This window comes from Flavobacterium sp. (assembly GCF_031423415.1).
Classification (GTDB): domain Bacteria; phylum Bacteroidota; class Bacteroidia; order Flavobacteriales; family Flavobacteriaceae; genus Flavobacterium.
Map to the genome: position 1 here is coordinate 1 of NZ_JANPFL010000015.1, position 57,671 is coordinate 57,671.

General features: G+C 34.5%; 44 protein-coding genes and 3 pseudogenes (1 of these 47 running past the window's edge). 18 read left to right on the plus strand and 29 right to left on the minus strand.

Annotated features, from left to right (window positions below):
• From RMO83_RS01405 to RMO83_RS01415, 3 genes and pseudogenes are all read left to right on the plus strand, one after another.
• Positions 1-360 (plus strand): AraC family transcriptional regulator (locus tag RMO83_RS01405; RefSeq protein ID WP_310557881.1); only part of this gene is annotated, 360 nt, incomplete at its 5' end.
• A gap of 78 nt (positions 361-438) precedes the next feature.
• On the plus strand, positions 439-2,970 hold the full coding sequence (locus tag RMO83_RS01410) for a heavy metal translocating P-type ATPase (RefSeq protein WP_310557882.1): 2,532 nt from the start codon (positions 439-441) through the stop codon (positions 2,968-2,970).
• A gap of 3 nt (positions 2,971-2,973) precedes the next feature.
• Positions 2,974-5,586, plus strand: a pseudogene (locus RMO83_RS01415) (multicopper oxidase domain-containing protein).
• Between the two features lie 81 nt (positions 5,587-5,667).
• On the opposite strand, the gene RMO83_RS01420 reads toward RMO83_RS01415, so the two are convergent.
• The 4 genes from RMO83_RS01420 to RMO83_RS01435 form a co-directional block, all read right to left on the minus strand.
• Positions 5,668-6,126: an FKBP-type peptidyl-prolyl cis-trans isomerase gene (locus RMO83_RS01420; RefSeq protein ID WP_310557883.1), complete on the minus strand. Its 459-nt coding sequence runs from the start codon at positions 6,124-6,126 to the stop codon at positions 5,668-5,670.
• Between the two features lie 1,434 nt (positions 6,127-7,560).
• On the minus strand, positions 7,561-9,423 hold the full coding sequence (locus RMO83_RS01425) for an ABC-F family ATP-binding cassette domain-containing protein (protein WP_310557884.1): 1,863 nt from the start codon (positions 9,421-9,423) through the stop codon (positions 7,561-7,563).
• Positions 9,424-9,503: 80 nt separating this feature from the next.
• Positions 9,504-10,454 (minus strand): T9SS C-terminal target domain-containing protein, encoded by a 951-nt coding sequence (locus tag RMO83_RS01430; protein WP_310557885.1) that lies wholly within the window; start codon positions 10,452-10,454, stop codon positions 9,504-9,506.
• Positions 10,455-10,547: 93 nt separating this feature from the next.
• The gene (locus RMO83_RS01435) at positions 10,548-10,736 is read right to left on the minus strand and encodes a hypothetical protein (RefSeq protein ID WP_310557886.1); all 189 of its coding nucleotides are present in this window, start codon (positions 10,734-10,736) and stop codon (positions 10,548-10,550) included.
• 77 nt (positions 10,737-10,813) lie between these two features.
• Between RMO83_RS01435 and RMO83_RS01440 the strand changes: the two genes are divergently transcribed.
• On the plus strand, positions 10,814-11,197 hold the full coding sequence (locus tag RMO83_RS01440) for a nucleoside triphosphate pyrophosphohydrolase family protein (protein ID WP_310557887.1): 384 nt from the start codon (positions 10,814-10,816) through the stop codon (positions 11,195-11,197).
• Between the two features lie 121 nt (positions 11,198-11,318).
• Here RMO83_RS01440 and RMO83_RS01445 read toward each other — a convergent pair whose 3' ends face one another.
• Entirely contained in the window at positions 11,319-12,386 is a 1,068-nt protein-coding gene (locus tag RMO83_RS01445; protein ID WP_310557888.1) for a branched-chain amino acid aminotransferase, read from the minus strand.
• A gap of 279 nt (positions 12,387-12,665) precedes the next feature.
• Here RMO83_RS01445 and mnmD point away from each other — a divergent pair.
• Both mnmD and RMO83_RS01455 read left to right on the plus strand, forming a co-directional pair.
• Positions 12,666-13,328 (plus strand): annotated as a pseudogene (gene mnmD / locus RMO83_RS01450) (tRNA (5-methylaminomethyl-2-thiouridine)(34)-methyltransferase MnmD).
• A gap of 137 nt (positions 13,329-13,465) precedes the next feature.
• Positions 13,466-13,663 carry a hypothetical protein gene (locus RMO83_RS01455; RefSeq protein ID WP_310557889.1) on the plus strand — a complete coding sequence of 66 codons (198 nt, stop codon included), beginning with the start codon at positions 13,466-13,468 and terminating at the stop codon, positions 13,661-13,663.
• A gap of 32 nt (positions 13,664-13,695) precedes the next feature.
• Here the strand turns inward: RMO83_RS01455 and RMO83_RS01460 are convergent, their stop codons facing one another.
• The gene (locus RMO83_RS01460; RefSeq protein ID WP_310557890.1) at positions 13,696-14,637 is read right to left on the minus strand and encodes a LysR substrate-binding domain-containing protein; all 942 of its coding nucleotides are present in this window, start codon (positions 14,635-14,637) and stop codon (positions 13,696-13,698) included.
• A 189-nt stretch (positions 14,638-14,826) separates the two neighbouring features.
• Here RMO83_RS01460 and can point away from each other — a divergent pair, with 189 nt between their 5' ends.
• Complete coding sequence (gene can, locus RMO83_RS01465; protein WP_310557891.1) at positions 14,827-15,462, plus strand: carbonate dehydratase; 636 nt, start codon at positions 14,827-14,829, stop codon at positions 15,460-15,462.
• Positions 15,463-15,568: 106 nt separating this feature from the next.
• Here can and RMO83_RS01470 read toward each other — a convergent pair whose 3' ends face one another.
• From RMO83_RS01470 to RMO83_RS01495, 6 genes are all read right to left on the minus strand, one after another.
• Positions 15,569-16,786 carry an LETM1-related biofilm-associated protein gene (locus tag RMO83_RS01470; RefSeq protein WP_310557892.1) on the minus strand — a complete coding sequence of 406 codons (1,218 nt, stop codon included), beginning with the start codon at positions 16,784-16,786 and terminating at the stop codon, positions 15,569-15,571.
• A 217-nt stretch (positions 16,787-17,003) separates the two neighbouring features.
• Complete coding sequence (locus RMO83_RS01475) at positions 17,004-17,531, minus strand: superoxide dismutase family protein (RefSeq protein ID WP_310557893.1); 528 nt, start codon at positions 17,529-17,531, stop codon at positions 17,004-17,006.
• Between the two features lie 298 nt (positions 17,532-17,829).
• Positions 17,830-18,675: a DUF2911 domain-containing protein gene (locus tag RMO83_RS01480; RefSeq protein WP_310557894.1), complete on the minus strand. Its 846-nt coding sequence runs from the start codon at positions 18,673-18,675 to the stop codon at positions 17,830-17,832.
• Between the two features lie 73 nt (positions 18,676-18,748).
• Complete coding sequence (locus tag RMO83_RS01485; RefSeq protein ID WP_310557895.1) at positions 18,749-19,402, minus strand: HAD family hydrolase; 654 nt, start codon at positions 19,400-19,402, stop codon at positions 18,749-18,751.
• 85 nt (positions 19,403-19,487) lie between these two features.
• The gene (locus RMO83_RS01490) at positions 19,488-20,015 is read right to left on the minus strand and encodes an HAD-IIIA family hydrolase (protein WP_310557896.1); all 528 of its coding nucleotides are present in this window, start codon (positions 20,013-20,015) and stop codon (positions 19,488-19,490) included.
• The gene (locus tag RMO83_RS01495; RefSeq protein WP_310557897.1) at positions 19,999-20,760 is read right to left on the minus strand and encodes a DUF2520 domain-containing protein; all 762 of its coding nucleotides are present in this window, start codon (positions 20,758-20,760) and stop codon (positions 19,999-20,001) included. The genes RMO83_RS01490 and RMO83_RS01495 overlap by 17 nt, the downstream gene beginning before the upstream one ends.
• 196 nt (positions 20,761-20,956) lie before the next feature.
• Here RMO83_RS01495 and ccsA point away from each other — a divergent pair, with 196 nt between their 5' ends.
• On the plus strand, positions 20,957-24,091 hold the full coding sequence (gene ccsA, locus RMO83_RS01500; RefSeq protein WP_310557898.1) for a cytochrome c biogenesis protein CcsA: 3,135 nt from the start codon (positions 20,957-20,959) through the stop codon (positions 24,089-24,091).
• 101 nt (positions 24,092-24,192) lie between these two features.
• Here ccsA and RMO83_RS01505 read toward each other — a convergent pair whose 3' ends face one another.
• A complete protein-coding gene (locus tag RMO83_RS01505) occupies positions 24,193-24,987 on the minus strand; it encodes a helix-turn-helix transcriptional regulator (RefSeq protein WP_310557899.1) in 795 nt (264 codons plus the stop codon).
• Between the two features lie 311 nt (positions 24,988-25,298).
• Here RMO83_RS01505 and RMO83_RS01510 point away from each other — a divergent pair, with 311 nt between their 5' ends.
• On the plus strand, positions 25,299-25,919 hold the full coding sequence (locus RMO83_RS01510; protein WP_310557900.1) for an RNA polymerase sigma factor: 621 nt from the start codon (positions 25,299-25,301) through the stop codon (positions 25,917-25,919).
• Positions 25,920-25,981: 62 nt separating this feature from the next.
• Positions 25,982-26,227 (plus strand): hypothetical protein, encoded by a 246-nt coding sequence (locus RMO83_RS01515; protein WP_310557901.1) that lies wholly within the window; start codon positions 25,982-25,984, stop codon positions 26,225-26,227.
• Positions 26,228-26,286: 59 nt separating this feature from the next.
• Here RMO83_RS01515 and RMO83_RS01520 read toward each other — a convergent pair whose 3' ends face one another.
• Both RMO83_RS01520 and RMO83_RS01525 read right to left on the minus strand, forming a co-directional pair.
• Positions 26,287-27,075 carry an anti-sigma factor gene (locus tag RMO83_RS01520; RefSeq protein WP_310557902.1) on the minus strand — a complete coding sequence of 263 codons (789 nt, stop codon included), beginning with the start codon at positions 27,073-27,075 and terminating at the stop codon, positions 26,287-26,289.
• On the minus strand, positions 27,075-27,605 hold the full coding sequence (locus RMO83_RS01525; protein ID WP_310557903.1) for a sigma-70 family RNA polymerase sigma factor: 531 nt from the start codon (positions 27,603-27,605) through the stop codon (positions 27,075-27,077). The genes RMO83_RS01520 and RMO83_RS01525 overlap by 1 nt, the downstream gene beginning before the upstream one ends.
• Positions 27,606-27,831: 226 nt before the next feature.
• On the opposite strand from RMO83_RS01525, the pseudogene RMO83_RS01530 reads away from it, so the two are divergent.
• The 4 genes and pseudogenes from RMO83_RS01530 to RMO83_RS01545 all read left to right on the plus strand — a co-directional run bounded on the left by RMO83_RS01530 (position 27,832) and on the right by RMO83_RS01545 (position 33,357).
• Positions 27,832-29,055, plus strand: a pseudogene (locus tag RMO83_RS01530) (DUF4331 family protein).
• Between the two features lie 66 nt (positions 29,056-29,121).
• A complete protein-coding gene (locus RMO83_RS01535; protein WP_310557904.1) occupies positions 29,122-30,408 on the plus strand; it encodes a hypothetical protein in 1,287 nt (428 codons plus the stop codon).
• A complete protein-coding gene (locus tag RMO83_RS01540; protein WP_310557905.1) occupies positions 30,408-32,609 on the plus strand; it encodes a TonB-dependent receptor domain-containing protein in 2,202 nt (733 codons plus the stop codon). Before RMO83_RS01535 ends, RMO83_RS01540 begins: the two co-directional genes overlap by 1 nt.
• Positions 32,610-32,784: 175 nt before the next feature.
• Positions 32,785-33,357 carry a glutathione peroxidase gene (locus RMO83_RS01545; RefSeq protein WP_310557906.1) on the plus strand — a complete coding sequence of 191 codons (573 nt, stop codon included), beginning with the start codon at positions 32,785-32,787 and terminating at the stop codon, positions 33,355-33,357.
• A 134-nt stretch (positions 33,358-33,491) separates the two neighbouring features.
• On the opposite strand, the gene RMO83_RS01550 is transcribed toward RMO83_RS01545, so the two are convergent.
• Complete coding sequence (locus RMO83_RS01550; RefSeq protein WP_310557907.1) at positions 33,492-34,439, minus strand: tRNA-dihydrouridine synthase family protein; 948 nt, start codon at positions 34,437-34,439, stop codon at positions 33,492-33,494.
• 192 nt (positions 34,440-34,631) lie between these two features.
• Positions 34,632-35,129 (minus strand): N-acetyltransferase family protein, encoded by a 498-nt coding sequence (locus tag RMO83_RS01555; protein ID WP_310557908.1) that lies wholly within the window; start codon positions 35,127-35,129, stop codon positions 34,632-34,634.
• A 144-nt stretch (positions 35,130-35,273) separates the two neighbouring features.
• On the opposite strand from RMO83_RS01555, the gene menD reads away from it, so the two are divergent.
• A complete protein-coding gene (gene menD / locus RMO83_RS01560; RefSeq protein WP_310557909.1) occupies positions 35,274-36,935 on the plus strand; it encodes a 2-succinyl-5-enolpyruvyl-6-hydroxy-3-cyclohexene-1-carboxylic-acid synthase in 1,662 nt (553 codons plus the stop codon).
• A 157-nt stretch (positions 36,936-37,092) separates the two neighbouring features.
• Here the strand turns inward: menD and ribB are convergent, their stop codons facing one another.
• From ribB to RMO83_RS01605, 9 genes are all read right to left on the minus strand, one after another.
• Positions 37,093-38,226 carry a 3,4-dihydroxy-2-butanone-4-phosphate synthase gene (gene ribB / locus RMO83_RS01565; RefSeq protein WP_310557910.1) on the minus strand — a complete coding sequence of 378 codons (1,134 nt, stop codon included), beginning with the start codon at positions 38,224-38,226 and terminating at the stop codon, positions 37,093-37,095.
• Between the two features lie 249 nt (positions 38,227-38,475).
• Positions 38,476-39,912: an LptF/LptG family permease gene (locus RMO83_RS01570; protein ID WP_310557911.1), complete on the minus strand. Its 1,437-nt coding sequence runs from the start codon at positions 39,910-39,912 to the stop codon at positions 38,476-38,478.
• Between the two features lie 6 nt (positions 39,913-39,918).
• On the minus strand, positions 39,919-40,659 hold the full coding sequence (locus tag RMO83_RS01575; RefSeq protein WP_310557912.1) for an outer membrane lipoprotein carrier protein LolA: 741 nt from the start codon (positions 40,657-40,659) through the stop codon (positions 39,919-39,921).
• On the minus strand, positions 40,646-43,096 hold the full coding sequence (locus tag RMO83_RS01580) for a DNA translocase FtsK (RefSeq protein WP_310557913.1): 2,451 nt from the start codon (positions 43,094-43,096) through the stop codon (positions 40,646-40,648). Before RMO83_RS01580 ends, RMO83_RS01575 begins: the two co-directional genes overlap by 14 nt.
• Positions 43,097-43,114: 18 nt before the next feature.
• Positions 43,115-43,489 (minus strand): diacylglycerol kinase family protein, encoded by a 375-nt coding sequence (locus RMO83_RS01585; protein WP_310557914.1) that lies wholly within the window; start codon positions 43,487-43,489, stop codon positions 43,115-43,117.
• Between the two features lie 6 nt (positions 43,490-43,495).
• Positions 43,496-43,993 carry a thiol peroxidase gene (tpx, locus tag RMO83_RS01590; RefSeq protein WP_310557915.1) on the minus strand — a complete coding sequence of 166 codons (498 nt, stop codon included), beginning with the start codon at positions 43,991-43,993 and terminating at the stop codon, positions 43,496-43,498.
• A 162-nt stretch (positions 43,994-44,155) separates the two neighbouring features.
• Positions 44,156-44,413 carry a DUF6952 family protein gene (locus RMO83_RS01595; RefSeq protein WP_310557916.1) on the minus strand — a complete coding sequence of 86 codons (258 nt, stop codon included), beginning with the start codon at positions 44,411-44,413 and terminating at the stop codon, positions 44,156-44,158.
• Between the two features lie 79 nt (positions 44,414-44,492).
• Entirely contained in the window at positions 44,493-44,801 is a 309-nt protein-coding gene (locus tag RMO83_RS01600; protein WP_310557917.1) for a thioredoxin family protein, read from the minus strand.
• A gap of 171 nt (positions 44,802-44,972) precedes the next feature.
• Entirely contained in the window at positions 44,973-45,611 is a 639-nt protein-coding gene (locus RMO83_RS01605) for a peroxiredoxin (protein ID WP_310557918.1), read from the minus strand.
• Between the two features lie 262 nt (positions 45,612-45,873).
• On the opposite strand from RMO83_RS01605, the gene katG reads away from it, so the two are divergent.
• On the plus strand, positions 45,874-48,144 hold the full coding sequence (katG, locus tag RMO83_RS01610; protein ID WP_310557919.1) for a catalase/peroxidase HPI: 2,271 nt from the start codon (positions 45,874-45,876) through the stop codon (positions 48,142-48,144).
• A gap of 63 nt (positions 48,145-48,207) precedes the next feature.
• Here katG and RMO83_RS01615 read toward each other — a convergent pair whose 3' ends face one another.
• From RMO83_RS01615 to RMO83_RS01625, 3 genes are all read right to left on the minus strand, one after another.
• Positions 48,208-49,887, minus strand: a complete 1,680-nt coding sequence (locus RMO83_RS01615) for a glycoside hydrolase family 3 N-terminal domain-containing protein (RefSeq protein WP_310557920.1) — start codon at positions 49,885-49,887, stop codon at positions 48,208-48,210.
• A 206-nt stretch (positions 49,888-50,093) separates the two neighbouring features.
• Entirely contained in the window at positions 50,094-51,362 is a 1,269-nt protein-coding gene (locus tag RMO83_RS01620) for an MFS transporter (protein ID WP_310557921.1), read from the minus strand.
• Position 51,363: 1 nt separating this feature from the next.
• Positions 51,364-52,923, minus strand: coding sequence for a family 10 glycosylhydrolase (locus RMO83_RS01625; protein WP_310557922.1), 1,560 nt, complete (start codon positions 52,921-52,923; stop codon positions 51,364-51,366).
• Positions 52,924-53,160: 237 nt separating this feature from the next.
• Between RMO83_RS01625 and RMO83_RS01630 the strand changes: the two genes are divergently transcribed.
• Both RMO83_RS01630 and RMO83_RS01635 read left to right on the plus strand, forming a co-directional pair.
• Positions 53,161-56,085: an FAD-linked oxidase C-terminal domain-containing protein gene (locus tag RMO83_RS01630; RefSeq protein ID WP_310557923.1), complete on the plus strand. Its 2,925-nt coding sequence runs from the start codon at positions 53,161-53,163 to the stop codon at positions 56,083-56,085.
• Between the two features lie 190 nt (positions 56,086-56,275).
• On the plus strand, positions 56,276-57,671 hold the 5' portion of the coding sequence (locus RMO83_RS01635; RefSeq protein WP_310557924.1) for an amino acid permease. The gene runs 287 nt beyond the window's last position; 1,396 of the gene's 1,683 nt are visible here — the first part of the coding sequence; the start codon lies at positions 56,276-56,278; the stop codon falls past the right edge of the window.

Sequence of the window (57,671 nt, forward strand, 5' to 3'; positions counted from 1 at the left end):
AAAATTATCGATAAGATTAAAACACTGATTATTGATTTGGTTCAGAATAAAAACAACGATTTAAAAAGTAATTTATCCAATTATCTTTCACAAGAACTGCATCAGGACTATAATACTTTGAGCAATTTATTTTCCGAAGTAGAAAATACTACTATAGAGAAGTATTTCATCAATCAAAAAATTGAAAAAGTAAAAGAGTTAATTATTTACGATGAACTCTCATTAAGTGAAATTGCTTATTCTTTAAATTACAGTACAGTTTCCCATTTGAGCAATCAATTCAAAAAAGTAACTGGCTTTTCGCCAACCTACTTCAAGAAGATAAAAACCATCAAAAGGAAGCAAATAGAAGATTTATAAATTTTGTATATCAAACCCAAAATTGTGCAAATGCAAAAAACGGTTATGATAGAAATTTGTATTAAAATTAGATAAAAGATGACACATACTTATACGATTACCGGAATGTTCTGCAATGGTTGCCGCACCAAAGTCGAAAAAGCCCTGAATACCATTGATGGAGTGGAAGCCAAGGTTTCATTAGATCCGCCAATGGCAACTATTAAGATGGAAAAACAGGTTTCTCTTTTTAAATTTCAAAAAGTTTTATACGAAGCTGGAAAATATACCATAACCGAAACTGATACTATTCCTACCAAAACAAAAACGGATGACGCACCAGTAGTAAAATCTTGTTGCGGTGGTAAATCAAATCACGATACCGTTATTGTACCTAAAAGTGCTGCGGGAAAATACTATTGCCCAATGCATTGTGAAGGCGAAAAAGTCTATAATAAAGCGGGCGATTGTCCCGTTTGTGGAATGGATTTAGTCAAAGCGCCTGATTTGACGGCTAGCAAAACGATGTACACTTGCCCGATGCATCCCGAAGTTATCAAAGATAGTCCAGGTTCGTGTCCGATATGCGGAATGGATTTAGTGCCTATGAATCCGAGTGATACTGAGGACCAAAAGACCTATAAAGATTTAGTCAAGAAAATGAAAATTGCTGTAGTTTTTACAGTTCCAATTTTCGCTATTGCAATGATAGAAATGGCACATAACAATCCGTTACTGCAACTAATGGATGCTTCAAAATGGAATTGGGTGCAATTACTATTATCGCTTCCAGTCGTTTTTTATGCTGGTTGGATATTCTTTGTACGTGCTTGGAAATCGATCATTACTTGGAATTTAAATATGTTTACCCTTATCGGAATTGGTACAGGAGTTGCATTTTTATTTAGTTTAGTCGGAATGTTTTTTCCTGATATTTTCCCCATTGAATTTAAAACCGAACAAGGAACTGTACTACTATACTTCGAAGCAACATCAGTTATTCTGACTTTAGTTTTATTAGGTCAACTATTAGAAGCCAAAGCGCACAGTCAAACCAGTGGAGCAATCAAGGAATTATTAAAATTAGCACCAACCGAAGCCACTTTGGTTATTGATGGAAAAGACAAAGTAATCTCCATTCACGACATCAAGAAAGATGATTTATTGCGTGTAAAACCAGGAGATAAAATTCCGGTGGATGGAAAAATAACTGATGGCGAAAGTACCATTGATGAATCAATGATTTCTGGAGAACCCATTCCTGTTGATAAAACGATGGGCGATAGCGTTATTGCCGGAACTATAAACGGCAACAAATCCTTTGTGATGATTGCCGAAAAAGTGGGTTCAGAAACCTTGCTTTCGCAGATTGTACAAATGGTTAATGATGCCTCTCGTTCACGAGCACCAATTCAGAAACTAGCCGATAGCATTGCCAAATATTTTGTACCAACGGTTGTTTTAGTTTCAGCACTTACTTTTTTTATATGGGCAAAGTTTGGTCCAGAACCCGCATTGGTTTATGGTTTTATCAACGCCATTGCCGTTTTGATTATTGCGTGTCCTTGTGCTTTGGGATTGGCAACACCAATGTCGGTTATGGTTGGAGTAGGTAAGGGTGCACAATCGGGAGTTTTGATAAAAAATGCCGAAGCCCTGGAAAATATGAACAAAGTGAATGTTTTAATTACTGACAAAACAGGAACCATCACCGAAGGAAAACCATCCGTTGATCAACTTTTTTCTTCCAATAATGAGGAAGCTATTTTATTGCAAAACATTGCTTCCTTGAACCAATACAGCGAACATCCTTTGGCGCAAGCCGTAGTCCATTATGCCAAATCAAAAGAGGTTTCATTAATCGAAGTCAAAGATTTTGAAGCTGTTGCCGGAAAAGGAGTAATTGGAACAGTTGGAAAAAAGAAAGTAGCTTTGGGAAATAAAAAACTAATGGAACAAGTCAAAGCTACTGTTTCTGATGATTTAGAAACTAAAATTATAGCCGAACAAAAACTAGGAAAAACAGTTTCCTATATTTCCGTTGATGGAATTTCCGTAGGTTTTGTGTCGATTTCTGATAAAATAAAACCGACAAGTGTTGCTGCCATCAAGGAATTAATGGAGCAAGGAATTGAGGTAATTATGATTACTGGCGATAATGAAAATACCGCAAAAGCGGTTGCTAGCGAATTGCATTTGACTAGTTTTATTGCTAACAGTCTACCTGAAGACAAACTGAACGAAATCAAACGACTACAAGCCCAAGGAAAAATTGTAGCAATGGCAGGTGACGGAATTAATGACGCTCCGGCATTGGCGCAAGCCGACATCGGAATTGCGATGGGAACAGGAACGGATGTGGCGATTGAAAGTGCCAAAATAACTTTGGTTAAAGGCGATTTGCAAGGTATTGTGAAAGCTAAAAATTTAAGCCAAGCTGTGATGGGAAACATCAAACAAAATTTATTCTTTGCTTTCTTTTACAATGTGTTGGGAGTTCCCATAGCAGCGGGAGTTTTATATCCGTTTTTTGGGATTTTATTATCTCCGATGATTGCCGCTTTAGCTATGTCATTTAGTTCGGTCTCCGTAATTGTAAATGCATTGCGATTGCGAAATTTAAAACTTTAAAAAATGAAAGCCAAAATAGGATATATATTAGTATTTCTAAGCATACTAAACTTTACAACTGCGCAAGTGAAAACCAAAGAACCAACGTTTTATACTTGCGTAATGCATCCACAAATTCACGAAAGTAAACCTGGAAATTGTCCCATTTGCGGAATGACTTTGGTCAAAGAAAAATCAAAAATTACAAAAAAAGTTGTTGTAAAAAAACCAATCGCAATCAAAAAAGTAATTTCTGAAACCAATAAAGAAGTTCCTGAAACTAAAAAGGAAACTACTAATTTACCGATTCAAAAATCGGTTTTAGAAAACAAGGTAAAACCAAAAACTATTTCAAAAATCGTTCGTTACGATTTATACGTTCGCGATACAATCGTAACTTTTGGCGACAAACCGAAACGAGCCATTGCAGTAAACGGGCAAATCCCAATGCCAACGCTAACCTTTACCGAAGGCGATATTGCCGAAATTTATGTACACAACGAGTTAAAAGAAAGTACCTCATTGCATTGGCACGGATTGATGTTACCCAATAAAGAAGATGGCGTTCCTAATTTAACCCAAATGCCAATTGAACCCAACACCACGCACAAATATACGTTCCCAATTATCCAAAACGGAACGCATTGGTACCATAGCCATTCAGGATTGCAAGAACAAATCGGAATGTACGGTTCATTTATAATGAATAAAAGAGATGAGGACAAAATCTTTAGAATAGAAATTGACGATTTGCCAACAATCCCAGTAATTCTGAGCGAATGGACCGATGTCAACCCAAATAATGTACACCGAATGTTGCATTACGCAACCGATTGGTTCGCCATTCAAAAAGGGACGACCCAAAGTTATGCCGAAGCAATCCAACAAGGACATTTTAAAACCAAAGTTACCAACGAATGGAAACGAATGAACGCAATGGACGTGAGCGATGTTTATTACAATAAATTCTTAATCAACGGAAAAAACGAAAGCCAACTTACTACCCTCTCCTTTGGAGAGGGGTTGGGGGTGAGGAAATTAAAAGGTGGCGACAAAGTGCGTTTACGAATATCAAACGCAGGCGCATCAACCTACTTTTGGCTAACCTATGCCGGCGGAAAAATTACCGTAGTTGCCAATGATGGAAACGATGTCGAACCTGTAGAAGTCGACAGATTGCTCATTGCTGTTTCCGAAACCTACGATGTAATTGTAACCATTCCTGCCGACGAAACTTCGTATGAATTTCTGGCAACTTCCGAAGACCGAACAAAATCTGCATCATTATATTTAGGAGAAGGCATCAAACAATTGACTTCGCCACTTCCAAAATTAAAATATTTTGAAGGAATGAAAATGATGAACGGAATGATGAAAATGAATGGCGATTTAGACGATATGGGAATGAGTATGTCCTAAAATCAAATGGATATGAATGTAGTAATGTATCCCGAAATTACTGGAGATGAGAAGAAAGAGAATATAGAAAACGGAGAAGAAAAAATAGAAGAAGAAGGTAAAGAGAAAATGGATCATTCTAAACATAATATGAATGATATGAAAATGCCTGTCCGTTCGTCAGGCGGAATGGAAGAACAATACAACAGTAATACACTTTCGGATATTGTAACTCTAAATTACGCAATGTTGAAATCGCCATTTAAAACAACACTTCCAAAAGACGCACCAGTTAAAGAATTACGATTTGAATTGTCTGGAAATATGAACCGCTACGTTTGGAGTTTAGACAACAAAGTAGTTTCTGAAACGGATAAAATCCTAATCAAAAAAGGTGAAAATGTACGCATCACCATCTATAACGGTTCAATGATGCGTCACCCAATGCACTTACACGGACACGATTTTAGAGTTTTGAATGGTCAAGGAGATTATTCGCCGCTCAAAAACATTATCGACATTATGCCAATGGAAACCGATGTTTTAGAATTTAATGCTAATGTTGAGGGCGATTGGTTTTTTCATTGTCATATTTTGTACCATATGATGGCAGGAATGGGCAGGGTTTTTACTTATGAAAATCAAGCGCCAAATCCATTGATTCCAAATCCAAAATTAGCACAACGGAAATTATTTGCCGAAGATCGAAAATTTCATCTTATGGCAGAAAACGATTTTGCAACCAATGGAAACGATGGTCTGGCAATGTTGAGTAACACCCGTTGGAGTATTGGCACCGAATGGCGTTTGGGATATAATGACCATCACGGCTACGAAACCGAAACACATATTGGTCGATACATTGGCAAAATGCAATGGATTATGCCCTTTATAGGTTTCGATTGGCGGTACCGAAAAATGCAAGCTGGCGAAAACGAAAAAAACCTTTTCGGGCAAGGAAGTACTAAAGACGAACGTTCTGTTTTTAGTGCAGGATTAGAATATACATTGCCAATGCTCATAAAAGCACAAGCCGAAGTGTATACCGATGGTAATTTCAGATTGCAATTGGAACGAATGGATATTCCCGTTTCTAAAAGAGTAAGAATGGATTTGATGTGGAATACCGATAAAGAATATATGGCAGGTTTACGCTATATTATCAAAAGAAATTTTAGCATTAGAACGCATTACGACAGCGATATGGGATTGGGTTTTGGAGTGAATTTGAATTACTAACTCTTTGCTCTTTGTAGTCGGGAGACTTCTTACAACGGTTTTGCAGCGGTTTTTTTAGTGCTGTTTTGAAGCAAAGCGCTCTTAATTTACTGAAATTAATTTCACATCAAATAGTAGGACTGAACCTCCAGGAATTGAACCATTTGAACTTCTTCCATATCCTAAATGCGAGGGTATCAACAACATTCCGTTTCCGCCTGCATTAAAATAGGGTATTCCTTCTGTCCAGCCTTTTATCACTTGGTTCAAACCAAAGAAAATCCCCGCTGCACTACTTTGATCGAAAACACCTCCGTTTGTGAAATACCCTTTGTAAGCCACGGTTACATTAGATGTTGCAGTAGGTTTTGCTCCCGTGCCCTGTTCGTCAATGATGTAATACAAACCAGTGGCGCTTCTTTGAGCCGTTAAATTGTTTTTGGCAAGATAGTCTTTGATTTCTTGCTCGTTTTTAGCAGTATAATCCTTTGCCGAACTATTATCTTTAGTACAAGAAATAAAAAGGGTCAAGAAAAGAAGGGCGGATAAAAAGTTTTTCATTTGAAATATGATTTTTTTGAAGGGCAAATATAGTAAAAATTGTTAGGTATGAAGCCAAGAATGGTTGGTGTTATAATTAATGGAACCAGACGGAAGGATTGTTGTGCTAGCGGGTACACAAGCATGACGCTTGCCCCAGTTTGGGGAAATATAAAAATTAACCAAAAAAATGACAGTCTTTAATCAAGTCTAAAAGTAATATTGAAGTAATAAAAGTAGATAACATAACAACTAGTGTAAAGATCACGTCAAAAATATTATCCATATCAGGAAACATATTATACATTGCACGAAAATGCTTTTTTCTAAATCTCATAGAAATCAAATCAATAATTGTGGTAAAAATTATAACGAACACAGGAAAAAGTAAGCCTGCGTTTTCTATTTTAAATCCAATACTTGCGCAAAAAATACTAGCGACGATATTCGGATATAAATATTTCTTTTCGTAAAAAATTTGAGACGGGAATTTCCACCACAAAATATAAAAAATATAAGCTAAAGAAATTAGAAAAATAGAAAGTTGTAAACTAATCATGTCATGCTTGAATTTATATTTTCTAACGGTTTTTTTAATACAACTGGTGTGGGGGGTTGCGCACCCAACGAAAATCTAACTGCTATTTGAAGGCCTTCTTTGATATTGATAGAAATATGTTATACGATAAAAGCGACGCAATAATACTGCAAAGAACTATTAATCTATAATTAATGTTTGAATGATGATATCGATAAGTATTTCCCATATTGATTGTCGTAGTATATTTTATAATTTCTGATTCAATAAAACAAGAAATAAAATAATATAGGAAAAAGAAAATTGAAAAAACTGCAATAGTAAAGAATGGATTTCGATTTAGTTTCTGTCTTTTATTAATTATGAATATTCCTAAAGGAATTAAAGTTAGAATAAAACCAAAATCTGGAACAAAAAATCTAAATTGCTTTGCGCCATAAAATTCAAGATTGTAATCCGCAATATTTGAAATAAGTGTTCTAGTCATACTTCGATATTCAATATCATAAAACAATCCAATTAAAAAAAAAGAGATCATAAAAAAAATAGAATAATTGAGTTTTTCATTTTCATTTGTGATTTTTTGCACGATTGTGAATAGGCTTTCATATAACTACTATATTCGCTAGAACAAATCTTACTATATAGAGGACAAATCAGACAGTGGATCTAAGGTTTTGTTTCGTTTTGTCGAACACCAAATATATTAATCTTTTCTTACAAAGCACAAAAAGGTTTTTATTAAAAAAAACAACCCCAACATTTTTAGCATTACAACTAAAAGTGTTTGGGGTTCATTATTTTTTATTATACAAAGATTCTCAAAGGCTACTCTAAGATTCACTAAGATGAAAAGGTTGAAAAAACTTGGAGATACTTTGTGTCTTTTCTTTGCGAATCTTCGTGAAATAAAGCTATTACCCTTCTATTTTGGCAGAAAGTTCAAACCATCGTTCTTCTTTCTCTTCCATTTTAGAAATGATGTTTTTCAGTTCGTTGGCTTTCTTTTCGATTGCGGATTCTTCTATTTTTCCATCGGAGAAAAGTTGTTCGATTTTGGCTTTTTCAATTTCCAAATCCTTGATTTCTCGTTCTATTTTCTGGAATTCTTTTTGCTCATTGAAGGTTAGGTTTCCAGTTGGATTGTTTTGTTTCCAGTCTTTCTTTTCGGCTTTGTTGTCCTCTTTTTGGCTCACATCGGCACTGTCTTCATAAGATCTAAAATCAGAATAGTTGCCGGGGAAGGTTTCAATCTCACCCTGACCTCTGAAAACAAATAATTGATCCACGATTTTATCCATAAAGTAACGGTCGTGCGACACGACAAGCAAACAACCGGGATAGTCCATCAAGAAACTTTCCAATACATTTAATGTCACAATATCCAAATCATTCGTAGGTTCATCCAGAATCAGGAAGTTCGGGTTTTGGATTAAAACGGTACACAAATACAGTCGTTTCAACTCGCCACCGCTAAGTTTTTCGACATAATCGTATTGTTTTTTGGAGTCAAAAAGAAAACGCTCCAACAATTGCGAAGCCGAAATCAATCGGCCTTTGGTCAACGGAATAAATTCTCCGTATTCCTTGATGACATCAATCACGCGTTGTCCCGGCTTTGGGTTGATACCGCTTTGGGTGTAATAGCCAATTTTGATAGTGTCACCAACGACCACTTTTCCAGAATCTAAGGGTAAAGTTCCGGTCAGCAAATTCAGGAAAGTCGATTTTCCGGTTCCATTTTTTCCAATGATGCCAATGCGTTCGCCACGTTGAAAATCAAAACTGAAATTATCCAAAATAACGTGGTCTTTGAATTTTTTGGAAATCTTGTGCAGCTCGATAATCTTGCTTCCCATTCGCTCCATATTGATTTCGAGTTCCACTTTATTCTCCCTACGGCGACTTTGTGCTTTTTCCTTGATTACATAAAAATCATCCTGACGCGATTTCGATTTGGTGGTTCTTGCTTTCGGTTGGCGTCGCATCCATTCCAGCTCTTTGGTGAACAAGTTTTGAGCTTTATCGACACTCGAATTTTCGGAAGCAATTCTTTCTTCTTTTTTCTCTAAATAATAGGAATAATTTCCTTTGTATTGGTAGATTTTCCCGTTGTCTAATTCGATTATTTCGTTGCAAACCCGTTCCAAGAAGAAACGGTCGTGCGTCACCATAAACAAGGTAATATTTTCTTTGGCAAAATAACTTTCGAGCCATTCGATCATCTCTAAATCCAAGTGATTCGTAGGTTCATCCAGAATTAACAAATCGGGACGATTAATCAAAATGATGGCTAATGACAAGCGTTTTTTCTGTCCACCCGAAAGGTTTTTGACTTTCAGTTTGAAGTCTTCTAATTTCAATTTGAACAAAATTTGCTTGAATTGAGTTTCAAAATCCCAAGCATTGTGTTGGTCCATTCCGTCGAAAGCTTTTTGGTAGGCATCTTCGTCTTCAGGGTTTTCCAATGCTTTTTCGTAGGCTTCAATCACCTTCAAACTCTCGTTATCCGATGCAAAAATGCTTTCCTCAATCGTCAATTCGTCTTGCAATTTATTGTCTTGCGAAAGGAAAGCCATTCGGATGCTTTTGCGAAGCACGACTTGTCCTGTGTCGGGTTCGTCAAAACCATTGATGATGTTCATAATGGTGGTTTTTCCCGAACCGTTTTTGGCTATAAAAGCAATTTTTTGGTCTTTGTTGATTCCGAAAGATATGTTTTCAAAAAGGGTTCTTTCACCGAAAGATTTAGAGATATTTTCGACAGATAAGTAATTCACAAGTGTAGTTTTTTTGCAAAAGTACGCTATTATAACAGTAATTACGAATTGTTTGTTTTGTAATTAATGCTGATTTAAAATTAGAGTTTTAGATAGGTGCTTAAATCAAAAGTGTGAATTTGTTGGGGATTATTGATAATTGGTTTTTTTATAATTGATTCATTGGAAACAAAAAACTGATTACCGTTCAGAGTAGTGATTCCTTCTATTTGATGGTAATTCAACGAAAAATTAATTCTACGTTGATTAGCAACTTCAAAATCGAAATTTTTTAAATCGTAAATTATGTACAGAAAAGTTTGAAAATTTTTGGTGTAGCCACAAAAAACTATTTCATTATTTGGAGTTAGCGTTGCGCCAGTAACCAATCCTTCAACGTTTAGTGTTTCTTTAAACTTTGCGATGTGATTTCCTGGAAATTTTGGAAGCGTATAAACACCACTTTTGTTTTCGCTCCATTGTTTGGTAAACAAATAAATACTGTCTTTTGAAACAATAAATGCTTCACAGTCAAAATTAGTAGTATTCGACTTTTGGCTACTAAAATCCGTTTGATTTGAATACGAAAATGAAATGGAGTCTATGACAGGTTTGTTCAATAAAAAAGATTTTTTTTCAATTCGTAGAATATGCAAATTAGTTCGATTGCCTCTATAGTTATTTCCAAAATCGCCAACATAAATGTAGCTGCTGTCTTGTGAAATTTCTTCCCAGTCGTTATTTTTTACATTTTCGAGCTTGATTTTCTTTTGAATTTTCCCGTTCAAATCTAATCCGTAAATAGTGGTGTCGTGATCGTCGTTGTGTGTCCACAATAAATTGTCGAAGGCCATCAAACCCGATGTTTCCTTTAGACTATCGCTTAGCTTTAGTAAAGTTAATGGTTTTATTTTTGTAGTTTCATACAAGCAACTTCCGTCATTATTGATAGCTGTTGGATTGAAGTTTTTAGCAAGCGAATCGGTACAGCCCGAGATTTGGCTATAACTCGCATTAATTATCAATAGAAATACAACAATTGATTTTTTCATCACACTTGACAAAGTAAAAGTTCATTCGGTTTGGTGCGAATGTTTTTTAAAAGGCATTTACCCACACACTTTCTAATGACGTTACCTTCTTTTTTATCTTTTGAAGAATATTTTAATCACAAACAAAAGCACGATGAAAAGGGCAAACCCAATCAAAATTTTGAAATTTCCTTTGTAGAACATTTGGTGCAATTTGGCGTCTTTTCGATAGGAATAAATCATGGCAATGATAAAAACGAGTACAAAAAAACCTGCGAACAGCATTTGACCTTGACTAAACATAGTATTTTTTTTGGCAAATTTAGGGATTTGTTTAGTAAAAGTTACTAATTTGCCAACTCATTTAAGTAAATAAAAATATGCAAAAACAAATCAACGCAGTCAAAGAGTTTCATACCGCTTTCAAAATTGGTCACAGTGAAAATCCAAGAGCCGATTTGGGCGAAACTAAAAACACACTTCGTTACAATCTAATGAAAGAAGAAAATGAGGAATACCTGGAAGCGGTTCAGAATAATGATTTAGTCGAAATTGCTGATGCTTTGGGTGATATGATGTACATTCTCTGTGGAACCATTATAGAACACGGTTTGCAACATAAAATTGAAGAAGTTTTCGACGAAATTCAGCGTTCTAATATGAGTAAATTAGGCGAAGATGGACAACCCATTTATCGCGAAGACGGTAAAGTGATGAAAGGTCCCAATTATTTCAAACCCGATTTCTCGAAAATACTGAAGTAGTGTTCAGTGTTCCTATTTTTAATATTCAGTCAGTACAAGAAAGAGCGATTTTCAATTTTTGAAAATCGCTCTTTCTTTTTTAATTTTAAACACAAATTACTAACAAACTGACCACTGCAATCTAAACTTTCACTGTCCAACCAAAAGTATCTTCTGCGAGTTTGTGTTGAATGTTGGTCAAAGTATCTTTCAATTGTAATGCGATTGAATTTTCTATTTTTGGCAATTCATAATACACATCTTGATACGAGAATCCAATAATTGGGTTAACAACAGCGGCTGTTCCAGCACCAAAAATTTCTTTCAAACTACCATTTTTGGCACCTTCAACTAATTCTGAAACCAAAACTGGACGAACTTCCACATTGATTCCTTCGCGTTTTGCCAAATCGATTAAGCTTTTTCTAGTTACACCATCAAGGATTCTTTCGCTAGTTGGCGCGGTATATAAAGTATCGTTAATTCTAAAAAACACATTCATTGTTCCAGCTTCTTCTAACTTGGTGTGCGTGGCATCATCGGTCCAAATCACTTGTTGAAATCCTGCTTTGTTAGCTAAATTGGTTGGATAAAACTGTGCAGCATAATTTCCAGCTGCTTTCGCAGCTCCAATTCCGCCATTGGCAGCTCTACTAAAATGTTCCGCAATCAACACTTTTACTTCACCTGAATAGTATGCTTTTGCAGGCGATAAAAGAATCATAAATTTATAGTCATCAGACGGATTGGCAATTACTCCAGGGCCTGTAGCAATCATAAAAGGTCTGATGTACATCGTGTTACCTTTTCCTTTTTGAATCCAAGCTTCGTCTAATTGTAATAATTGATGTAAACCTTCCATAAAGATTTCTTCTGGGACTTCTGGCATTGCCATTCTTGTTGCAGATTTATTAAAACGGTGGTAATTTTCATCAGGTCTAAACAACCAGATGTCGTCATTATCATCTTTATAGGCTTTCATACCTTCAAAAATAGCTTGTCCGTAATGAAAAACTTTTGCTGAAGGATCTAGTAAAAAAGGAGCGTAAGGTTTGATGATTGGTTTTTGCCACTCACCATTTTTGAAATCACATTCAAATAAATGATCTGTAAAAATTTCACCAAAATGTAAATTATCAAAATCAACATCCTTTATTTTTGAAGTTGCGGCTTTTATGATTTCAATCTTGTTGGTTTGCGTTGTGCTCATAATTATTTTATTCAATTTATACTATTTTTAGAAAGGACAGATAGTTCTTGACGGACACTCTGTTTGCAAAATTACGTAAAAATCGCCATATTACTTATCAAAAAAAGAGTATTTATGACAATTAAATGAGATTTATTTATATTGAAAAAAAATCTGAAAATGTAGAGTTGAATTTGTGGAATATCTAACAAATTAGAAACATTCTTGGTAATACATAAATGGTATTTAAGTAAATTTGGCTTTTTAAACCCTCAATTAAAACTAAACCCCACAATTATTTTGAAAAGAAATATAATTCAAACTCGTGACGGCTCTACCACAATCCATATCGAGGAATGGGATGAGTGTTATCATTCTCGGTTTGGCGCCATCCAGGAAGCGCAACACGTTTTTATAAAAAAAGGACTTTAGTTGTTTGAAAATGAGTCGGTTTCTATTTTAGAAATTGGATTTGGAACGGGTTTGAATGCTTTTATCACTTTTTTAGAATACCCGAAGTTCAATCAAAATATAAATTACGTGGGTGTCGAAGCGTATCAAGTTTCTATTGAAGAAGCGGCATCAATGAATTATGTAGCCGAATTAAATGCTGAAAATCAAAGGTCGATCTTTGAAAAATTGCATCAATGCAACTGGGAAGACGCTACTATTTTGCATGAAGATTTTGTTTTTACAAAACGAAAGCAATTTTTTGCCGATATCGATGATATTGAAAAATATGACTTGATTTATTTTGATGCTTTTGGTTATGATTTGCAACCCGAATTGTGGAGTTCGTCAATTTTCAAAAAAATGTTTGATGCTCTCAAAGATAAGGGTGTATTAGTGACTTATGCTGCTCGTGGAGTAATCAAAAGTAATATGATTGCAGCAGGTTTTACTGTTGAAAAGCACGAAGGAGCACCTGGAAAAAGAGAAATGTTTCGGGCAATAAAAGTCTAAATTTTACTTATTAATAGTGCTATTTTTACATAATAATGAATCATCATAATTTGATGTTAATTTTTACATTCGGCTCAAATAATTTTATATTTTTACTAAGCATTTCAATCATTTCTAACCATTAAACCATTCTAATTATGTCGAAAGTTATGTTTGATTATACTAAATCTGTACTAGAAAGAGTAAGTTTTGATGTTACACTATTTTGCAAAGAGTTAGAAAAAGCAATAAAATCTTTGTTACCTCACGAAATGGAATTGTTGCGAGAGTGGTTATTGGATTTTATTATCGAAAAACCAGAATTAAAACAAAGCTTGCTTATTATCAATAAATGAATGTTTAGGCTGATTTAAAAGATCAGCCTTTTTTATTTCTTTGAAATAGGGCTTATTATTTGAACATTTTGAAACGCAATTGCTCCTTTTACAACCCCAGAAATAGTGTTTCTAAGCGCATCAATAATGTGTATTTTCAATTCACTTTTTGGATAAATTAGGCTCACTTCTCTAGCTGGTTTGGGTTCTTTAAATTGTCTTAATTTTAATTTGTCTTTATCGTTTAAATTCAAAGTATGTAAGTAAGGTAGCAGCGTGGTTCCTAATCCTTCGTCGGCCAATTTTATTAGAGTTTCAAAACTACCGCTTTCTAATTGAAATGAATTTTTGCCTATCAGCCCTTGATTTTTACATAAATTCAGAACTCCGTCTCTAAAACAATGTCCGTCTTGTAACAATAAAATTTCATCCAGATTTAAATCGGAAATTTCGATTTCGGTTTTCTGATAAATGGCATTATTTTCAGGTACATACGCTACAAATGGCTCATAATACAATACAATTTCCTTAATTTTTTGGTCTTCTAGTGGTGTTGCTGCAATAGCCGCATCGAGATGACCATTTTTCAATCGAGTTATAATTTCATTGGTATTCAACTCTTCGATGATGAGTTTTATTTTTGGATATTTTTTGATAAAATTATTCAAAAACATCGGTAAAAGCGTTGGCATAATCGTTGGAATTATCCCAATTCGAAATTCGCCACCGATGAAACCTTTTTGAAATTCAACAATATCTTTTATTTTCCCCGCTTCATTAACAATGTTTTTGGCTTGTTCTACGATTTTTTGTCCAATAGCTGTCAACTGAATGGGTTTTTTGCTTCTGTCAAAAATCAAAATATTGAGTTCTTCTTCTATTTTATGAATTTGCATACTCAAAGTGGGTTGTGTGACGAAACATTTTTCGGCGGCAAGCGTAAAGTTTTTATGTTCGGCTACAGCCAAAACATATTGTAGTTGAGTAATTGTCATAGTATAGTATTTTATGATGCAAATATAAAAACAATCAATTTAATTTATAGTAAAAGACCTTTGTTATTTTCTGATTTTATTTAAATTATGTTGATTGCGGACAATCAAAAAACGATTAATCATATTCAAAGTATTCAGCTTTAAATTGATTAAATTTGATTATTTTTGGAAAAACAAATAGTAATTTTAATGAGTGATTTCTACGAGAGTATATTAGAAAGAAATAAAAAATGGGTCGAAGAGTCGTTGGCACTTGATCCAAATTACTTTCAAGATCTTGCCAAAGGTCAATCTCCACCTTTACTTTGGATCGGTTGTTCGGATAGTAGAGTTCCAGCCAATGAAATTATTGGTGCAAAACCTGGCGAAACATTTGTACATCGAAATATTGCCAATATGGTCATTCATTCTGATATGAATATGTTGAGTGTTTTAGATTACGCGGTAAATGTTTTGAAGGTTAAACACGTTTTGGTTTGCGGTCATTATGGTTGTGGAGGTATCAAAGCGGCTATGAATAACGATTCAGTGGGAATCATTGACAACTGGATTCGACACATTAAGGACGTTTATCGTTTTTATCAAGTTGAATTAGATGCCATCGAGGATGAGAATGAACGTTTTAATAAATTTGTCGAATTGAATGTAAAGGAAGGAGTGTATGATTTAGCTAAAACCTCGATTGTGCAATCAGCTTGGAAAAAAGGGCAAGAACTGTATCTTCACGGTTGGGTTTACGGATTAAATTCTGGATATGTCACAGATTTAAATGTTAATTTTAGCAGTGATAAAGATTTATCTGATGTGTATCAATTGAAGTTTTAGATGGACAAATTTGGAATATCGGAACAAAGTTATATTTATTCTAATCAAAGATTAATTTACTAGTGAAAGTTTAATTTAATGGCTTTCTTATTTCATAAATTCTCTTTTATGAATCTTCGTTTTCTAGATTTTCATTAAAGGACGAAGGTAAAAGAGTTGGTATAAATTTAATAAAAATGGGTAGTAATAAACTACCGCCAGGCAAAAGGAATATGGCCAGAGACGGAATGGTTTTACAAATATCTAACAACTGTTTTCTAACCTTCTTTTTTTCCTTTTCACTCAAATCTCTTCGTGTCGAATAGGCTAGTAATACCATCAATTCTCGGCTTTCAAGAATTTCCTTAACCAATCTGTTTTTGTTGCGGGTAATTAGTTTTACAACGGTTTCTGTGGTGTGATTATAAAAATGTTTGACTGGATTAGAGTAATTAAAATAGGGGATTTCATTCTTGAACTTGCTGATGAATTCGTTTGTTTTTTCTATACTTTCAGCAACAAAATCATCTGGAACATCAATTAATTCAGCTAATTTGTATAAAAAATAGGCTTCATTTTTTTCGATAATTCCATCGCTCCACAATGCCATTCCTGCAATATCTACCAGATATTGTTTCTCTAGGATATAGGTAAAATAATCTAATTGTAATTCATCCATTCCGAAATTTTGAGACTGCACATTTACTTTCGAAAATTTGCTATAACGAACCGATGTTTCAAAAAGTTTGATCAGTAAATCGTCATATTTCGATTTTGTTGATTTTGTTTTCAATGCCAGCGATACAATACTGATAATGGCTTCTTCTATTTTTTTTAAATATTTTTCTGGAATTTCTCTGTGAATTAAATATTGGCGAAAAGCCAAAACATCTATAAATAACAAGGCATTGGTAACAATATGCGAAAAGTTTTTGTTGATGACATCAATATTGGTTTGAACCCGACTATCTATAATTTTTTCCAAAGCGATTGATATCGTGTCTTCTGGCATTATTTTTTTGAATAACCTAAAACCTTGAGGATTCATTTTGTTGTAAAAGTCTACTGCTTCCGAAACAAAGTTTTCCGGACTGCTATCTTGATTGCTTACTTCATAAATGCCATACAGCGTATTGAGCAGCGCGAGTTTTGAAATTTCATTTTGAAGCCAGCCTTTGGTGTCTATTGAAAATGAGGTGTCAAAAGAAACGATGTGTCCATAGATAAAACCGGTTTCCCTAACTTTTTTGTAAAACAAATTGGGTTGTCTTTCTGCTGGAAACAAAGAGGATTTATGTTTCAGAAAAAATTTGTCTATCCAACCGGATGCTGATGGGTTAATCATTACTTCGTTTTGAATTGCAAAGCTATGATTTTTTGACGTTTTGAAATTAATTTATAGTTAAAAAAACTTCTTGTGTTTTATGCAAGTTAGTTTTTAATTAATTTATAATTTCCTTTTTCCTATTCAAATCGCTAGTTAGACCTCATAGGTTCTAGAAACCTGTAAGGTCTGTATTGAAAACTAAAAGTTAAAAAAAGGAATACTTTATTCGAAATACTTATTTTATAATTGCCGAGCAAGCAACTCTAGCTCCTGCATTTCCTGAGGGTTGAGAGATAAAGTCATCGGCACCTTGATGCACGATTAATCCTTTTCCAAGAATATTTTTGGTTGCATCTTCGCAACCAATACACCATTCATCAGTAGTTAAAGTGATAGTTCCGTTTCCTTTTTCGTCGGCTATAAAATTGCCAATATCACCTCGGTGATATTCTCCAATGCCCCATCGTCCGTGTTTTTTGAACGTTGGATTCCAATGTCCTCCAGCCGAACTACCGTCAGCAGCCGTGCAATCTGATTTTTCATGAATGTGGATGGCGTGAACACCAGGTTTTAATCCCGCTATTTTGGCAACAAAAGTTACGTTGCCATTTTTTTCTTTAAACGTGGCCGTTCCTGTTACAGCGCTGTTGCTTTTAGATTCGAATACGAGGTTTAAACTATTAGAATCACCAGAAGTACTTTTCGTTTTACAGCCTATGATTACAGCTATAATGATTACGATAGACCAGATTGCTTTTTTCATTTTATCTAAGTTAAATTTATTTATTATACAAAATTAATCATTAATCACGTATAAAAATTTATAATCATGATCTAATAACAACGATACCAAAATAAAACAAAACACATATAAAATAAACGAACATAATACTCTATATTATAATTCTAGAACAGTCGCTACTCAAAAGATTAGGGCCGATTTACTGTCTGACAACCAAAGATATTATTGGATTGAAAAATGATAAGATAAGTTATACAATAAACAATAAATCCTGTTTGAAAAGACCAAACAGGATTTATTGCTACAGTATTATTGCCAATTATTTTTTGCTCCACTCGGCAATACTATCCTTATTCATTTTTACATAATCTTGATTTTTTGCAGCTTCTGCGCTAGCAAGCGAGATTTTTGCTGTTGCAATAGCACCATTTTTATCACCTTGTTTGGCTTGAATCAACGATTTTAAACGGTTATACCAAAATGGCTTATCTGTATTCATTTCCAAGGCTTTATTAACATACGTCAACGCTTTTGTCAAATCTCCGTTAGACTGAAATAAATACTGAGCTGCAGAAAAATAATCGCCTGCACCTGGACCAGCCAAAACTTTATCAATACTTGCCATAGCAGTTTTTGCAGTAGGAACTTCAAACTTGAGTGCTACGATTGTTTTCTCCCAAGACAATTCTAAATGTGCAAAATTATTATCTATATTGTTGATTCCAATAGTAAAACTTTCGACAAATCGATCGATATGTTCGGATTTTACGGTTGTTTTCAAAGCTACTTTTGTGTCATCCCAAGTGTCAGGATTTCCCCAATTGTCTGTTAGTGTGTAGAATATGAACTCCCAATTATCAGCTTTTGGAGTAGTATATAACGCATATTTCCCTTTAGGTAGTGTTTTTCCATCAATGACTACATCGTCGCTAAAGGAAATAGTTGTATTTTCATTAGCACCAGTTCTCCATAATTTTCCAAAAGGAACCAGATTGTTGAATACATCTCTGCCTTTGGCACTTGGTCTAGAATAAACAATTTCCACAGTCGTCAAACCAACAATTTGTGTTAGTGTTGATTTCGGGCTCGGTTGCGGAGTTTTCACTTGAGCCTCAGTAACATAATTCGCAATAATCATTGCTAAAACAAGAATAATCTTTTTCATAGTTTTTAATTTAGATTTGCTCAAAATTACAAATTCAAGGATTTAAAAATGTTAAATATTACTTAATTTGAATTTAGTACTTTGATATTCTCTCAAAACTTAATTCCTCCAAATGATTCACCACCACATCTGCCAGTGATAAATCTTGTAGCTTAGAATTTTCGCTATTGTAACCAATGCAAAAAATACCAGCTGCTTTGGCAGCACTAATTCCATTGGTACTGTCTTCAATTACGATACAATTTTCTTTTGGTGCTATTGATAAACTTGCAGCATATTCAAAAATGGCTGGATGCGGTTTCGAGTTTGGAAAATCTTCTCCACTCACAATATTCGTGAAATATTGATGCAAATTAAATCGCGTGAAAACACGTTCAATAGTAACTTTAGACGCTGATGAAGCGAGTATCAACTGCATTCCGTTTCGATGTAAATCTTGGATTAATTGCTCGACACCTTCTATTAAATATAAATCTTCTTTACTGTCAAAAGCATCATTAAACAAAGTTCTTTTTCTTTGAATTAATTCTTCTACTTCGCTATCAATCGGGAATAATTGCTTTAATTTTTGAAACGTATTTCGGGTAGAATTCCCCATAAATGACGTAAACATATCTTTGGAAACTTCAATTTTTAATTCGGAAAAGTGTTGAAAATAGGCATAACTATGCACGGGTTCCGTATCAACGATTACGCCGTCCATATCAAAAATTACTGTTTGAATCATTTTTTAGATATTGGGTATTAGGTTTTGGGTATTAGGTTTTGTGCTGAATAGACTTAAAATCCAGATAACAATCGAGTGCTGAAAACTAATCCAGTTTGCCATCAAAATGAAGATTCCATTTTCCTTGCACTTTCATTACTTGTTCTATGACTTCGCGAACAGCTCCTTTTCCACCGTTTTTATGCGAAATATATTTTGATATGGCTTTGATTTCTGGACTCGCATCTTGTGGACAAGTTGGCAATCCAACTAATTTCATAACATGAAAATCAGGAATATCATCGCCCATATACAGTACTTGTTCAGATTGAATGTTGTAAAGTTCAATATATTCTTTATAGGTTTCAACTTTGTCAGGCGAGCCAAGATGAATGTCGGTAATGCCTAAATTTCGCAATCGTACGCGAACACCTTCGTTGCTTCCTCCCGAAATCACACACACATTATAACCGCTTTCTACAGCCGCTTTTAAAGCAAAGCCATCGCGAATATTCATTGTTCGTAGCATTTCGCCTTCATTGGTGACAAAAACTGAACCATCAGTAAGAACACCATCAATATCAAAAATGAAGGTCGTGATGTGGTTCATTATTTCTTTATAACTCTTTGCCATTATTTTGTATAGATTGGGTTAGTATTTTATAAATTGTTGCTTGATTTTCATTAGATAATAATTTCAAATGGGCTTCAATAGTTTTAGTGTCATTTCGTTTTGCAGGACCTGTTTGCGCTTCTTTGGGCGAAAGTGTCATTACCTTATTTGCCGTTTCTAAAATTAAGGGTTTTAAAATTTCAAACGGGACATTGTTTTCAATGCAAATTTCATTGCCCATTTGGTACAAATGATTCACAAAATTATTGACAAAAACGGCTGAAACGTGCAATACTTTTCGTTGTTGTGAATTGATTTTGAAAACAGCATTGGAAATAGAATCAGCCACATTTTTCAATAATTCAAAATCAGTTTCATTTTCACTTTCTAAACAAATGGGAATTTGACTAAAATCAACAGTTTTATTTTTAGTAAAAGTTTGAAGGGGATAAAATATGCCTTTTTTGTTTTTTTTGTCCAATCCATCCAGGGAAACACTTCCTGAAGTATGAACAACCAAACGATTTTCAAACGGAAGTTGCGAGGAAACGTTGGCAATCGCGTCATCTGAAACTGAAATGATGTATAAGTCGGCTTCAATTAAATCGTGGAAATTATCTGTAATTTTAAGAGCATCGAGTAGGGGAATTAGACTTTCTTTTTGCCTTGCAAACACTTGAATTACCTCCGCAGTTGCGCTTTTGGCGAAAGCCTTAATCAAATGATGAGCCACGTTTCCGGAACCTATAAGCACTACTTTAATCATTTGTCAAAATTAATGAAAAAAAAGAAATGGCAATACAATAGAAGTGAATTGATTTATAAATAAAAAGCTGTCAAATATGAAGTTTTTTTAAGTATCACTGCCTTAAATTTGGATTAAATTAACAAATGCTCAAAGGGACTATTCAACTATTTTAATTACTTTTGACCGGACTTTTAAAAAACGTAAATTCTTACAGATGAATAATAAAATTCTTTCCGTTTTATTTTCTACCAGATTAATGGCCATCCTTTTTCTAAGCTTTGCAATCGCAATGGGAGCAGGAACTTTTATCGAAAGTAAATACAATACGGATACAGCCCGAATTTGGGTTTACAATGCCTGGTGGTTCGAAGGAATCATGTTAGTTTTTATGATCAATTTTATAGGAAACATAAAGCGTTATAATTTATTAAGAAAGGAAAAATGGGCCACTCTTATGTTGCATTTTTCGTTTATTTTAATTATTGCTGGAGCATTTATAACCCGTTATATTAGCTATGAAGGTATGATGCCCATTCGCGAAGGGGCAAGTGAAAAAGTATTTTATTCGGATAAAATGTTTCTCACTTTTTATGTCGATGGCGAATATCAGGGTGAAATGAAACGTAGAGTTTTCGAGAAACCACTGCTGCTTTCGTCAGTAACCAATAATAATTTTTCTATTTCGGATCAATTTGCCGAAACTAAATTTGAAGTAAAGTACGAAAACTTTTTGATGGGTGCCAAAGAAGTTATAAAACCAGATCCAAAAGGAAGTTTGCTTTTTAAAATGGTAGAAGCCGGCCAAGGCGGACGTGAAGAACATTTTTTGAAAGAAGGCGAAGTTCAAAACATTCACAACACGCTTTTCGCCTTAAATTTCCCTACTAAAGGCGCAATAAATATTACTATAAACGATAGTATTTCGACCATACAAACCCCATTTGAAGGGAATTTTATGCGAATGGCAGATAAGTTGCAAGGCAAAGTTACCAAAGATATCGTGCAACCTTTAATGATGCGTTCCTTATATAGTATTGGCGATATGAGAATTGTATTTCCTGATCCAGCCAAAAAGGGAACCATTGGTTATGACGCAACAAATGATTATAAAGCTAAACAACACACCGATGCTTTAACATTAAAATTAACGGCTGAAGGACAAGAAAAAAGTATAACTTTATTAGGAAGCAAAGGTTCATTAGGACAATCGCAAACAGTAAAAATCGGAAAAATTGATTATACTTTTTTTTATGGAACCAAAGTTTACACTTTACCTTTTAGCATAAAATTGAATGATTTTATCGCTCAGAAATATCCTGGAACAGAAAAAAGTTATTCTTCTTTCGAAAGTCAAGTTACCGTTCAAAATAAAAGCGATGTTTTTGATGCTCGAATTTTTATGAACAATATTTTAGATTATGAAGGCTATCGCTTTTTTCAATCGTCATTCGATCCTGATGAAATGGGTACAGTTTTATCAGTAAGTCACGATTATTGGGGAATGGTGATAACGTATATTGGTTATTTTTTGTTGTATTTTGCTATGATGGCAATTCTATTCACTAAATATTCTCGCTTTGCCGATTTAAAACGAAAACTGGAAGTGGTGAAAACGAAGAAAGCTAATTTACTAACCTTAGTGTTGCTGTTTTTGAGTTTTAGTTCTTTTGCTCAAAATCACAATTCTCAGTTTTTATCGGAAAAACAATTGGACTCTGTTATCGAAAAACGTAAAGTTTCTGAAGAACACGCAGCTAAATTTGGAAGATTAATTATTCAAGATGCTGGCGGTAGAATGAAACCTATAAACACCTTTTCTTCTGAATTATTGCGAAAAGTAAGTCATCAGAATAGCTACAAAGGAATGAATGCCGATGAAGTGTTTTTGTCGATGACGCAAGGAGGAAACATTTGGATTCAAGTGCCTTTGATTTACATAAAATCAGGAAACGACAGCATTCGTAAGATTATTGGAATCGATGCTAAAAAAAAATACGCATCTTTTCTTGACTTTTTTGACAGTACGGGAAATTATAAATTGATGCCTTATTTGGATGCTGCCTACAAAACAGCCAATCCGAACCAATTTGAAAAGGATTTTATAGAAACCGACAAGAAGGTAAATTTGATGGAATCGGCATTGAGCGGCAGTATTTTAAAAATTTTTCCTATTCCTGATAATGAAAATAACAAATGGGCTTCTTATCCTGAATTAGAGACATCGGGGTTTAAGGGAATGGCTGCAACCTACACACACAACATTTTACAATTGTATTTTAGTGCTTTGGAAGAAGCATCAAAAACTAAAGATTACAGTCAGGCAGACGGATTGTTGGAAAGCATCAACGGATTTCAGAAAAAATATGGCAGCAAAGTATTGCCAAGTGAAGAAAAAGTTACCGCTGAAATTCTATACAACAAATACGATGTGTTCCAGAAATTGCCTTATTGGTATATTTATGCGGCTATTTTGATGCTTCTTTTTACTATTTTGAAAATATTCAAAGAAAGAAAAGCATTGAATTATGCGGTAAATGGTATGCACATTATAATCGGATTGCTTTTCGCTTTGCACACTTTTGCACTAATGGCTCGTTGGTACATTTCAGGTCACGCGCCTTGGAGTAATGCTTATGAATCTATTATTTACGTAGCTTGGGCAACAATGTTTTTCGGCTTGGCTTTTGATCGCAAATCCAAACTGACCGTCGCATCATCGGCTTTTGTGACCGCAATGATTTTGACGGCAGCTTATATGAATTGGATAGATCCTGAAATTAGCACATTGCAACCCGTATTGAATTCGTATTGGTTGATGATTCACGTGGCAATTATTGTAGCAAGTTATGGGCCATTCGCCTTGGGAATGATTCTCGGTGTAGTTTCTTTGCTTTTGATTTTGTGTACCAACGAAAAAAACAAAACCAAAATGGAATTGAACATCAAAGAAATTACTTATATAAACGAAATGGCATTGACAATAGGATTGATAATGCTCACCATCGGAAATTTCCTTGGTGGACAATGGGCCAACGAAAGTTGGGGTCGTTACTGGGGTTGGGATCCAAAAGAAACTTGGGCCTTGATTAGTATTATGGTTTATGCTTTTGTAATTCACTCACGATTTGTTCCGGCGCTAAGAGGGAAATGGGTTTTTAATTTGATGAGTATTTTTGCTTTCTTGTCTATTTTGTTTACGTATTTTGGGGTCAATTTCCACCTAGTCGGTTTGCATTCTTACGCTAGTGGCGAAGCGAAATCATTAAGTTGGATATGGCAATCCTTATTGGCAATTGCTATCTTGGGTGCAATTACTTATCCAAAGTACAAAAAATATTATAAGAAGTAGATGGTATCATTTCTTAATAGAAAGGTTCAACTTTGCGGCTGAACCTTTTTTTATTCATTTGGATGCTTGATATCAGTTGATAGGATTCTAAGGCGTTTCGTTTAAATAATCCCAGCCATTTTCGCCATTTGTACCAATGAAGTTGTATCTCGAACTCCCAATTTATCAATCATATTGCTGCGGTGATTACCAACAGTATTCATGCTAATAAATAGTTTTTCGGCGATTTCCTTAGTGTCTAAATCATCAGCTATCAGTTTTAAAATCTCTTTTTCCCTTGCGGACAATAAATCTTTGTCAGAGTACAATTTATCCTGTGAATTAAAAGTGTGGACATAGTCGTTATTTTCACCGTGAGAAATCCGAATCCAATAATGCCTAAAATTCTTTTTAAGAAGATGATTAATGTTTTGCACGTAATTAAAGGTGTAGTTGAATTTCCTATTTTCATCGTAATGAATAGGGGAGCCTTTCGAAAAAAGACAGATTGGTTTGCCATCTAAAAGTTTATACCTGATGCCACAATGAAATATTTGTATGTTCATTCTTTGATCAAAAGGAATTTCTTCCAACACGCCAGTAAACCACTTGACTGATTCTGTAAAAAAAAGCAGATACTCTTTTTCAAGTAAGCTCATAATCTGAATCATTCGCTCCGCTTGAGGAACTTCGGGAAGATCTCCCCAAAATTCTTTTTCTCCCACTTCTAGAACTGGCGTGTAGTTGTGGTGGTCAAATATTCCAATAACAGCATCAGTGCCTTTAATTCCATTAAGCAGTAGATTTGCTTCTGCTCTAAATCGCTCAATTTCTCCAATGGTATCGTCTATAAAAAACGGGTAGGACATTGCTACAATTTTTTTATAGAGAAAATCTGCAGCCTGCATCTTTCTCATACTATTTTCTTGCATATCTATTTATTGTATGTGTTTTTCCTTGTTTTCTAATGTTTTCCTTTCGCAAATATAGTTCAATAATTGTACTGCATACTTATAATCAGTTTTTGTCTAACAGAGACTAAATGACCTTCGCATTTGAACTTTAGTATTCATAAGGGCAATAGTGTTTTTTATAAAATGCTAATATATTGGTTTTTAGTTCTTGTTTTATATTTAAAACATTAAAAAATGATGATTATCACTATTTCCAGGGTTAATGGCTAAAACTAGTTTTACAGTATAAAACAAACCAACTAAAAACTAGCATTATGATAGCAACAACCACTTATTCAAAACGGCAAGTCATTCCGGAATTCATTGTTTCCAGGACAAAATGGATCGAATCAAAAAACGATAACGCTGTACTTGTAAAGTTGGTTCAATCCAAAAGCGAAAGAGGATTTGATACTTTATACAACAAGTATTGCGGAGCGCTTTATGGTGTAATTATAAAACTGGTAAAACGAACTGATGTTGCCGATGATTTATTACAAGATACTTTTGTAAAAATATGGAAGCATATTGATAGTTTTGACAGTTCAAAAGCAACATTATATACTTGGATGTTGAATATAGCCAGAAATCAAGCTGTTGATTATCTTCGCTCACCTACTTATCAAAAACAATTGCTTCAGGTAGAAATTGATTTGTTTTCTCATTGTATCGACAATATAGATAATATAAGTTCAAACTATTGTTCCATCGAAATTAAAGATTTCAAGAACAAGGCATTGCAACTTGACTCAAAATACACTGAGGTGATTGACTTGATTTACTTTTATGGTTGGACGCAGGAACAAACTGCCGAAATTCTCAAGTTGCCGTTGGGAACAATTAAAACCCGCGCAAGAAAAGGACTTAGTTTGTTAAAAATACTGTATCAGCAATAGTAAAACCGTTCTTATAACCGCTCCCTTTTAAAAATTCGCAACTATAAAAATAAAATAACAAAATGAATATAGGTGACTATATCACAAGTGGGATACTACAAGATTATTGCCTAGGACAGCTTACAGTTGAAGAAGAAAGAAAGGTAGAATTGATGTGCCACGATTATCCAGATGTTGCAAAAGAACTTCATTTATTGAGAATATCACTAGATAAATATACCGCTAGCGAAGCTATTAGGCACCGTGACGAACTACGAATGAAAGTATGGGAAGCTGTAAAAAAATTATGGGATGAGAATCCATTATAATTAAAAAGCTTCCAGCCTTCAAAAGGCTGGAAGCTTTTTAATTTATAAACAATCGCAATCTAAACTTTCCCCAAAGTGTACAATTGTTCCATTGTAGGCCCCTTACTTCCGCCTGCTGGTTCAAGTGTAATTCCAAAAGCTTCGGCATCGCCTGTTTTTTCTACAGCAAATATTTTTTCTTTATTGGCATTAAAATCAGACAATAATCCAATGCTTGTAGGTGTAAGTTGAGGTAGTAATTTTAAAGACCAAATTTGGTACACCATCCCTTTTGGTGGCTCTGGTAATCCTGTTGCATCAACATAAACCACTTGGGTTTCTTTGTTCCAATAAATTTTGGCAAACGATTTAGGCGAAACAGCTTGACCGCCAAGGTTGATTACCGTGTTTTTCTCATCTCGCACAACCATCAACGCAATTAAGGTCTGCTGATTTTTTAGTTTTAAATTTACTAAGGTGTCTTGCAAATTCGTTTTTTCTTTTTCAGCAGTTGCCACCTGATTTTGGGTTTCAGACAATTGGGTGTATTGATAACCAATGCCAACCAAAAGAACTACCGCAGCTGCCCAACCTACATATTGAGACCAATTATTTCTTGGTTTCATTTCAATCACTTTTGAATATTTCAAGTCCAATTTGGCTTTGATTTTTTCAAAATTATCAGCAGATAAAAAAGGAGAAAAACTGGTCGATAAATTGACAATTGCCGTTTCAATTGAAATAATTTCGGCTGCGATGTCTTGATGTTCTTTTGCCATTTGGCTCACTTCTAAGTTTTCGGTTTCCGAGAGCAAACCATAAACATAGAGTTCTAAAATGCCACTTTCTATATATTGTTTCTTATCCATTATACTTTTAAATAAGTTCTTAAATCATTGATGCAATTTCTATTTTGTGTTTTGACGGTTCCAAGCGGAATTGCAAGTTCATCTGAGGCTTCTTGTTGCGTATAGCCTTGAAAGAATAACAATTCAATAATTTCAATACACTTTGGTTTTAACTTCTTTACAAATTCCAGAATCCCAATAGTATCAATTTTATTTGTCAGTTTATTGCTGTCGTCTAATAGATGTACGAAATTATCGGACGAAAGGTTTTTTTGACTGTTGTTATATCCTTTGGATCTCAATTTATCTATGGCAGTATTTCTAGCAATGTTTAAAATCCAAGTGTAAAATCGCCCTTTACTTTCGGAATAGCCATCGATGCTTTTCCAGATTTTCACAAATACTTCCTGGAGTATATCTTCAGCATCTGCTGTCTCTTTAACCAGATTGGATATCACAGTAAATAAACTTTTAGAATACATATCATACATAATAGTAAATGCACGATCATCCTTCTTGAGGATTAACGGAATTAATTCTTCTTGTGTCATTGTTTTTTGTTTTTGTTATGGACCTGAACAACAGAACTCAATTATTGGATATAAAAGTAATTTATTTTTCAAATGGTTTTTAAATAAAAAGATATAAAAATATGTAATTTTTAAAACACTACAATTCAGTGTTTTAAAAATTATTTTAATTTTTTTTTACATTTTTTAAATCCAAAAATAATCCATTCTCGTAAATCCATTTAGTTAACAATTAAATTTCAAACAAATGAAAAAAACAAGAATGATTGTAGGTCTGTCGCTGGTAGCGATTTCAGGTCTAGTTTTTATGGCAGCGGATCACGCAGATGCTCCAGCTGTAACAGGTAATGCTTCAGACATTACAGATGTGTATGCTTTTCAAGGGCAAGATACAAACAACATGGTATTTGTGGTAAATACCCAAGGTTTACTCACACCAAGTGCAACTGCTATGGCAACGTTTAATGAAAACGTAATGGTGGAAATCAACATTGACAACAATGGTGATAAAGTCGAGGATTTGGTTATTCAAGCCATCAAAAGAGGCAACAAGATGTATTTCTTTGGTCCAGTTGCTCCAGGAACTACAGGAGTTTCCAGTATGGTAAAAACGAGTGCAATGTCCGGAAGTGTTGACATTTCCCAATATGGAAGTGCTCCAATAGTTGGAATTGCAAACGGAATGAAATTTTTTGCAGGACCAAGAGATGATCCATTCTTTTTTGATTTAGGTCAATTCAAAGCTATTTTGGGAGGAACTGCAACCGGTTTTAACAATCCTGGAACCGACACTTTTGCTGGAACCAATGTTATGGCAACCGTTATTGAAGTGCCAAAATCTTCTCTAGGTACTTCGTCAACCATAAATGTTTGGGCAGAAACGAAGAAAAAACAATAATTTAATTTTTAAAACACAAATAACATGAAAACAAATAAAATTTCAATAATAACAATGTCTGTGATTTTTGCTGCTGTTTCTTTAGTAAGCTGCGATGATAAGACCGATAATCCAGCAGCAAACCTTGACTTTTCTGGAACTTACGTACAACAAGACCAAATGGCTAGACCCGCTATAAACACTGTATTTATCGCTTCTGGTGCGCCAAAAGATGCGTTCAACTCCGCAATTCCTTCAGCAATGGGAGCATCATACCAATCTATTTTTCAGTCTAGATTAATGGCTTTGAATTCTGGATATACGACCAATGCTCTAGGGCAAACGGCTGCACAATTGACGGGTTTATTGGCAACCGATGTTTTGGGAGTTGATAAAACAAAAAAGACTACTTTTTTTGACGGAACAAATGTCTTGACAGGTCGTGCTCTTGCCGATGATGTTATTGATGTGGAATTGTTGTTAATTTTTGGCGGACCTGCGGGGACTTCAAATGCGGCATTAACTTCAGATCATGTGAATGCAAATGACAAAGCTTTTACGGCTTCATTTCCTTACCTAGCCACAGCTTGGTAATAAAAATAGATTTCAGGGCGTATTTTTAATGCGCCCTGATATTTTAATCCACAAAAAAAACAAAAAATGAAAACACTATCAGCTTTACTACTTGCATCATTGATGATGTTGAGTTGTAATCAAAAATCAAATACAGTTACATCCCAAAAAGATTACAATCAATATTTAGAAATAAAAGATAATAAATCAAGAGATTTTGTTCAAGGCGAAATTAATTTTTGGCAAAAAAAATTCGATGCTGCGCCCAATCAAATTAGTTATTTGAGTCTTTTGGCTTCTAATTATTCTAAACTTTTTGAAAACACTGGCAACGTAAAATACTTATATAAAGCCGAAGAATTACTATTAAAATCTAATGAAACTTACAAGTATTCTGGAGTGGGAACGATTCGATCCTTGGGCAGAAATTATATTTCACAACACCGTTTTAAAGAAGCTTTGGTCTTAGCAAACAAAGCATTGGCTATTGGCGAAGGAATGAAAGAAACTCAAAAGCTACTTTTTGATGTCAATATGGAATTAGGGAATTATGCTGAAGCGCAGAATAATTTGCAATATCTTAACGACAGTAAAGATTTTGATTATTTGATTCGAATCTCGAAATGGAACGATCATTTAGGCGATTTAAAAACAGCAATTTCATTAATGGAAAAAGCCAAAGAAATAGCAATTAGTAACGATAATAAATCGTTAGAAATTTGGACGTATTCTAACCTCGGCGACTTGAACGGTCACGCTGGAGATATTAAAAAATCGTATGATTATTATTTGAAAACCTTGGAATTAGAACCCAACAGTAGTTATGCACTTAAAGGTATCGCTTGGATTGCGTTTTCTCACGAAAGGAATACTGTAGAAGCAAAAAGAATTATTGATAACATTTCAAAAAGGCATCACACACCGGATTTTTATTTGCTTAAAGCTCAAATTGCAGAATATGAGAATGATACTGCTACTAAAAAGGAAAATTTAAATAAATATTTCACTATGTTAAATGCCATAAACTATGGAGCGATGTACAATAAATACAATGCTTTAATTTATGCTGATGATAAAAATACAGCTTCAAAAGCATTAGAAATTGCCAAAATAGAAATCAATCACAGACCCACACCAGATTCCTATGATTTGTTGGCTTGGTCCTATTATAATCTTGGTGATTCGAAAAAAGCATTGGAAATAGCCGAAAAATATGTAGTTGGAAAATCATTTGAACCCAAATTGAATTACCATTTGGCTACGATTTACAAAGCGAACAACGAAAAGGCTAAAATAGCTCCTGTCAAAAAGGAATTGCTAAACAGTATTTATGAACTGGGTCCAAATTTGGAGAAAAAAGTAATTAGTCTCTAATGAGAAATTTTTATACACTGACTATGTTACTTCTCTGCTTTTTCGCTCAAAGCCAAATTCAAAAAGGAGTTGTCAAAGACTCTCTTGGCAACCCAATCGAAAATGTCTACATTGTTAATACAAATTCTCAAAGTCACGCGCATACGAATGAGTTTGGCACTTTTAGCATTGATAAAACTAATAAAGGTGATGTGTTAAATATTTCAGCTGTTGGTTTTAAAAAAGCAAATTTCGTCTTTAAAACAACTGATTTCATCATTGTTTTAGAAGAGGCTATTTATAGTCTCGATCAAGTTATTATTCAGTCAAAATTGAATGCGATGAATGTCATTTCTAAAATAGATTTGCAAACTGCACCAGTAAATTCTTCGCAAGAAGTATTGCGAAAAGTACCTGGATTATTCATCGGTCAACACGCCGGCGGAGGCAAAGCAGAGCAATTATTTTTGCGTGGATTCGACATTGATCACGGCACTGATATTGCTATATCTGTAGATGGAATGCCGGTTAATATGGTGTCTCACGCTCACGGTCAAGGCTATGCCGATTTGCATTTTGTGATTCCAGAAACCATCGAAAAGATTGATTTTGGCAAAGGAACTTATTATGCAAACAAAGGCGATTTTGCTACAGCAGGTTACGTTTCTTTTATCACAAAAGAAAAGATCGACAACAATTATATCAGTGTCGAAGCCGGACAATTCAATACTTTCAAAACCGTTGGACTTTTTAATTTATTGGATAAATCAAAAAATCAGAATGCCTATTTTGCCACCGAATATATAATGACAAATGGGCCGTTTGACTCGCCACAAAACTTTAAAAGAATCAATTTGTTTGGGAAATACTCCAGTGTTTTGGCCGACAACACCAAGTTTTCAGTGAATGCTTCACATTTTATAAGCAAATGGGATGCATCGGGGCAAATTCCGCAACGATTAATTGATGCCGGTTTGATTTCAAGATTTGGTGCTGTCGACAATACCGAAGGCGGAAAAACATCGAGGTCAAATTTGAATGTATCATTGGTTAAACCAATAAATGAATCAACGTTTTTGAAGTCAAATGCTTTTTATTCCAATTATAATTTCGAGTTGTATTCCAATTTTACGTTTTTTCTAGAAGACCGAGTGAATGGTGATCAAATCCGTCAGAAAGAAAGCCGAAACATTTTTGGACTCAACACAGAATTAAATAAAAAAGCGACAAATGCTAATTTTCAATTGGGTTTTGGTTTGCGAAATGACGCTACACAAAACACGGAATTGTCACATACAGCGCAGCGGTACTTGACTTTAAACTCATTGAAATTAGGAGATATTGATCAAACAAACATTTTTTCGTATGTCAACACGGAATTCGATTTCGGAAAACTGAAAATTAATCCTGCTTTACGTTTTGATTATTTTAAGTTTGAATATCAAGATAAATTAGCAGTAAGGTATAGCACCAAAACTGAGGATAAAGTAACATTTTCGCCAAAACTGAATTTTATTTTTACTCAAAATAATAATTTGCAATTCTATTTAAAATCGGGATTTGGGTTTCATTCTAATGATACGAGAGTTGTGGTTGCCAATGAAGGCAAGAAAATATTGCCAGTCGCTTTTGGAACTGATCTAGGAATAATTGCAAAACCATTCCCAAAACTACTACTTAATGGAGCTCTTTGGATTTTGAATTTGCAAGAAGAACTCGTCTATGTTGGAGATGCCGCAACGGTAGAAATTTCAGGTAGAACAAAACGTATGGGAGTTGATTTTGGTCTACGGTATCAATTGACAGATTATTTATTTTTTGACACCGATGTAAATTATACATACGCCAGAAGTAGCGATGCACCAAAAGGAGAAAATTATATTCCACTCGCACCCGATTTAACTGCAACTGCTGGATTGAATAGTAGTAAATACAGAGGATTTTCGGGAGGGTTTCATTACCGATATTTGAAATCAAGACCTGCAAATGAAGATAATTCTATAGTGGCAAAGGGCTATATGGTATCGGATATTAATGTGAATTATGAATATAAAAGTGTCACATTTGGCATTTCAGCCGAAAATATTTTCAACACACAATGGAATGAAACTCAATTTGCCACAGAATCGCAATTGCAGAATGAAAACCAAAGTGTCGAAGAAATTCATTTTACGCCCGGAATTCCTTTCTATTTGAAAGGGAAACTGAGCTATAGATTTTGATTTGTTTTTTTTGTTTGAAAACAGCGACTTCATTTGATAGTTGGAGTCACTGTTTTTTTTGGTTGGAGCTCGGTGGTTTTATATCTCCGGGCTTTTTTAATATTATAAAAACTTTAGGAATCGTTTTAGTATTTATGGAAATCAATTTAACTATTTTTATAAAAAATTTAATCCAATGAAAAAAATACTAATTATTGTTTGTGGGGTATTCCTATTTTGGAGTTGCCAAGGACAAAACAAACCCGCTAAAACTAAAATGACTATGTCAAAACAAACCATTTATCAATTTAAGGTAGAAGATTTATCAGGGAAAACATTCGATTTTGCTTCTTTGAAAGGAAAGAAAATAATGATTGTCAACACGGCATCCAAATGTGGACTGACCCCACAGTACAAAGAATTAGAAGCTTTGTATAAAGAATATTCCTCAAAAGGTTTTGTGATTGTAGGCTTTCCAGCCAATAATTTTGCGGGACAAGAACCCGGAACCAACAAAGAAATTGCTACTTTTTGCCAATTGAATTATGGTGTGACTTTCCCGATGATGGATAAAGTTTCAGTAAAAGGAAACGATATGTGTGCCGTTTATCAGTTCCTTACCCAAAAATCAAAAAATGGATTCCAGGATTCAGAAGTGGAATGGAATTTCCAGAAATATCTATTGAATGATAAAGGTGAATTAGAAAAAGTTATTTCTCCGAGAACTTTACCAACCGATCCTGAGGTTTTGAAATGGGTTAAAGGATAGTGTTCAGTAATCAGTTTTTAGTAATCAGTTAATAAAGAGTTTGCATTGCGAACTCTTTTTTTTTGTCATTGCGAGGAACGAAGCAATCCTGTTTGTTGCTGTCTTGATAAGATTGCTTCGTGCCTCGCAATGACTTATTTCTCATTCTTGAAAATGCTCGCCACAGCCGCTTCATAGTTTCTTAAACTTTGCGCTTTTTTTATTTGTTTCAATACTTTATGCGGATTTGAAAATGTTGTCGAAAAGTATTCCCATAAATGATACATCTTCAATAAAATATGGGTTTGTCCTGATAACGATTCACTATAAATAGCGTATAAAGTGTCGTGAAAGGCACTGAATAATTCCATTTTATTTTTTGGATATTCCGAAGTCTTATTCCGTATCATATTGGGCAAAAAAGGATCGGAAATCAATCCGCGGCCAATCATCCAGTGGTCTATAGTCGGGAAACGTTCTTGCATCTCGTGAAACTTTTTCACAGAAGTAATGTCGCCATTGTAATACAGTTTGTGTTTGGTATTGTCAATACAGAGTTGAAACGCATCCAAATTGACTCCACCTTTATAAAGTTGTTTGCCAATGCGGGCGTGAATGGTAATATTTTTAAGAGGATAGTTGTCTAAAATTGGCAAAACATCCAGAATTTCTTCGGTGGTATCGTAGCCTAAACGCATTTTCATCGAAACGATTATATCGGTTTCAGAATGTGCTCTTTCCAGAATGTGATTGATTTGCTCCGTGTTTTTAATCAAACCTGAACCCATGCCTGACTTGGTAACCATTGGATAAGGGCAACCCAAATTCCAGTTCAATTCTTTGTAACCCAATCCCCGAACATATTTTGCCACGAATAAAAACTCCTCGGCATCGTTAGTAATCACTTGAGGAATGACCTCTAAGCCCAAGTTATTTTCAGGTAATAAATCTCGATGGTATGATGCTTTGATTTCCAACTTTCCGTTCAAACGAATATATGGAGAATAGAAAGTGTCGATTCCGCCAAAAAGTTGGTTTTGTGCATTTCGAAAACGAAAATCGGTGAATCCTTGAAGAGGCGAAGAAAGGAGAGTGAAGCTCATAAATAGTAGAAAAGTGCAAAGATACGGTATTCACTTTGAAAAAATTTCACACGAATTACACGGATTTACATTAAGGGTAAGTTTTAAAAATCTCACAAATTCATAGAACTGAAAGAATTTGTGTAATTCATCTCAAATATTAAAAAATTCGTGACAATTGGTGTAATTCGTGTCAAACTTTTTTTAAAAGGATCACTCCAAAATCAACTGCATAAAAACCGAATCCAGCCATCGGTCAAATTTAAAACCCGATTCCTTGATGATGCCCACCGTTTTAAAACCAAATTTCTCGTGAAATTCTACGCTGCTTTGATTTTCGGCATCAATAACGGCAATCATTGTGTGAAGTTTTTGTTTTCGTGCTAAAGTAATTAGCTCTTGAAGCAATAGTTTGCCAATGCCTTTGCTGTGAAAATTTTCATTAACATAAACCGAATGTTCTACCGTAAATTTATACGCTTCCCGAAAGCGGAATTCGCTATACATTCCGAAACCTAACACCAGTCCATTTAATTCGGCTACAATCACAGGAAAGTTTTTATGTATTTTTTCTTCTAATATGTTTTGCTGCTGCTCATAACTTCGTATTTTGTAATCATACAATGCAGTCGAATGTAAAATGTTATAATTGATAATATCCAAAATTGCTTGGGTATCTTCGGTTTTAAAAGGTCTAATCTTGATTTCCATTCCTAAAATTATTTCTCATCAAAAGTATGAAAAACTTGTTCCATTTGAAGTAATTCGATAGGCAAGTTTGTAACTTTGCCTTTCAGGTTTTTTGTAGAAGCACCTAACTTCTAACTTCTAACTTATAACTTCTAACTTTAAATAATGGTTTATCCCAAAATACCTCTTGCGCAAAGTATTATCCAAATTTGTCTTGCCAAAGGAATCAAAAATATCGTAATTTCTCCCGGTTCAAGAAACGCTCCTTTAATCATAGGTTTTGTCAACAATCCCGAGTTCAATTGCTACAGTATTGCTGACGAACGCTGCGCTGCTTTTTTTGCGCTTGGAATTGCTCAACAAACCCAAAAACCAGTAGCCGTAGTTTGCACTTCGGGTTCGGCATTGTTGAATTATTATCCCGCTTTTGCCGAAGCATTTTACAGCCAAATCCCACTGATTGTCATTTCTGCCGATAGACCTCAAAGTAAAATCGACATTGGCGACGGACAGACCATTCGTCAGGAAAATGTCTTTAAAAAGCATTCGTTATACAACGCCAATTTAACAGAAGAAGCTTCCGTTGTAAATGATTTGCAAATCAACAAAGCTATTAATATCGCTTTTACCAAAAAAGGGCCCGTTCACATCAATGCACCTTTTGAAGAACCGTTGTATCAAACGGTTTCCATGTTGGATGTTGACGTGACTATTTCGGCATTTAATAAAAAGAATTATAAAATTTCGATTAACGAAATAATCGAATTCACTACGATTTGGAACAAATCCAAAAAGAAATTAATTCTGGTGGGAGAAAATAAACCCAATGAAATTGATGCTGAAATTATAGAATCTTTTGCCAAAGACGAGTCGGTTGTGGTGATGACAGAAACGACTTCAAACCTGCATCATCCTTCGTTTTTGAATAATATAGATACGATTATTACCCCTTTTACTGATAAAGATTTCAAGAATTTTCAACCTGATATTCTGCTCACTTTTGGAGGAATGGTGGTTTCCAAAAGAATAAAAGCTTTTTTGCGACAATACAAACCAACACATCATTGGCATATCGATACTTTAAGAGCCTATGACACGTACGGTGTTTTGACCCAACATTTCAAGGTCAATCCCAATTTATTTTTCAATCAATTTTTGCCTTTTACTATTCCGATTAAGAGCAATTATTTTTCTACTTTCGAAAAAATTTCGGCTTTTCGAGAAAAAAAACATCAAGAGTATTTAACTAAAATTCCTTTTTCGGATTTCAAGGCTTTCGAGAAAATAATTCCTTCTTTACCCGAAAATTCAATGTTGCATCTAAGCAACAGCTCCGCTATTCGATACGCACAATTATTCGATATCAATCCTTCGATTCAAGTTTTTTGCAATCGCGGCACTAGCGGGATTGATGGCAGTACTTCAACAGCAATTGGTGCGGCTGTAGCCAATGAAAGACCAACGGTTCTGATTGCAGGAGACATTGGTTTTCTATACGACAGCAACGGGTTGTGGAACGAATACACACCCAAAAACTTCAAGATTATCCTCATCAATAATGGAGGAGGAGGTATCTTCAGGATTTTGCCCGGTCACGAAGAAACCTCAGTTTTTAATAAATTTTTCGAAACTTCGCATTGTCTTACTGCCGAACAACTCGCTAAAATGTATGCTTTTGAATACAGTATTGCCAGTACTGAAGCTAGTTTAGAAACGAGTTTGAAGGCTTTATATGCTCAAAACGAGAAGCCTAGTATTCTAGAAGTTTTTACACCAACTTTAGAGAACGACAAAATCTTATTGCAGTATTTTAAGGAGTTGGTTTAGTTTTTTTTAGTTATTTACAAGTAAAAAAGTTTATTGAAACGAATTTCAATAAACTTTTGGAAACATTATATTTTGTAGTGCCTAACGGCATTTTTACCAACTATTCTTGGCAATTAAACCAGAGTACAATACTATAAATGTAATGGTTTTTTTAGCGCTAATACGGCACGTAATCCTTAATTTCTAGACCATATCCAATCATTCCTACTCGTTTTGTTTGTTCCGTATTCGATAGTAACCGAATGCTAGAGATGTCAAGATCGTGTAAAATTTGAGCACCAATACCAAAATCCCGGTTGTCCATCTTGATTTGTGGGGCTTTAAAAATACCTTTGGTTTGTAATTCTTTCAATTCGACAATTCGGTTCAGTAAATCTCCCGATTGTGATTCTTGATTGATGAACAATACCGCGCCTTTGCCATTGGCGTTGATTAAGTCAAAAAGATCACATAATTTTTTATTGGCATCATTAGTTAATGTACCTAAAATGTCATTATTAATTAAAGTGGCATTAATACGCGTCAAAACTGGCTCACCAATATTCCAAGTGCCTTTAGTCAAGGCGACATGAACACGATGATTCGTAGTTTGCAGATACGCTCTGAGTCTGAAAGTACCAAAACGGGTTTCAATATCAAAGTCTTCTTTTTTGATGATTAGACTATCGTGTTGCATTCGGTAAGCCACTAAATCTTCGATAGAAACCAACTTTAAATTGAATTTCTTGGCTACTTTAACTAGTTCTGGCAAACGTGCCATCGAACCGTCTTCATTCATAATTTCTACAATCACTCCAGCGGGTTTAAAGCCTGCTAATCGAGCAAAATCTATAGCCGCTTCCGTATGTCCGGTACGTCTTAAAACGCCACCTTGTTTGGCAATTAAAGGAAATATATGACCAGGACGAGCTAAGTCATGAGGTTTTATATTAGGATCGACCAATGACAAAATAGTTTTTGCTCTATCGGCAGCCGAAATGCCTGTGGTGACACCATTGCCTCTCAAATCAACAGAAACGGTAAAAGCGGTTTCCATGGGATCGGTATTGTTGTTTACCATAGCCGTTAGTCCCAGCTCTTTGCATCTGTTTTCGGTCAATGGAGCACAAATTAGTCCACGCCCGTGCGTCGCCATAAAATTGATCATTTCGGGAGTTACCTTTTCGGCAGCGGCTAGAAAATCTCCTTCATTTTCACGACCTTCATCATCAACTACAATGATTATTTTTCCCTGACGAATGTCTTCAATAGCTTCTTCAATAGTGTTGAGTTTTATTTTAGTTGCTGGCATATTTTGGTTTTAAATTTTTAGAAAAAATTAATTAAAGTAAATCATCAACTACAATGATTATTTTTCCTTGACGAATGTCTTCAATAGCTTCTTCAATAGTGTTGAGTTTTATTTTAGTTGCTGGCATATTTTGGTTTCTTTTTATTATTATACCGTAAAAATTTGCTTCAATTTGTTCTTTTAGAACGTTGGCAGATATTGGTAATAGTCAATTTTTTTAGTGCATTTTGGTTTTTAGATAGTGTCAGTTTATTTTGGCGGAGGAAATATTTTTTGAAATATTTTTTGGAAAGGTGCCAAAACAACGTCCATATTGATCAATCCAATATCATTTGTTGCCCGATAGGTCAATAATATAGCCAATGGTGTTAGAATTATTGACGACATCCAAGAGCCTAATACTGGTGATAATCCATTTTCTTGCGAAATTCGTTTACCAAATGTATTAATAAAATGGAAAGTAATAAATATTAATACAGCAAATACAATGGGTAAACCTAAACCTCCTTTTCGAATAATAGCACCCAACGGAGCTCCAATGAAAAACATTAGAAAACATGCATAGGCAATAACAAATTTATCATAGAAAGCCAAAATGTGACCATTAATATTTTTTTGTTTGAATTCTAATTCGGTTTTGGTTCCGGTAATGGAAAGCAGATTGTTATCAATGTTGTTGCCAGCATAATTTAAGACAGTTAATTTCTTTGCATTAGAATACATAGATAATAATTTAAAAGGCAATGTCTTTGTTTTTTTGAATGGTAAAACAGGATTGTTACTATTTTGTATCCCAATGCGCTGATTGATATTTTCTGAAAAGGATATAATTTCAGTATTCCTGTTTTTGTGCAAAGAATCTAAAGTATAGTTGAGTTCACTAATATTAAGCATTGTATTAGTGTTTGATATGCTCGCATCATTGACATCTACGTTATTTAATTTTGACAAATCAATATTAATGTTGTACTTCTTAAACGAGCTTTTTGCAAAAGGAAATTTTTTGCGGTCTTCATATTTTTTTGGAACGACATCTTCATAGTAATAGCCATCATTCAAAACCATTTGAAGGGTATTCGACTGTTCACTACTAATCAACAAACCATTTTTGGCTTTGATCACGGTCTTATTTCCTTCTCCTATTGCTGATTTTTTATGAATTGTTATACCAGTCAAGCTATTTCCGTTGATCCCGGATTTCTTATTTACTTTTATAGAATATAAGCCAACATCGCTGAACTGACCCTCGGCAATAGCCAAAGCAGGTTTTAATTGGGCAATGTTTCTGCGGAAATTTATAAACTTATATTCGGCATACGGGATGACATTATTGGCAAAAGAAAAAGCTATAATACTCAAAACAGATATAAAAATAATCAGACTTTTCATCGCTCTTTGAAGCGAAATACCTGCCGATTTCATCGCAGCAAATTCATAGTTTTCGGCTAAATTTCCAAAAGTCATTATCGACGACAATAAAACAGATAAAGGCAAAACTAATGGGATAATGCGCGGCGTTGCAAATAATAAGAATTTAAGAACCATTGCCAGATCCAAGTCTTTACCTGCTAGTTCGGCAATGAATAGCCAAACGGATTGAAGAATAAATATAAAAAATAGAATAATAAATACCGTAAAAAAGGTACTAAGAAAAGTCTTTAGTAAGTATTTGTCGAGAATTTTCACTTAGAATTAATCTAATTTATTGATGTAGTAATTTGAATATTTACTCGCAACAAATGTAAATTGATTTTTCGACAAAGGTTGATTGGTTTTAAAAGAATTAACGGTTAATGTGGTTTTTGTTCCTTTTTTGCCGGTTTCAATCAAATTGTAAATGTGATTGGTTTGAACATCAATACCCAACAGTATTTCTCTTCTCGGGTCTTTAGAACTTGTAGGAACCAATTTTACATATTGAATTTTTCTACCTTTGATGTCTTCTAATTTATCCATGGTGCATTTATAACCCGAATTAAAAAAGGTCAGCATCTTTGATGGAGTGATGGCGCTATCATCTTTTTCATTAACGGATGAAATAGTAACTTCTTCATCTTCAGGAACAATGGTGTAGTTCTTTTTGCCGTCATAAATCTTGGTAACTCCCATAAAATTCAAAATATACTGATTTCCTTTCATGGTCACATTTCCTTTACTGTCTTGATTAATATTTTCCTTAGCATTATTCAGACTGTATTTAAAATCGATAAATATATTATCGTATCCTTTTACTATTGTAGTAACCTTATTCAAAAGGTCTTTTGCTTTGCTGTCCTGCGCCTGAATGGAAAAACTGAATAAGAGTAATATGGTAATTGTTAAAACCTGTTTACTCACACTTTTATTAATTTTTATTTGGAATTCGTGACCCGAGCCTAAAAGGCGAACGGATGAAATAATCTTCGATTTCATTTTTATTTTAATTTTGTTCATTGTTGAAAAATTGTTCAAGAGCATTCATATCAAGAATGTTTACACTTCGTGCTTTACTGCCTTCAAAAGGACCAACAATACCAGCGGCTTCTATTTGATCTATCAATCTTCCTGCCCGGTTGTAGCCTAATTTAAGTTTTCTTTGCAGTAAAGAAGCAGAACCTTGTTGCGCCATCACAATTATTTCAGCAGCTTCTCTGAATAAAGTATCTCTTTCGGAAATATCCATATCAAGATTAATGCCACTTTCTTCTCCAACGAATTCTGGAAGTAAATAAGCTGTTGCATACGCTTTTTGAGAACCTATAAAATCTACAATTTTTTCTACTTCAGGAGTATCAACAAAAGCACATTGCACTCGCACCATGTCATTACCATTGGTATACAATAAATCCCCACGACCTATTAATTGATCTGCTCCTTGTGTATCTAAAATAGTTCTGGAATCTATTTTTGAGGATACTCTAAAAGCGATTCTAGCGGGGAAATTGGCTTTTATTAGTCCTGTAATTACATTTACCGACGGTCTTTGTGTGGCAATAATTAGGTGAATTCCGATCGCTCTTGCTAATTGTGCCAATCTTGCTATAGGAACTTCAACTTCTTTCCCTGCTGTCATAATTAAGTCGGCAAACTCATCGACAACTAATATAATATAGGGCAAAAATCGATGTCCGTTTTCTGGATTCAATTTTCTGGATTTGAATTTTTCGTTGTATTCTTTGATGTTTCTCACCATCGCATCTTTCAACAAAGAATAACGATTATCCATTTCGACACAAAGCGAGTTCAATGTGTTCACTACCTTAGCATTATCAGTAATAATTGCATCATCACTATCAGGAAGTTTGGCAAGATAATGTCTCTCGATTTTATTAAAAAGTGTTAACTCCACTTTTTTAGGATCGACCATAACAAACTTGATTTCAGCAGGATGTTTTTTGTATAGTAAAGAGGTGATTACTGCATTCAAACCTACTGATTTTCCTTGTCCGGTTGCTCCAGCCATCAATAAGTGGGGCATTTTCGCTAAATCGACTACAAAAGTTTCATTCGAAATGGTTTTTCCTAAAGCAATGGGCAATTCCATTTCAGCTTCTTGAAATTTGGCTGAACCAATCACACTTTTCATCGAAACCATCGTAGGATTCTTGTTGGGAACCTCAATCCCGATAGTTCCTTTTCCAGGAATTGGAGCAATAATACGAATTCCCAATGCCGAAAGCGACAAGGCAATATCGTCTTCTAAACTCTTGATTTTCGAAATTCTAATTCCGGCTTCTGGCACGATTTCATACAAAGTAACCGACGGTCCAACAGTGGCTTTTATCTGCGCAATTTCTATTTTGTAATTGCGAAGTGTTTCAACAATTTTATTTTTATTTTCTTCTAATTCCTCCTGATTAATGGTGATTCCGCCAGTAGAATATTCTTTTAATAAATCGATTGTTGGGTATTTGTAATTGGATAAATCCAATGTTGGATCAAATAATCCAAAATCGGCTACTAGTTTTGAAGCTAAATTCTCTTCGATAATATCTTCCTCAGGAGCTTTTTCAATCACAAAATGATCATCATCCGTTAAAATAATTTCTGGCGAATGCAAAGGCGGTAGCATTACTTCTTTTGGAAGCGGTTTCAAAGTAATCTCCGAAGGATTACTAATAGTTGGTTTTAAAGCTTCTTTGTTGAGTTCGAATTGAGAACCCACCGTTTTCAGGTGGATTCCTTCAAGTTCTTCATCCTCTTCTGATTCTTCAACGGCATATTCTTCAAGATTATAGGCACTGGAATCTATAGTTGAAGTATTCGTATTTAAATCACTATTAATTTCTTTTTTAGTGCTTTCAAAAAAGGATTTTATTTTTTCGGGAGATACTTTAATTTTAAAAATCAAATAGATTATCAGTCCGAAAAACAAAACGAGTAATGTTCCAGTTTTTCCAATGTAATCCTGAGAGAATAAATTTAATTCATAACCAATAGTTCCTCCCAATTCGGGTAAAGAAGTGGCAAAAAAACCAAATAAAACAGATAGAATTATGATAACAAATAAATCCCAAAACCAGATTCTTTTGAGCTTTTTTAAAGAAATATCAAGTACTAAAAAAACACCTGTTAAGAAAAATAATCGAACAAATATAAAAGAAGCGATTCCAAAACCTTTATAAACCATTAAATCCGCTAGATAGGCGCCAAATTTTCCCAACCAATTCTGAACCGTTTCGTTTCTATCCGACAATTGATTCACAGCGCTTTGATCGGCTTGACCGTAAAGATAAAAAGAAATAAAAGCTAGCAATAAAGCAATTGAAAATAATACTAAGAGCGAACCCAAAACAGTTTTGTGTTGTTTTGTAAACTCCCAGGATTTTTTTGCTACAGCATTGGAATCAGATTTCTTGTCTGGAGTAACTGCTTTTGTTGCTTTTGCCATTATTGATTGAACTATTTTCTATAAAAATTTGGGTACATAAATGATTAATCCAATTGCAATTGCAGTAAGTGCTGCAAAGAATACGGCACCAGCGGCAATGTCTTTTATAAATCCAATTCTCTCGTGAAAATTAGGATGAATAAAATCGGCTATTTTTTCAACAGCTGTGTTGATACCTTCAACGCTCATTACTAAACCAATTGCTAATGTCTGAAAAAGCCACTCTGTTGTAGTAATATGGAGATAAAAACCAAGAATTGTCATTACTATACCAATAAAAAACTGAACCATTACGCTATGCTCGGTGGTAATTAATTTTACAGCACCTTTCACAGCAAATGAAACGCTTTTTAATCTTCCGCTAAAGAAAGAACTGTCTTTCTGAAATTCCATTCGAAATTAAAGTGCCGCTAAGGCAGCTTCGTAATTAGGCTCGTTTGCAATTTCCGGAACTTGTTCGGTATAAAGTACAGATCCACTGGCATCTACAACAATAATACATCTGGAATGCAAACCGGCTAAAACGCCATCGGCGATTTCTAAACCGTTGGTTTTACCAAAAATTCCGTCTTTAAAGTCAGATAAATTAATTACGTTTTCGATTCCTTCGGCGCCACAAAAACGTTTTTGAGCAAAAGGCAAATCTCTAGAAACACACAATACTTTTGTGTTTTCTAATTGAGCAGCAGTGGCATTAAAAGTTCTTACAGATGTTGCACAGGTTCCAGTATCAATACTTGGAAAAATATTCAGAACTAAGTTTGTACCTGCAAAATCACTTAAAGTAGCAATTGAAAGGTCGTTTTTTACTAATTTAAAATCAGCTAGTTTCGTGCCAACTTTCGGTAATTCTCCTGAAGTGTGGACTGGATTTCCACCTAATGTAATAGAAGCCATAATGTATTTTATTTAATGAGGTTCAAAAGTATGAAAATTTATTTACGATTTACGATTTTGAATTTATGATTTGCTAATTTATAAAAAAAACGCTCTCGTTGCTGAAAGCGTTTTAAATAAAGTGATATTTTAAACACAGGATAAAGTTGCAAAACCCGTACTTTACTTATCAATAGAACCTAAAACTCGCTTCATAAAAGTATTCAAAGCTTCTTTTTTGTCCATTCCATCTTTAGTCATTTTGTGTACCTCGAGAGCGCCGTACATATTCGAAATTAATTCACCAATAACGTCTAATTCTTCATCTTTCAAGGAAGAAACTTCGGTCAAGGCTTCTAAAACTTCGATAGCTTCAACTAAATAATCTTGGTCATTTTCTTCAATAAATTGGGATAAATGTTTGATTATGGGTAGTTTCATTTTAGTTGTTTGTTGTTAATAGTTTATGGTTTATAGTTTGTGGCTCAACAATAAACACTAAACCAAAAACTATAAACTTTTAAATAATTTCGTTTACCAATTCGGACAAGACTTCGGCCTTATTGGTTTGGGTTTCGTTTACCAATTTTCCGTTTACGAAAGTGGCGAAAGTAGGTAAGTTGCTAACATTGGCCATTTTTCTGGATTCTGGAGAATTTTCAGCATCAACCAAAACAAAAGTCAAGTTTTCGTTTTCTGAAGCCAATCTTTTGAATTTTGGTTTCATAATACGACAATTTCCGCACCAAGAGGCTGAGAATTGAACGACCACTTTTTCGTTTTTTGAGACTAAATCTTGTAATGTATCTTCGTTTAATTCGATTAACATAGTTTTTTAAGTTTTAATGTCAATTTCAATGTCAAAAATCAATATTATAGTCGCTATAATTAAAATGTAAATTTTTAATTTAAAATAGTATTTTGTAAAAACCCTATTCGTTTTTTACATTAAAATTGCAATTTATTTTTGACATTGCAATTGAAATTATTGTTATTAATTTTAGTTTAAACTCAAGTATTCTGCGGTACTTTTTCTATCAGCAGTCATTGCTTCTTTTCCAGCTTCCCAGTTGGCAGGGCAAACTTCCCCTTTTTCTTGAATGTGTGTATATGCATCAACCATTCGTAAATATTCATTTACATTTCTACCCAATGGCATATCGTTGACACTTTCATGGAAAATTTTTCCAGTTTCATCGATTAAATAAGTGGCTCTAAAAGTAACATTTGAACCTTCAACAATTATAGAGTCTGTTTCATCGCTATAACTAGTAGATTCGATGTCAAGAATTCCAAGAATGTTTGACAAATTACGGTTTGTATCTGCAAGAATAGGGTATGTTACTCCTTCGATTCCTCCGTTATCTTTTGCTGTATTTAACCAAGCGAAATGTACTTCGTTTGTGTCGCAAGATGCGCCAATTACTATTGTATTCCGTTTTTCAAATTCTGGCAAGGCAGTTTGAAAAGCGTGCAATTCAGTAGGGCAAACGAATGTAAAGTCTTTTGGATACCAAAAAAGCAATACTTTTTTGTTGTTGTTTACCGCTTCTTCAAAAACATTAATTTTTAAGTTATCTCCCATTTCTGAGATGGCATCTACTGCAATGCTTGGGAATTTTTTTCCTACTAATGACATAATGATATTTTTTAGTGTTAAATTTTTTGCAAAGGTAGTTTTAAGTAATAGTAATTTCATTCCAATTATTACACTAAATAATTATCACGTGATAGAATAAAATTATAATAAACAGAATTTAATTATTTTCATTTTATATCTATTTAGAATAAGACGATTGTGAAAAAAACATTCTATCAAACTATAGTTTTTATTTATGGAAATTGACCTTGGAAAAGTTTTTTTTTAATAAATTTACGTTGAAATTAAAATTAATTACATTATGGAAAATAACGCAGACCCTAGTAAGACATCCTATAATAGGAACGCTGAAAGCAAATGCCCGTTTGGTGGCGATGCTCTTGGTGGACCAATTAATATGGAAAATGCGAAAATCAAACAGATGAATAGCAAAGGACCAATTAATCGTGATTGGTGGCCAAATCAATTAAGGTTGAATATTCTTCGCCAACATTCATCGCTTTCAAATCCGATGAATAAAGATTTTGATTACGCAAAGGAATTCAAATCGGTTGATTTAGCTGAATTAAAAAAGGATATTTTTGAATTAATTAACACGTCTCAAGATTGGTGGCCAGCAGATTACGGAACTTATTCTGGGTTTTTTATCAGAATGGCTTGGCATAGCGCAGGAACGTATCGAACATCTGATGGTCGTGGTGGTTCAGGAGCAGGAAGTCAACGTTTTGCACCATTAAACAGTTGGCCTGATAACGCCAATTTAGACAAAGCACGATTGTTGCTTTGGCCAATAAAACAAAAATATGGCAAGAAAGTTTCTTGGGCAGATTTAATGATTTTGGCGGGAAATTGTGCTCTTGAAACTGCCGGATTTAAAACTTTTGGTTTTGGCGGCGGTCGAGTAGATACTTGGGAACCACAAGAAGATATTTATTGGGGTTCTGAAAGAGAATGGCTTGCCGATAACCGATATTCTGGTGAAAGAGATTTAGAATATCCATTGGCAGCAGTGCAAATGGGATTAATTTATGTGAATCCAGAAGGACCAAACGGAAATCCTGATCCATTAAAATCTGCCATAGACATAAGAGAAACATTTGCCAGAATGGCAATGAATGATGAAGAAACGGTAGCGCTTATTGCTGGCGGACATACTTTAGGAAAAACGCACGGTGCAGCAGATCCTAGTAAATATATTGAATTAGAACCCGCAGCAGCGGGAATTGAAATGCAAAGCCAAGGTTGGAAAAATAATTTTGGAACTGGTCACGGCGGCGATACTATTACAAGCGGATTGGAAGGTGCTTGGACAACAACGCCTAACAAATGGAGTCATAATTATTTCGAAAATTTATTTGGTTTTGAATGGGAATTAACCAAAAGCCCAGCTGGCGCACACCAATGGAAACCTTTAAATAATGGTGGCGCAGGAACCGTTCCAGATGCTCACGATGCTTCAAAAACGCATCAACCGTTTATGTTGACAACCGATTTAGCTTTGCGAGTGGATCCAGCTTATGAAAAAATTTCCAGACGATTTTTAGAAAATCCAGATCAATTTAATGATGCTTTTGCAAGAGCTTGGTTCAAATTGACACATAGAGATATGGGACCAAAAACTTTGTATTTAGGTTCAGAAGTTCCAACAGAAGAATTAATTTGGCAAGACCCAATACCGCACGTAAATTATCAAATAATTAATGAAGGTGATATCAATAATTTAAAATCGTCAATTGATGCATCAGGATTGTCTATTTCAGAATTAGTTTCGACAGCTTGGGCTTCGGCTTCTACTTTTAGAGGTTCAGACAAACGTGGTGGCGCCAATGGTGGTCGTTTACGATTGTCACCACAAAAAGATTGGAAAGTAAATAATCCATCTCAATTGTCTAAAGTTTTAGCTGTTCTAGAAAAAATTCAAAGTAATTTCAATTCTTCTCAAACCGAAAATAAACAAGTATCTATTGCAGATTTAATTGTTTTGGGTGGATGTGTTGGTGTTGAACAAGCAGCTAAGAACGCAGGTTTTGATGTAAAAGTTCCATTTTCAGCTGGTAGAGCCGATGCTTCTCAAGAACAAACCGATGTTGAATCGTTTGATGTTTTAGAACCCCAGACTGATGGATTTAGAAATTATTCTAGAACAGAATTTACAGTTTCTGCGGAAGAATTATTAATTGATAAAGCGCAACTATTGACATTAACAGCACCAGAAATGGCTTTGTTAGTAGCAGGAATGAGAGTTTTAAACACCAATTTTGATCAATCTAAAACAGGAGTTTTCACCAACAAACCAGAAACCTTAACTAATGATTTCTTTGTGAATTTATTAGATATGAGTACGACTTGGAAATCTGTAACAGAATCAAGTGAAACTTTTATTGGAAGCGATAGAAAAACTGGAGACATCAAATGGATTGGAACGCGTGTTGATTTAATTTTTGGTTCAAACACTGAATTAAGAGCCATCGCCGAAGTGTATGCTTGTGAAGATGCAAAAGAACAATTTGTTCACGATTTTATTGCAGCTTGGAATAAAGTAATGAATTTAGATCGCTTTGATTTGAATTAATTTTGAATAATTAGTTTAAAATAAAAAAAGGTGAATTGGAAACAGTTCACCTTTTATTTTACCCTAAAACCCTTTAATTTCAACTGGCAAAGTACCTCTACATCTTGAATTTCTTAGTAATTGTCGTGCAGCACTTTCTTGGAATTCACGAAAATCCTGATATACGTGCATTATGCCTAAGGTGGATTTTAAATTAGGAATCACTTGTAAGGCATAAGGATTGCCAAAAACGTACAAAATACATTTCTTATTAGAAAATAATTCACTCAAGAAAGCTAGTGTAGTTTCGTCCATATCAAAATTATTCAAAGGTTTTGCTTTTGGGACAAAAAGAGAAATTAGGATGGTATCAAAATCTTTTAACTCTTCTGTTAGTTTTTCAATAGCATTTTTATCTTCAGTTTCGAGAGCAAATAGTGGCGATGGAAGCACTATAGATAATGACTTGAAAAAGATATTGTGAGTATCCTTGTATAGACTTAATTTGGCTAGTTTTTCATTATTTTTAGCTTCAAATAAATATAAACTATTGTTGTTGTCTTTAATTTTGGTGGTACTTTTATCAGCAATTAGACGATTTAAAATAGAAGTAGCTTCAAAATCAAACTCGCCTTTTGGAGCAAAATTCCCGTTTAAAATTCCCGCTTTTTGCTTTAATTTTATCAATCGGTTGAAACTCTCTTCGATTCTTTCAGGCGAGGCATTTTTGAGAATTTCTTGAATTCCTTCGGCTACATTTTCAGCAAAACACAATACATCATTTCCTGCATTGAAAGCTTCCCATTCAAGTTGACCTATAGTTTCATATAATTTGGAAACGCTGTGCATATTCAAAGCATCGGAAATAACCAAACCATCATAACCCAATTGCGTTCTCAATAATCCTTTAATAATTGGTTTTGATAAGGTTGCTGATGTGTTTTTTCCATCATTTAAAGCTGGAACTGCCAAGTGACCAATCATAATTGAATCGACATTATTTTCGATTCCCTTTATAAAGGGAACCAATTCGTTTTGCATTAATTCTTCTAAAGTTTCCTCTAAAACCGGTAATCCCAAATGCGAATCAACGCTGGTATTTCCGTGTCCAGGAAAATGTTTTAAGCATCCTAAAACGCCAACTTCATTTAATCCACGTAAATATTCTGAGGTGAAATTAGAAACTCTTTCTCTGTCTTGACCAAACGAACGATAGCCAATGACGGGATTGTTGGGATTATTATTAATGTCGGCCAAAGGCGCTAAATTGTAATAAATCCCTGCTGCTTTCAAATCTAAGCCAGTTCGTTTTCCTACTTCATAAGCCAAATATTCATATCTTTCTGGCAAAGCGCCAAGGGAAATAGCATAAGGATATTGTGGTGTGTTTTCGACTCGCATTGCCAAACCCCATTCGGCATCAATACTCATCAAAAGTGGTGTGGTAGCACATTTTTGGAAACGGACAACGAGTTCTTTTAAACGTTCAAAGCTATTATCGTTATGTTCGACTGTTTTCTTAGATTCTTCCGAAAAATTTATTTTTTGCCTAGGATCGTCAGGAACACCATTTTTAAAATCGGATAATGCCTTTTTTATGGGCGTTTCATAGTTGGTCGCAGCGCTGGCGCGACTATGAAAAAAGGTTAATCCGCCAATGTTGTGTTGCTTGATTAAACGTTCAATTTCTTGAAAATTTTCTTCGGTGTCGTTGATAAAAACGGCGGGAAAAAAGAATTGCCCAACTTTTTGTTCTAATGTCATCGATTTAAAAATTTATGCTGTGATGTATGAAAATAAACACATTATAAAAGCTATTTTTAATCCAATTATAATGGTATGATAGCGGTACTATTTTTGTAGCCTTAAATTTAGCACTATTTTTTTAAAGTTCAATTTTATATTTGACATTAAATTGTTGGCTTATAAAGTATCTTTAGTTCTTTGTGTTTTACTTTTTGGCAAAATAATTACTCTACTTTCTTACCAAAATCCTTTGGAAAAATTAAAAAACGCGACAAAATAATGCCAGGAATAGTTGCCAAAAATACCCAAATAAAGAAATTGTCATACCCTAAATACTGCTGAATATAACCGCTCAGCATTCCGGGAAGCATCATTCCCAAAGCCATAAAACCTGTTGCAATAGCATAATGCGAAGTTTTTGATTCGCCATCGGCAACGTAAATTAAGTACATCATAAAGGCTGCAAAACCAAATCCGTAACCAAATTGTTCCAAGATAACGACTGCATAAATATGATAAACCGAAGCGGGATGGAATAAAGCTAACAGTACAAAACCAAGAATAGGCAAGTGCATCGTTAAAATCATTGGTAACATCCATTTTCCTAATCCTTGTTTAGAAATAGCAATTCCGCCTAGGATTCCGCCAATAGTAAGAGCAATTAGCCCAAAGGTTCCATAAATAATACCCACATCCTCGGTATCTAAACCTAAGCCGCCGACATCCGTTTTATCTACTAAAAAGGGAGTCAACATTTTTAGTAATTGTGATTCGCCCAAACGAAATAATAGGATGAAAGCAAGGATTAATCCAATTTGTTTCTTTTTGAAAAAACTAGCAAAAACTGTGGCGAAATTTTTCTCTTCGGCTTTTCCTGATGCTATAAGTAATTCTGTTTTTGGAGTGGCAAAATAATTGTAAACTGTTAAAAAAGTCATTACTAATCCAACAAAAATCATTGTGTAAGACCAGGCTTTTTGGTTGTCACCATATCGATGTTCTAAATAACCGGCTAATAAAATGATCAATCCGTTTCCGGTGAGCATTGAGGCTCTGTAAAAAGTACTTCGAATTCCTAAAAAGAAAGATTGTTGGTCTTTGGTTAAAGCCAATAAATAGAAACCATCACTCGCTACATCATTCGATGCTGAGGCAAATGCTGCTACCCAAAAAATAGCCAAACTCAATATAAAGAAATTGCTTGTTGGAATAATAAAACCGACAATTAGAAACGCAATCGAAATGAATAATTGCATACTTAAAAACCAGTTGCGTTTGGTTCCGTGCAAATCTATAAACGGACTCCAAAGTGGTTTGATCACCCAAGGTAAATATAATAAACTGGTATAAAGTCCGATGTCTTCATTGCTGATTCCGAGATTTTTGTACATCAATACCGACACCGAAATAATGATTACATACGGAAAACCTGAAGCAAAATTTAGTAAAGGAATCCAAAACCAAGGCTCATTTTTTGTTTTCGAGTTCGTCATATTAGTTTTGTTTGATTTCGGTGTTTAAATTGACAATTTCTGGAACACTTTCATTACCATAAAAATCAATAAAAGTAAACGCCACTTTTTTAGCATTATTTAATTTGTCCTTCGTTATGGAGTATTTAATCGACTCATTTTTTGCATCTATAAATACTTTCTCGACAATCTGTCTAGGATTATTACTATCTATTCTCATATTGTTTTCTGCACTATAAACTACAATGTATCGAATCTGTTCGGATTGGGTTTTTTTGAACGAAAACTGGTATGAATTCCCTTGTTTGTTATAGGTGTTTATTAGAGGTCTTTCATTGCCAGTTCTAACAGAACTTGGCACCGGAAAAGGAATCGCTGGGTATTTATATTGATTGTTTTCAAGCAAGTTCGCCACATCACTATTGCAGTTTACAAAACATTTGGCACTAAAATAGGCATTCCCTTGAATGTTAGAATAGGTTCTGGCTAAATCAATTTGATTAGGAATTTCCGCTGGAATAAACCATTTTTTATCAGAATCAGTTTTTATTTTATAACTTCCATTTCCTATGTAAAGATTTGAATTTGTTGTATTTGCTGCCCACCATTTTATTAATTTCGCATAAGAAGCTGTTTTATGATCAATGCTCCAATACAATTGTGGCAACATATAATCTATGTATTTTCCTTCCATCCAAGCGATAGGATCGGCATATAAATCGTCATAATTGGTTTGTCCGGCTTGCGTGTCTGAACCTCTAGGATCTACTGATTTGTTGCGCCAAACTCCAAATGGGCTGATGCCAAATTGTACCCAAGGTTTGATTCTTTTTATGGAAAAATAAATATTTTTTACAAAGGAATTTACGTTGTCACGTCTCCAATCCTCAAGTGATTGTTTGTAACTATATTTTTTGAAAGAAGCAGCATCATTAAAAACTTTTCCGGTCACTCTGTAAGGATAAAAATAATCGTCAAAATGAATGGCATCGATGTCATAGTTTTTCACCACCTCTTCCACAACAGCTGTAAGATGACTTTGAACTTCGGGCAATGCTGGATTATAGTAATATTTTTCTTTTCCAGTTTCACCATATTTAATCATCCAATCCCGATGTTTGAAAAAATCGTGTTCTTTACTTAGTTTTTCTTTTTTGGTATCCATCGTAGCTCTATATGGATTTAGCCAAGCGTGAAATTCGAAACCTCTTTGATGCGCTTGTTCAATCATCCAAGCCAAAGGATCATAATAGGGTTGTGGTGCTTGTCCTTCTTTTCCGGTCAAATAGCGTGACCAAGGAGCTAATTGGGTTGGATAAAAAGCATCTCCACAGCTTCTAATTTGAACAATTACGGCATTATAATTTAGCTTTTTGTACGCATCTAAAATTGCTATAAAATCGGCTTTTTGTTTTTCGATAGAATCAGTTCCCGCTTTTGGCCAGTCAATATTGGCAACAGTAGCTATCCAAACAGCTCTAAATTCGTTTTTGGGATTTGTTACTTTTTCTTGTGAATTTCCATTCAAAAACGAAAAAATGCATAGTAAAAATACCAACAGCAAAGACTTGTTTTTAATCATTTGTAATCTAATTATGTAAAAGTCAAAAGTAGTTTTTTAGTGAAATGTATCCTATAAATTTTTGATAATATTCAACTTTATTAATTGTTGCAATTTCTTTGCCAAGTTTCTTTCCTCGATTTTGAAGATAAGTTGAGTTCTTTACTGCTAGCTTTTTAAATTTTCTTTCTTTCTTATTTGAAATATAAAATTTTAAAGCGCTATATATTTATATTTGTCCACAATATAATTCTAGTTATGCCAACCCAATTTCAATTACAGCAATTATCAGAATCTTTAGAGAGAAAACTTTTATTTGATGAACTTCATAAAACCATCTATTCTACCGATGCTTCCGCTTACAGAATGATTCCGATTGCAGTAGCATTTCCAAAAACTAACGAAGATATTGTCAAGTTGATGCAGTTTGCGACCCAATATAAAATCTCTCTTACGCCAAGAACAGCTGGAACTTCATTAGCAGGGCAAACCGTTGGGAGTGGAATTATTGTAGATGTTTCAAAATATTTTACCAGTATTATTTCATTTGATGCTGATAAAAAAACAATAACGGTACAACCCGGAGTCATTCGCGATGAACTGAATTTGTATTTAAAACCTCACGGATTATTTTTCGGACCCAATACTTCTACTTCCAATCGCTGTATGATGGGAGGAATGGTCGGCAACAATTCATCTGGAACAACATCCATTAGATATGGAGTGACTCGGGATAAGATTGTCGAGATCAAAGCCATTTTGAGTGACGGTTCAATGGTAGTTTTTAACGAAATTTCCTCGAATGATTTTATTGAAAAGACAAAAGGGAATTCACTCGAAAGCAAAATCTATCATACAATTTATAAAGAACTTTCGAATGTAGAAAACCAAAAAGAAATTGTCAAGGAGTTTCCAAAACCAGAAATCCATCGTCGAAATACAGGATACGCCGTTGATTTATTATTAAAATCAGATTTGTTTTCAGGTTTGGAACCAACAATAAATTTGGGAAAATTACTTTGTGGGAGCGAAGGAACTTTAGCTTTCACCACAGAAATCACTTTGAAAGTAGATGATTTACCACCATCCAATAATGTGATGGTAGTTGCTCATTTTCATACTGTTCAAGAAAGTCTAGAAGCTGTCGTTGTGGCGATGAAACATCATTTGTACACCTGCGAAATGATGGACGACACCATTTTAGATTGTACTAAAAACAATCGAGAACAATCTAAAAACCGACTTTTTATAGAAGGAAATCCCAAAGCGATAATGATGTTTGAAGTCGCTTCGGATTCAATGATTGATGCCGAAAATCAAGCCAATGCTTTAATTGACGATTTGCAAGATGGTAATTTTGGTTATGCACTGATAAAATTATATGGAGAAGATATTAATAAAATCATCGAACTGCGAAAAGCAGGTTTAGGTCTTTTAGGAAGTATCGTTGGCGACAATAAAGCTGCCGATTCAATTGAAGACACTGCGGTAGAATTGAGTGATTTGCCCAATTACATTGCAGAATTTGCTGCAATGATGAAGCGTTATAATCAAGATGCGATTTATTATGCTCACGCTGGAGCAGGAGAATTGCATTTGCGACCCGTTTTGAATTTAAAGAAAAAAGAAGACGTTGTACTTTTTCGAACTATCGCCACTGAAGTAGCACTTTTGGTCAAAAAATACCGAGGTTCATTAAGTGGTGAACACGGCGACGGAATCGTTCGTGGCGAATTTATTCCGTTTATGATTGGCGACAAAAATTATGAATTATTAAAAAGAATAAAATCTGCTTTCGACCCCAATGCTATTTTAAACATTGGGAAAATCGTCAATACATCTAAAATGGACGAAAATCTGAGAGTGGAAGCGGGTAGAGTAGAACCGGAAATTCAAACCATTCAAGATTTTTCGGATAGTTTGGGCGTTTTGCGTTTGGCTGAAAAATGCAATGGTTCTGGCGATTGCAGAAAATTACCTTCGGCTGGCGGGACTTTATGTCCCAGTTATCGGGCGACTTTAAATGAAAAGGATACGACGCGTGCTAGAGCCAATGCGTTGCGAGAATATTTGACAAATTCCGAAAAAGACAACAAATTCAATCATAAAGAATTATATGAAGTTTTCGAATTGTGTGTGAGTTGCAAAGCTTGTGCCAGCGAATGTCCAAGCAATGTCGATGTTGCAGCGCTAAAAGCTGAATTTTTGTACCAATATCAAAAAGCAAATGGCTATTCTATTCGAAACCGAATTTTTGCTAGTAATTCTAAATTAAATCAATTGGGAAGTTTGCTTCCAAGTTTTACAAATTTTGTGGTAAATCTGCCAATTGTAAAACAAAGTTTGGGAGTTGCAACCCAAAGAGAAGTTCCTTTATTGGCCAAAACTACTTTTAGAAAATGGTACAAGGATGAGTGCAAGAGCCAAGAGCCAAGAGCCAAGATCCAAAACGGTAAAGTTTATCTTTTTTGTGATGAATTTACCAATTATTATGATGTTTCTGTCGGAATTGACGCCTTTGAATTATTGACGAAATTAGGTTATGAAGTAGTGGTAATCAATCACGAAGAAAGCGGAAGAGCTTACATTTCTAAAGGTTTTCTGGAAGAAGCACAGGCTATTGCCAATAAAAATGTGGCAATCTTTAAGGATTTAATTTCGGAAGACACACCATTGATTGGAATTGAACCTTCGGCAATATTGACTTTTAGGGATGAATATATTCGATTAGCAAAAGACAATGAAGGAGCTGAAAAAATTTCCAAAAATGCGCTTACTATCGAAGAGTTTTTCAAGAAAGAAATCACTGCCGGAAAAATTCATTCCGAACAATTCTCTGATGTTGAAAAAACCATAAAAATCCACGGACATTGTCATCAAAAATCTTTGAGTTCTGTTGAAGCTACTTTTGCAATGCTGAATTTACCCAAGAATAGTTCTGTAACCATATACAATTCGGGTTGTTGTGGAATGGCAGGATCTTTTGGTTACGAGAAAGAACATTATGACATCAGTATGCAAATGGGTGAAGATACTTTGTTCCCTAAAATCCGCTCAACAAATTCTGATACTGTCATTGCAGCAGCTGGCACTAGTTGCCGTCACCAAATTTTTGACGGTACCAACAGAAAAGCCCTTCATCCAGTGACAATTTTGAGAGATTGTTTGAAATATAAAATATAGTCGCATTTGACAGGCAATCTTTACGGTTTAAAAAACTTATTATTCTGTTCTATTCAATAAATTCAACTCTTGATTCACGTTAATTGATACTATTTCTATATATTTGAATTTTTAAGAACATATTCAATTTAATTAAAATTATATTGTAAAATTCACAACGAATTGGTTAATAACGATAAAAATATACAAAATGGCTTTTTCAAGTTTATTTAGAAGGAAATCTACAAAAGTAGCTGTTCAACAAGGCGGAGACGGTGATCACTCAGAATTAAACAAAGTTTTAACGGTTAAAGATTTGACATTTTTTGGTATTGCAGCCATTATCGGTGGCGGAACGTTTAGTGCGATAGGAAACGCTTGTTTTTCGGGTGGGCCAGGAGTTGTCATATTGTATATCATTTGTGCCATTGCTTGTGGTTTTACTGCGATGTGCTATGCTGAATTTGCTTCGCGTGTACCGATTTCAGGGAGTGCCTATACTTATGCATACGTTTCTTTTGGTGAAATTTTTGCTTGGATAATTGGCTGGGCTTTAATAATGGAATATTCTATTGGAAACATTTACATTGCTTTTTCGTGGAGTGGTTATTTTACAAATTTATTAGAAACTTTTTCTATTCATTTACCAGATTGGTTAACTATTAATTATCAATCAGCACGAGATTCAGCCGAAGGTATAGTGGTGTCTAAAGAGGGAATTGCAGCCTGGCAAAATGCGCCAATGATTAACGGATTGAGAATTATTTTTGATTTACCTGCGGTTTTAATCAATTTGCTAATTACTTATTTGGTTTACAGAGGCACGAAAGAATCAAAAAATATCAGCAATATTATGGTAACCATAAAATTGCTTATTATCGCTTTGGTCATAATTGTTGGTTTTTTTTACATCGATATTGAGAACTGGACACCATTTATGCCAAATGGTTTCAAAGGAGTTATGGGCGGAGTTTCGGCAGTATTTTTTGCCTATATTGGATTTGATGCGGTGTCGACCTTGGCAGAAGAAAGTAAAAATCCGCAACGTGATTTACCACGAGGAATGATTTATTCACTAATAGTTTGCACAGTAGTGTATATCGTTCTAGCATTAGTAATTACCGGAATGGTGTCGTATACATTGCTTGGTGTGAGCGATCCGCTGGCCGAAATTTTTGCTTTAAAAGGCGTGAAATGGATGTTGTTTATCGTGTCGATTGCTGCCGTTGTTGCGATGACAAGTGTATTACTAGTTTTTCAAATGGGTCAACCTCGAATCTGGATGACGATGAGCCGTGACGGATTGATGCCGAAGCAATTTTCTCAAATTCATCCAAAATATAAAACGCCAGGATTTGCAACAATTGTAACTGGTTTAGTTGTTGGTATTCCTATTTTCTTCACCGATGAGAATTTTGTTTTGGACTTTACAAGCATAGGTACATTGTTTGCATTTGTGTTAGTTTGCGGTGGAGTTTTAATGTTGTCACCTCAAAGTGAAGCCGAACTTGCAGACCGCCAAACAAAAGGCAAATTCAGAATTCCATATATTAATTCAAAATTCATTTTTCCAGCTATGGTAATTGGGTCATCGGTTTTAATAAATT

Excerpts from the sequence above, each read along its gene's own strand:
- RMO83_RS01410 (WP_310557882.1), top strand. The coding sequence starts at position 439 with ATGACACATACTTATACGATTACCGGAATGTTCTGCAATGGTTGCCGC.
- RMO83_RS01420 (WP_310557883.1), bottom strand. The coding sequence starts at position 6,126 with ATGAAAAACTTTTTATCCGCCCTTCTTTTCTTGACCCTTTTTATTTCT.
- RMO83_RS01430 (WP_310557885.1), bottom strand. The coding sequence starts at position 10,454 with ATGAAAAAATCAATTGTTGTATTTCTATTGATAATTAATGCGAGTTAT.
- RMO83_RS01435 (WP_310557886.1), bottom strand. The coding sequence starts at position 10,736 with ATGTTTAGTCAAGGTCAAATGCTGTTCGCAGGTTTTTTTGTACTCGTT.
- RMO83_RS01440 (WP_310557887.1), top strand. The coding sequence starts at position 10,814 with ATGCAAAAACAAATCAACGCAGTCAAAGAGTTTCATACCGCTTTCAAA.
- RMO83_RS01445 (WP_310557888.1), bottom strand. The coding sequence starts at position 12,386 with ATGAGCACAACGCAAACCAACAAGATTGAAATCATAAAAGCCGCAACT.
- RMO83_RS01455 (WP_310557889.1), top strand. The coding sequence starts at position 13,466 with ATGTCGAAAGTTATGTTTGATTATACTAAATCTGTACTAGAAAGAGTA.
- RMO83_RS01460 (WP_310557890.1), bottom strand. The coding sequence starts at position 14,637 with ATGACAATTACTCAACTACAATATGTTTTGGCTGTAGCCGAACATAAA.
- can (WP_310557891.1), top strand. The coding sequence starts at position 14,827 with ATGAGTGATTTCTACGAGAGTATATTAGAAAGAAATAAAAAATGGGTC.
- RMO83_RS01470 (WP_310557892.1), bottom strand. The coding sequence starts at position 16,786 with ATGATTAACCCATCAGCATCCGGTTGGATAGACAAATTTTTTCTGAAA.
- RMO83_RS01475 (WP_310557893.1), bottom strand. The coding sequence starts at position 17,531 with ATGAAAAAAGCAATCTGGTCTATCGTAATCATTATAGCTGTAATCATA.
- RMO83_RS01480 (WP_310557894.1), bottom strand. The coding sequence starts at position 18,675 with ATGAAAAAGATTATTCTTGTTTTAGCAATGATTATTGCGAATTATGTT.
- RMO83_RS01485 (WP_310557895.1), bottom strand. The coding sequence starts at position 19,402 with ATGATTCAAACAGTAATTTTTGATATGGACGGCGTAATCGTTGATACG.
- RMO83_RS01490 (WP_310557896.1), bottom strand. The coding sequence starts at position 20,015 with ATGGCAAAGAGTTATAAAGAAATAATGAACCACATCACGACCTTCATT.
- RMO83_RS01495 (WP_310557897.1), bottom strand. The coding sequence starts at position 20,760 with ATGATTAAAGTAGTGCTTATAGGTTCCGGAAACGTGGCTCATCATTTG.
- ccsA (WP_310557898.1), top strand. The coding sequence starts at position 20,957 with ATGAATAATAAAATTCTTTCCGTTTTATTTTCTACCAGATTAATGGCC.
- RMO83_RS01505 (WP_310557899.1), bottom strand. The coding sequence starts at position 24,987 with ATGAGAAAGATGCAGGCTGCAGATTTTCTCTATAAAAAAATTGTAGCA.
- RMO83_RS01510 (WP_310557900.1), top strand. The coding sequence starts at position 25,299 with ATGATAGCAACAACCACTTATTCAAAACGGCAAGTCATTCCGGAATTC.
- RMO83_RS01515 (WP_310557901.1), top strand. The coding sequence starts at position 25,982 with ATGAATATAGGTGACTATATCACAAGTGGGATACTACAAGATTATTGC.
- RMO83_RS01520 (WP_310557902.1), bottom strand. The coding sequence starts at position 27,075 with ATGGATAAGAAACAATATATAGAAAGTGGCATTTTAGAACTCTATGTT.
- RMO83_RS01525 (WP_310557903.1), bottom strand. The coding sequence starts at position 27,605 with ATGACACAAGAAGAATTAATTCCGTTAATCCTCAAGAAGGATGATCGT.
- RMO83_RS01535 (WP_310557904.1), top strand. The coding sequence starts at position 29,122 with ATGAAAACACTATCAGCTTTACTACTTGCATCATTGATGATGTTGAGT.
- RMO83_RS01540 (WP_310557905.1), top strand. The coding sequence starts at position 30,408 with ATGAGAAATTTTTATACACTGACTATGTTACTTCTCTGCTTTTTCGCT.
- RMO83_RS01545 (WP_310557906.1), top strand. The coding sequence starts at position 32,785 with ATGAAAAAAATACTAATTATTGTTTGTGGGGTATTCCTATTTTGGAGT.
- RMO83_RS01550 (WP_310557907.1), bottom strand. The coding sequence starts at position 34,439 with ATGAGCTTCACTCTCCTTTCTTCGCCTCTTCAAGGATTCACCGATTTT.
- RMO83_RS01555 (WP_310557908.1), bottom strand. The coding sequence starts at position 35,129 with ATGGAAATCAAGATTAGACCTTTTAAAACCGAAGATACCCAAGCAATT.
- menD (WP_310557909.1), top strand. The coding sequence starts at position 35,274 with ATGGTTTATCCCAAAATACCTCTTGCGCAAAGTATTATCCAAATTTGT.
- ribB (WP_310557910.1), bottom strand. The coding sequence starts at position 38,226 with ATGCCAGCAACTAAAATAAAACTCAACACTATTGAAGAAGCTATTGAA.
- RMO83_RS01575 (WP_310557912.1), bottom strand. The coding sequence starts at position 40,659 with ATGAACAAAATTAAAATAAAAATGAAATCGAAGATTATTTCATCCGTT.
- RMO83_RS01580 (WP_310557913.1), bottom strand. The coding sequence starts at position 43,096 with ATGGCAAAAGCAACAAAAGCAGTTACTCCAGACAAGAAATCTGATTCC.
- RMO83_RS01585 (WP_310557914.1), bottom strand. The coding sequence starts at position 43,489 with ATGGAATTTCAGAAAGACAGTTCTTTCTTTAGCGGAAGATTAAAAAGC.
- tpx (WP_310557915.1), bottom strand. The coding sequence starts at position 43,993 with ATGGCTTCTATTACATTAGGTGGAAATCCAGTCCACACTTCAGGAGAA.
- RMO83_RS01595 (WP_310557916.1), bottom strand. The coding sequence starts at position 44,413 with ATGAAACTACCCATAATCAAACATTTATCCCAATTTATTGAAGAAAAT.
- RMO83_RS01600 (WP_310557917.1), bottom strand. The coding sequence starts at position 44,801 with ATGTTAATCGAATTAAACGAAGATACATTACAAGATTTAGTCTCAAAA.
- RMO83_RS01605 (WP_310557918.1), bottom strand. The coding sequence starts at position 45,611 with ATGTCATTAGTAGGAAAAAAATTCCCAAGCATTGCAGTAGATGCCATC.
- katG (WP_310557919.1), top strand. The coding sequence starts at position 45,874 with ATGGAAAATAACGCAGACCCTAGTAAGACATCCTATAATAGGAACGCT.
- RMO83_RS01615 (WP_310557920.1), bottom strand. The coding sequence starts at position 49,887 with ATGACATTAGAACAAAAAGTTGGGCAATTCTTTTTTCCCGCCGTTTTT.
- RMO83_RS01620 (WP_310557921.1), bottom strand. The coding sequence starts at position 51,362 with ATGACGAACTCGAAAACAAAAAATGAGCCTTGGTTTTGGATTCCTTTA.
- RMO83_RS01625 (WP_310557922.1), bottom strand. The coding sequence starts at position 52,923 with ATGATTAAAAACAAGTCTTTGCTGTTGGTATTTTTACTATGCATTTTT.
- RMO83_RS01630 (WP_310557923.1), top strand. The coding sequence starts at position 53,161 with ATGCCAACCCAATTTCAATTACAGCAATTATCAGAATCTTTAGAGAGA.